The sequence below is a fragment of the Bradyrhizobium sp. genome, from assembly GCF_027451485.1.
In the GTDB taxonomy this organism is placed as follows: domain Bacteria; phylum Pseudomonadota; class Alphaproteobacteria; order Rhizobiales; family Xanthobacteraceae; genus Bradyrhizobium.
Map to the genome: position 1 here is coordinate 56,259 of NZ_DAIDJE010000214.1, position 52,000 is coordinate 108,258.

At 62.4% G+C, this 52,000-nt stretch carries 49 protein-coding genes (1 of these 49 running past the window's edge); 30 read left to right on the plus strand and 19 right to left on the minus strand.

The genetic code is table 11. The features are described 5' to 3' along the window. The 12 genes from pgk to NEZ08_RS25465 form a co-directional block, all read left to right on the plus strand. A protein-coding gene (gene pgk / locus NEZ08_RS25410) for a phosphoglycerate kinase (protein ID WP_298113485.1) crosses the window boundary here: on the plus strand, positions 1–520 show its 3' end. The gene continues 677 nt to the left of window position 1, outside the view; the window shows 520 of its 1,197 coding nt (coding positions 678–1,197); its start codon lies beyond the left edge, outside the window; the stop codon is at positions 518–520. A 40-nt stretch (positions 521–560) separates the two neighbouring features. Beyond that, positions 561–1,628, plus strand: a complete 1,068-nt coding sequence (gene fba / locus NEZ08_RS25415) for a class II fructose-bisphosphate aldolase (RefSeq protein WP_298113488.1) — start codon at positions 561–563, stop codon at positions 1,626–1,628. A gap of 299 nt (positions 1,629–1,927) precedes the next feature. Beyond that, positions 1,928–2,953: a class I fructose-bisphosphate aldolase gene (locus NEZ08_RS25420; protein ID WP_298113491.1), complete on the plus strand. Its 1,026-nt coding sequence runs from the start codon at positions 1,928–1,930 to the stop codon at positions 2,951–2,953. A gap of 2 nt (positions 2,954–2,955) precedes the next feature. Then, on the plus strand, positions 2,956–3,636 hold the full coding sequence (locus NEZ08_RS25425) for a thiamine phosphate synthase (RefSeq protein WP_298113614.1): 681 nt from the start codon (positions 2,956–2,958) through the stop codon (positions 3,634–3,636). An 8-nt stretch (positions 3,637–3,644) separates the two neighbouring features. After that, on the plus strand, positions 3,645–4,706 hold the full coding sequence (locus tag NEZ08_RS25430; protein ID WP_298113494.1) for a tetratricopeptide repeat protein: 1,062 nt from the start codon (positions 3,645–3,647) through the stop codon (positions 4,704–4,706). 82 nt (positions 4,707–4,788) lie between these two features. Then, positions 4,789–5,583: an inositol monophosphatase family protein gene (locus tag NEZ08_RS25435; RefSeq protein WP_298113498.1), complete on the plus strand. Its 795-nt coding sequence runs from the start codon at positions 4,789–4,791 to the stop codon at positions 5,581–5,583. Between the two features lie 218 nt (positions 5,584–5,801). Further along, entirely contained in the window at positions 5,802–7,640 is a 1,839-nt protein-coding gene (locus NEZ08_RS25440) for a tetratricopeptide repeat-containing glycosyltransferase family protein (protein ID WP_298113501.1), read from the plus strand. 163 nt (positions 7,641–7,803) lie between these two features. Beyond that, complete coding sequence (locus NEZ08_RS25445; RefSeq protein ID WP_298113504.1) at positions 7,804–8,268, plus strand: peptidoglycan-binding domain-containing protein; 465 nt, start codon at positions 7,804–7,806, stop codon at positions 8,266–8,268. Positions 8,269–8,493: 225 nt separating this feature from the next. Continuing rightward, entirely contained in the window at positions 8,494–9,486 is a 993-nt protein-coding gene (locus NEZ08_RS25450) for a flagellar motor protein MotA (RefSeq protein ID WP_298113507.1), read from the plus strand. Then, positions 9,486–10,514, plus strand: a complete 1,029-nt coding sequence (locus NEZ08_RS25455; RefSeq protein WP_298113509.1) for a peptidoglycan -binding protein — start codon at positions 9,486–9,488, stop codon at positions 10,512–10,514. The genes NEZ08_RS25450 and NEZ08_RS25455 overlap by 1 nt, the downstream gene beginning before the upstream one ends. A gap of 103 nt (positions 10,515–10,617) precedes the next feature. Further along, positions 10,618–11,073: a GNAT family N-acetyltransferase gene (locus tag NEZ08_RS25460; RefSeq protein ID WP_298113512.1), complete on the plus strand. Its 456-nt coding sequence runs from the start codon at positions 10,618–10,620 to the stop codon at positions 11,071–11,073. Next, the gene (locus NEZ08_RS25465) at positions 11,055–11,303 is read left to right on the plus strand and encodes a hypothetical protein (RefSeq protein WP_298113515.1); all 249 of its coding nucleotides are present in this window, start codon (positions 11,055–11,057) and stop codon (positions 11,301–11,303) included. Before NEZ08_RS25460 ends, NEZ08_RS25465 begins: the two co-directional genes overlap by 19 nt. Positions 11,304–11,363: 60 nt before the next feature. On the opposite strand, the gene NEZ08_RS25470 is transcribed toward NEZ08_RS25465, so the two are convergent. Beyond that, on the minus strand, positions 11,364–13,232 hold the full coding sequence (locus tag NEZ08_RS25470) for an ABC transporter ATP-binding protein/permease (protein WP_298113518.1): 1,869 nt from the start codon (positions 13,230–13,232) through the stop codon (positions 11,364–11,366). A 206-nt stretch (positions 13,233–13,438) separates the two neighbouring features. Here NEZ08_RS25470 and rpmE point away from each other — a divergent pair, with 206 nt between their 5' ends. Next, positions 13,439–13,666, plus strand: coding sequence for a 50S ribosomal protein L31 (gene rpmE / locus NEZ08_RS25475; RefSeq protein ID WP_298113521.1), 228 nt, complete (start codon positions 13,439–13,441; stop codon positions 13,664–13,666). A 175-nt stretch (positions 13,667–13,841) separates the two neighbouring features. Here rpmE and NEZ08_RS25480 read toward each other — a convergent pair whose 3' ends face one another. Together NEZ08_RS25480 and NEZ08_RS25485 are read right to left on the minus strand one after the other, a co-directional pair. Next, the gene (locus NEZ08_RS25480) at positions 13,842–14,354 is read right to left on the minus strand and encodes a DUF1465 family protein (protein WP_298113524.1); all 513 of its coding nucleotides are present in this window, start codon (positions 14,352–14,354) and stop codon (positions 13,842–13,844) included. A 529-nt stretch (positions 14,355–14,883) separates the two neighbouring features. After that, positions 14,884–15,075 carry a DUF1192 domain-containing protein gene (locus NEZ08_RS25485; protein ID WP_298113527.1) on the minus strand — a complete coding sequence of 64 codons (192 nt, stop codon included), beginning with the start codon at positions 15,073–15,075 and terminating at the stop codon, positions 14,884–14,886. A gap of 258 nt (positions 15,076–15,333) precedes the next feature. Here NEZ08_RS25485 and NEZ08_RS25490 point away from each other — a divergent pair, with 258 nt between their 5' ends. Both NEZ08_RS25490 and NEZ08_RS25495 read left to right on the plus strand, forming a co-directional pair. Then, on the plus strand, positions 15,334–16,332 hold the full coding sequence (locus tag NEZ08_RS25490) for an NAD(P)H-quinone oxidoreductase (protein ID WP_298113530.1): 999 nt from the start codon (positions 15,334–15,336) through the stop codon (positions 16,330–16,332). 122 nt (positions 16,333–16,454) lie between these two features. After that, positions 16,455–19,328, plus strand: coding sequence for an EAL domain-containing protein (locus tag NEZ08_RS25495; protein ID WP_298113533.1), 2,874 nt, complete (start codon positions 16,455–16,457; stop codon positions 19,326–19,328). Here NEZ08_RS25495 and NEZ08_RS25500 read toward each other — a convergent pair whose 3' ends face one another. Then, positions 19,329–19,613 (minus strand): hypothetical protein, encoded by a 285-nt coding sequence (locus NEZ08_RS25500; RefSeq protein WP_298113536.1) that lies wholly within the window; start codon positions 19,611–19,613, stop codon positions 19,329–19,331. Positions 19,614–19,766: 153 nt separating this feature from the next. On the opposite strand from NEZ08_RS25500, the gene NEZ08_RS25505 reads away from it, so the two are divergent. Then, positions 19,767–21,260 (plus strand): diguanylate cyclase, encoded by a 1,494-nt coding sequence (locus NEZ08_RS25505; RefSeq protein ID WP_298113539.1) that lies wholly within the window; start codon positions 19,767–19,769, stop codon positions 21,258–21,260. Between the two features lie 36 nt (positions 21,261–21,296). Here NEZ08_RS25505 and galU read toward each other — a convergent pair whose 3' ends face one another. After that, the gene (gene galU / locus NEZ08_RS25510; RefSeq protein ID WP_298113542.1) at positions 21,297–22,172 is read right to left on the minus strand and encodes a UTP--glucose-1-phosphate uridylyltransferase GalU; all 876 of its coding nucleotides are present in this window, start codon (positions 22,170–22,172) and stop codon (positions 21,297–21,299) included. A gap of 219 nt (positions 22,173–22,391) precedes the next feature. Here galU and NEZ08_RS25515 point away from each other — a divergent pair, with 219 nt between their 5' ends. The 3 genes from NEZ08_RS25515 (at position 22,392) to NEZ08_RS25525 (ending at position 26,632) form a co-directional block, all read left to right on the plus strand. Beyond that, positions 22,392–23,780, plus strand: coding sequence for a lytic murein transglycosylase (locus NEZ08_RS25515; protein WP_298113545.1), 1,389 nt, complete (start codon positions 22,392–22,394; stop codon positions 23,778–23,780). Positions 23,781–23,982: 202 nt separating this feature from the next. After that, entirely contained in the window at positions 23,983–25,611 is a 1,629-nt protein-coding gene (locus tag NEZ08_RS25520) for an SGNH family hydrolase (protein ID WP_298113547.1), read from the plus strand. A 133-nt stretch (positions 25,612–25,744) separates the two neighbouring features. Next, a complete protein-coding gene (locus tag NEZ08_RS25525; protein ID WP_298113550.1) occupies positions 25,745–26,632 on the plus strand; it encodes a TauD/TfdA family dioxygenase in 888 nt (295 codons plus the stop codon). 129 nt (positions 26,633–26,761) lie between these two features. Here NEZ08_RS25525 and NEZ08_RS25530 read toward each other — a convergent pair whose 3' ends face one another. Beyond that, complete coding sequence (locus tag NEZ08_RS25530) at positions 26,762–27,379, minus strand: YqgE/AlgH family protein (RefSeq protein ID WP_298113616.1); 618 nt, start codon at positions 27,377–27,379, stop codon at positions 26,762–26,764. Between the two features lie 331 nt (positions 27,380–27,710). On the opposite strand from NEZ08_RS25530, the gene NEZ08_RS25535 reads away from it, so the two are divergent. Further along, positions 27,711–28,577, plus strand: coding sequence for a protein-disulfide reductase DsbD domain-containing protein (locus NEZ08_RS25535; protein ID WP_298113619.1), 867 nt, complete (start codon positions 27,711–27,713; stop codon positions 28,575–28,577). Positions 28,578–28,656: 79 nt separating this feature from the next. After that, the gene (locus tag NEZ08_RS25540; RefSeq protein WP_298113552.1) at positions 28,657–30,024 is read left to right on the plus strand and encodes a lipopolysaccharide biosynthesis protein; all 1,368 of its coding nucleotides are present in this window, start codon (positions 28,657–28,659) and stop codon (positions 30,022–30,024) included. A 190-nt stretch (positions 30,025–30,214) separates the two neighbouring features. On the opposite strand, the gene NEZ08_RS25545 is transcribed toward NEZ08_RS25540, so the two are convergent. The 8 genes from NEZ08_RS25545 to cysG all read right to left on the minus strand — a co-directional run bounded on the left by NEZ08_RS25545 (position 30,215) and on the right by cysG (position 37,792). Continuing rightward, complete coding sequence (locus NEZ08_RS25545) at positions 30,215–31,003, minus strand: 3-hydroxybutyrate dehydrogenase (RefSeq protein WP_298113555.1); 789 nt, start codon at positions 31,001–31,003, stop codon at positions 30,215–30,217. Between the two features lie 6 nt (positions 31,004–31,009). Beyond that, entirely contained in the window at positions 31,010–32,191 is a 1,182-nt protein-coding gene (locus NEZ08_RS25550) for a patatin-like phospholipase family protein (RefSeq protein ID WP_298113557.1), read from the minus strand. Between the two features lie 205 nt (positions 32,192–32,396). Next, entirely contained in the window at positions 32,397–32,939 is a 543-nt protein-coding gene (locus tag NEZ08_RS25555; protein ID WP_298113560.1) for a CAP domain-containing protein, read from the minus strand. Positions 32,940–33,134: 195 nt separating this feature from the next. After that, positions 33,135–33,842, minus strand: a complete 708-nt coding sequence (locus NEZ08_RS25560; protein ID WP_298113562.1) for a phosphoadenylyl-sulfate reductase — start codon at positions 33,840–33,842, stop codon at positions 33,135–33,137. A 32-nt stretch (positions 33,843–33,874) separates the two neighbouring features. After that, the gene (locus NEZ08_RS25565; protein ID WP_298113564.1) at positions 33,875–34,387 is read right to left on the minus strand and encodes a DUF934 domain-containing protein; all 513 of its coding nucleotides are present in this window, start codon (positions 34,385–34,387) and stop codon (positions 33,875–33,877) included. Next, positions 34,374–36,029, minus strand: a complete 1,656-nt coding sequence (locus tag NEZ08_RS25570; protein WP_298113567.1) for a nitrite/sulfite reductase — start codon at positions 36,027–36,029, stop codon at positions 34,374–34,376. Before NEZ08_RS25570 ends, NEZ08_RS25565 begins: the two co-directional genes overlap by 14 nt. Before the next feature lie 12 nt (positions 36,030–36,041). Beyond that, positions 36,042–36,359, minus strand: a complete 318-nt coding sequence (locus NEZ08_RS25575; protein ID WP_298113570.1) for a DUF2849 domain-containing protein — start codon at positions 36,357–36,359, stop codon at positions 36,042–36,044. Beyond that, on the minus strand, positions 36,356–37,792 hold the full coding sequence (gene cysG / locus NEZ08_RS25580; protein WP_298113574.1) for a siroheme synthase CysG: 1,437 nt from the start codon (positions 37,790–37,792) through the stop codon (positions 36,356–36,358). The genes NEZ08_RS25575 and cysG overlap by 4 nt, the downstream gene beginning before the upstream one ends. A 254-nt stretch (positions 37,793–38,046) precedes the next feature. On the opposite strand from cysG, the gene cysD reads away from it, so the two are divergent. The 3 genes from cysD to NEZ08_RS25595 all read left to right on the plus strand — a co-directional run bounded on the left by cysD (position 38,047) and on the right by NEZ08_RS25595 (position 43,106). After that, the gene (gene cysD, locus NEZ08_RS25585; protein WP_298113621.1) at positions 38,047–38,841 is read left to right on the plus strand and encodes a sulfate adenylyltransferase subunit CysD; all 795 of its coding nucleotides are present in this window, start codon (positions 38,047–38,049) and stop codon (positions 38,839–38,841) included. A 25-nt stretch (positions 38,842–38,866) separates the two neighbouring features. Further along, positions 38,867–40,783, plus strand: a complete 1,917-nt coding sequence (gene cysC, locus NEZ08_RS25590) for an adenylyl-sulfate kinase (protein ID WP_298113577.1) — start codon at positions 38,867–38,869, stop codon at positions 40,781–40,783. A 163-nt stretch (positions 40,784–40,946) separates the two neighbouring features. Continuing rightward, positions 40,947–43,106, plus strand: a complete 2,160-nt coding sequence (locus NEZ08_RS25595; RefSeq protein ID WP_298113580.1) for a malate synthase G — start codon at positions 40,947–40,949, stop codon at positions 43,104–43,106. Positions 43,107–43,186: 80 nt separating this feature from the next. Here NEZ08_RS25595 and NEZ08_RS25600 read toward each other — a convergent pair whose 3' ends face one another. Continuing rightward, complete coding sequence (locus NEZ08_RS25600) at positions 43,187–44,077, minus strand: SDR family oxidoreductase (protein WP_298113583.1); 891 nt, start codon at positions 44,075–44,077, stop codon at positions 43,187–43,189. Positions 44,078–44,168: 91 nt separating this feature from the next. On the opposite strand from NEZ08_RS25600, the gene NEZ08_RS25605 reads away from it, so the two are divergent. Both NEZ08_RS25605 and NEZ08_RS25610 read left to right on the plus strand, forming a co-directional pair. Then, a complete protein-coding gene (locus tag NEZ08_RS25605) occupies positions 44,169–44,993 on the plus strand; it encodes a helix-turn-helix transcriptional regulator (RefSeq protein WP_298113586.1) in 825 nt (274 codons plus the stop codon). Between the two features lie 151 nt (positions 44,994–45,144). After that, entirely contained in the window at positions 45,145–45,345 is a 201-nt protein-coding gene (locus NEZ08_RS25610) for a CsbD family protein (protein ID WP_298113588.1), read from the plus strand. A 93-nt stretch (positions 45,346–45,438) separates the two neighbouring features. Here the strand turns inward: NEZ08_RS25610 and NEZ08_RS25615 are convergent, their stop codons facing one another. Beyond that, entirely contained in the window at positions 45,439–45,600 is a 162-nt protein-coding gene (locus NEZ08_RS25615; protein ID WP_298113592.1) for a Thivi_2564 family membrane protein, read from the minus strand. Between the two features lie 191 nt (positions 45,601–45,791). Between NEZ08_RS25615 and NEZ08_RS25620 the strand changes: the two genes are divergently transcribed. Continuing rightward, a complete protein-coding gene (locus NEZ08_RS25620; protein WP_298113595.1) occupies positions 45,792–47,885 on the plus strand; it encodes a methyl-accepting chemotaxis protein in 2,094 nt (697 codons plus the stop codon). A 39-nt stretch (positions 47,886–47,924) separates the two neighbouring features. On the opposite strand, the gene NEZ08_RS25625 is transcribed toward NEZ08_RS25620, so the two are convergent. Continuing rightward, positions 47,925–48,518: a DUF2865 domain-containing protein gene (locus NEZ08_RS25625; RefSeq protein ID WP_298113596.1), complete on the minus strand. Its 594-nt coding sequence runs from the start codon at positions 48,516–48,518 to the stop codon at positions 47,925–47,927. Positions 48,519–48,526: 8 nt separating this feature from the next. After that, positions 48,527–49,330 carry a L,D-transpeptidase gene (locus tag NEZ08_RS25630; protein WP_298113599.1) on the minus strand — a complete coding sequence of 268 codons (804 nt, stop codon included), beginning with the start codon at positions 49,328–49,330 and terminating at the stop codon, positions 48,527–48,529. Positions 49,331–49,581: 251 nt separating this feature from the next. Between NEZ08_RS25630 and NEZ08_RS25635 the strand changes: the two genes are divergently transcribed. The 3 genes from NEZ08_RS25635 (at position 49,582) to NEZ08_RS25645 (ending at position 51,574) form a co-directional block, all read left to right on the plus strand. Continuing rightward, positions 49,582–50,640, plus strand: coding sequence for an AI-2E family transporter (locus NEZ08_RS25635; protein ID WP_298113624.1), 1,059 nt, complete (start codon positions 49,582–49,584; stop codon positions 50,638–50,640). Between the two features lie 114 nt (positions 50,641–50,754). Further along, entirely contained in the window at positions 50,755–51,093 is a 339-nt protein-coding gene (locus NEZ08_RS25640; RefSeq protein WP_367278463.1) for a YqjD family protein, read from the plus strand. Positions 51,094–51,142: 49 nt separating this feature from the next. Next, complete coding sequence (locus NEZ08_RS25645; RefSeq protein WP_298113602.1) at positions 51,143–51,574, plus strand: hypothetical protein; 432 nt, start codon at positions 51,143–51,145, stop codon at positions 51,572–51,574. 16 nt (positions 51,575–51,590) lie between these two features. Here NEZ08_RS25645 and NEZ08_RS25650 read toward each other — a convergent pair. After that, positions 51,591–52,000, minus strand: a 410-nt coding sequence (locus NEZ08_RS25650) for a hypothetical protein (RefSeq protein ID WP_298113605.1), incomplete at its 5' end; no start/stop codon positions are given.

Here is a 52,000-nt window from a genome sequence, read left to right on the forward strand (position 1 = left end):
CCTGCACGCGCAGGGCATCGGTGTCGGCAAGTCGCTCGCGGAGAAGGACCTCGCGGCCACCGCGCTGCGGATCATGGAGAAAGCAACCGCGGCCAATTGCGCGATCCTGTTGCCGGTCGACGCCGTGGTGGCGTTTCATTTTGCCGCCAATTCCCCGTCGCACGCCTATGGCCTCGACGCCATTCCCTCCGACGGCATGATCCTCGACGTCGGCCCGCAATCAGTGGCGCGCATTCACGCCGCCATCGATGATGCCAAGACGCTGGTCTGGAACGGGCCGCTCGGCGCCTTCGAGATGACGCCGTTCGATCGCGGCACGGTGGTTGCGGCGCGCCATGCCGCCGAGCGCACCAAGGCGAAAAAGCTGGTTTCCGTCGCGGGCGGCGGCGACACGGTCGCAGCGCTCAACCAGGCCGGCGTGGCCGGCGATTTCAGCTATGTGTCCACCGCGGGCGGGGCCTTCCTGGAATGGATGGAAGGGAAACCCCTGCCCGGCGTCGAGGTTTTGAAGAAGCAATAATTCATATCGGGCGCTCAGCCCCAACGGGAGAACAGGTTTCATGGCTCGGATCACCTTGCGCCAATTGCTCGATCACGCGGCGGAACACGACTACGGCGTCCCGGCCTTCAACATCAACAACATGGAGCAGGCGCTGTCGATCATGGCGGCCGCTTCCGAAGTCGATGCGCCCGTCATCATCCAGGCCTCGCGTGGCGCGCGTTCCTATGCCAATGACGTCATGCTCCGCCATATGATGGACGCCGTCACTGAAATCTATCCGCAGATTCCGGTCTGCGTGCACCTCGATCACGGCAATGAGCCCGCAACCTGCATGACCGCGATCCAGGCCGGCTTCACCTCCGTGATGATGGACGGCTCCCTGAAGGCCGACGGCAAGACGCCAGGCGACTGGGACTACAATGTCGGCGTGACCAAGACCGTCACCAACATGGCCCATCTCGGCGGCATTTCGGTCGAAGGCGAGCTCGGCGTGCTCGGCTCGCTCGAGACCGGCATGGGCGACAAGGAAGACGGCCACGGCGCCGAAGGCAAGCTGTCACACGACCAGCTTCTGACCAATCCCGACGAGGCCGTAAAATTCGTCAAGGAGACCAAGGTCGACGCACTTGCGATCGCGATGGGCACCTCGCACGGCGCCTACAAGTTCACCCGCAAGCCCGACGGCGACATACTCGCCATGAACGTGATCGAGGAAATACACGGCAAGCTGCCGAACATGCATCTCGTGATGCACGGCTCGTCCTCGGTGCCGCAGGATTTGCAGGATATCATCAACGCCAACGGCGGCAAGATGAAGCCGACCTGGGGTGTGCCGGTCGCCGAAATCCAGCGCGGTATCAAGAACGGCGTGCGCAAGATCAACATCGACACCGATAACCGGATGGCAATGACAGGCCAGATCCGCAAGGTGCTGAAGGAAAATCCGGAAGAGTTCGACCCGCGCAAGTATCTCAAGCCCGCCATGGAAGCGATGACCAGGCTGTGCAAGCAGCGGCTTGAGGAGTTCAACACTGCGGGACAAGCGACCAAGATCAAGCGCGTGCTCACGCCCGCCGAAATGGCCAAGCGCTACGCCAAGGGCGAGCTCGACCCCCGCGTCGCTTAGCAATCCCGAAGCTGGCGTCGCCGGATATTGCTAAGGGCTGTCATCGTCCTGCGCGACCGGACGATCCGGTATTCCGGAGACGGTCGCGTGAGCCGAGAAGCCGCGGCGTATTGGATAGCGCCCGAGGGAGCCTGTCCTCGGGCGGCGCCTGGGCCGAGCCGTTGGCGGCCGATGCCCCTGAGACAAGAGCCGAAATCAGGGCCCGGGACCAGCCCTGCGACCAACATCAACCTCCTCTTTTGCCCGAGAACGGTCTATTTTGGCCGCCAAAAGCGGGCAGCTTCCGGAGGACGTTTGCGATGAATCTCGCCGATCTCAACAAAGTCGCCCTTGCCATGGTCACACCGGGCAAAGGCATTCTCGCCGCCGATGAATCGACCGGCACCATCAAGAAGCGCTTCGACGCCATCAAGGTGGAATCGACCGAGGACAACCGCCGCGACTATCGCGAGATGTTGTTCCGCTCGCAGGAGGCGATGAGCAAATATATCTCCGGCGTCATCCTCTACGACGAAACCATCTGGCAGAACGCGAAAGACGGAACCCCGCTGGTCAAGCTGATCGAGCAGGCCGGCTCCATCCCCGGCATCAAGGTGGACGAGGGCACGCAGGCCTTGCCGAATTGTCCGGGTGAACTCGTTACCGTCGGTCTCGACAAGCTTGCCGAGCGGCTGAAGAAATATTACGAGCGCGGCGCGCGCTTTGCGAAATGGCGCGCCGTGATCGATATCGGCAGCGGCATCCCCTCGATGACGGCGATCCACGTCAATGCCCATGCCTTGGCGCGTTACGCCGCGCTGTGCCAGGCGGCGCAGATCGTGCCGATCGTCGAGCCGGAAGTGCTGATGGACGGCGATCACGATATCGACCGCTGCTATGAGGTGACGGGCCGCGTGCTCAACAAGACATTCCAGGAGCTGCGCGTGCAGCGCGTCGCATTGGAAGGCATGATCCTCAAGCCCAACATGGTCATCGCGGGCAAGAAATCCGGCAAGCAGGCCGGCGTGCAGGACGTCGCCGAAAAGACTGTCCGTCTTCTCAAGGCATGCGTGCCGGCGGCCGTACCCGGCATCGCGTTTCTGTCCGGCGGACAATCCGACGAAGAAGCTACCGCGCATCTCAACGCCATCAACGCGATCGGTAACCTGCCATGGAAGATTACCTTCTCCTATGGTCGCGCGTTGCAGGCTGCGCCGCAAAAGGCATGGTCCGGCAAATCCGAGAACGTTCCGGCTGGCCAGCGCGCCTTTATCCATCGCGCGCATATGAACGGCCTTGCGAGCACTGGTAAATGGGCGGCCGACCTCGAAAAGAAGGCCGCTTGAAATTGACGTCCAAGACTATTCCGCCGCGGCCGCTCCCGCGCCTCTATCTGGCAACGCCGGTGATCGAGGACCCGCAACCGCTGGCGGAATTGCTGCCGTCCCTGCTCGAGGCAGCCGATGTGGCCGCCGTGCTGCTGCGGTTGAAAACTTCCGACCCACGCACGCTGATCTCGCGCATCAAGGCGCTCGCACCCATCGTTCAGAACAAGGGCGCGGCGCTGCTGCTTGAGGGAAATGCCGAGCTCGTGGCGCGCGCGGGCGCGGATGGCGCGCATTTGCCCGACCTCACCACCTTTGAAGAAGCGCTGCCGACCCTCAAGCCTGACCGTATCGCCGGCGTCGGCGGCCTTGCGACGCGGCACGATGCGATGACGGCTGGCGAACTCGGCGCCGACTACGTGCTGTTCGGCGAACCCGACGAAAACGGATCACGCCCGTCTGCGACGGCGATCGCCGAGCGCCTCGCTTGGTGGGACGAATTGTTTGAAGTGCCGTCGGTCGGCTTTGCCGCCACGCTGGAGGAGGCCGGCCGCTTCGCCGGCGCCGGCGCCGATTTCATTCTCGCAGGCGACTTTATCTGGAACGCGGCGGAAGGACCGGCAGCTTCGCTCCGCACGACCGAGGCTGCCATCCACAAAGCGCAAGCCGGAGTGCCGGCCAAGGCCGAAGCGCCGCAGGGGTAAGGCCGGAAATGAGAATCGCGCGTTCTAGTCTGCTCGGCGCCGCCCTGATGCTGGCGAGCCACGCATCGGCGCAGGTTTCGCTGTCGCCGCCCGGCGCCGCGCCGGAAAAACCTGCGGCAGCGCCGGCGAAGCCAGCGCCCGAAAAGCCGAAGGCACGACCGAGCGCCGCCAAAAAGCCGGCGCCGGAGCCCTCCCCGCAGCCGGCGGCCGCCGCCACGCCGGAGCCGGACAATCCCAATGTCGATCTGGTCTATGGCGCTTTCCAGCGCGGGCTCTACAAGACCGCTTATGACCTGGCGATGAAACGCGTGCAGGAAAACGGCGACCCCAAGGCCATGACCATGCTCGGCGAGCTCTACAAGAACGGGCTCGGCGTCGGTCGCGACGATGCCAAAGCCGCCGAATGGTACAAGCGCGGCGCCGATGCCGGCGACCGCGAGGCGATGTTCGAACTGGGGATGATACGGCTGGAAGGCCGCGGCAGCCTGGTCAATCGTCCGGAAGCTGCGAAGCTGTTCGCCTCTTCCGCCAAACTGGGCAATCCGAAGGCGGCTTATAATCTCGCTTTGCTGTATCTCGGCGGCGAAGTGCTGCCCCAGGACGTCAGGCGCGCGGCGGAATTGATGCGGGTCGCGGCAGACGCCGGCAATCCGGAGGCCGAATATGCGCTCGCGACCTTCTACAAGGAGGGCACCGGCGTGCCGAAGGACCTGGAAAAGGCAGGACGCCTGCTCCAGGCGGCCACCATCGCCGGCAACATCGACGCCGAGGTCGAATACGCAATTGCGCTGTTCAACGGCAGCGGGATGCCGAAAAACGAGGCCGCGGCGGTCGAGCTGTTGCGCAAGGCGGCGAGGCAAAACAACCCGATCGCACAGAACCGCCTGGCGCGGGTGCTGGCGAGCGGCAATGGCGCGCCGGTCGACAAGGTCGAGGCGCTGAAATGGCACACCATTGCCAAGACAGCCGGCAAGGGCGATCCGGAGCTCGACGAGATGCTCTCCACGATGAGCCCGCAGGATAAGGCCAAGGCGGCGGCCGCGGTCCACAAGTGGTTCGGCACCAAATGAGCTTGACGGCGTCACCGGCAACGGGCACGCACATCTGTCTTCGCTGAGCCAACCTGCCCCTGGAACTAACCAGCCTGAGATCATGCTGCAATCAGCCCTCCTCAATGTCATGGTCAAGGCCGCTCGCCGCGCCGGCCGCAGCCTCAAGCGCGACCTCGGCGAAATCGAAAATCTGCAAGTATCGATGAAGGGACCGGCCAATTTCGTCAGCCTGGCTGACAAGCGCGCCGAAGAGATGCTTTACGAGGATCTCGCCAAGGCGCGTCCCGGCTACGGGTTCATCGGCGAGGAAGGCGGCACGCGCGAGGGCGCCGACAAAAGCCACACCTGGATCGTCGATCCGCTCGACGGCACCACGAATTTCCTGCATGGCATCCCGCAATTTGCAATCTCGATCGCGCTCCAGCGCGAGGGCACGGTGATTGCGGGGCTGATCTACAATCCGGCCAACGACGAGCTCTATACTGCCGAACGCGGCAAAGGCGCCTTCCTCAACGATCAGCGCCTGCGCGTTGCGGGCAGACGCAAGCTGAACGAATGCGTGATCGCCTGCGGCTTGCCGCATATCGGACGCGGCGATCATGAGCTGTCGCGCCGGGAAATGGCCGAACTGCAAAATCGCGTCGCCGGCCTGCGTCGCTTCGGCGCGGCCTCGCTCGATATGGCTTTTGTCGCGGCCGGCCGCCTCGACGGCTATTGGGAGCGCAACCTGCAACCGTGGGACATGGCGGCCGGTCAGATCCTCGTGCGTGAAGCCGGCGGCGTGGTCTCCGGAATAGCCGGCAACGACGATCCGCTTCAAACCGGCAGCGTGATCTGCGGCAACGAATTCGTCCACGGCGAGCTGGTGAAGATCTTAAAGCCGCTCGGGCAGTGAGATAGACGTTCAATTCTAACATTCGCATCCCTTCCCGGCAGGCAGTTTTGCGGATGTTGGAATCAAAGGGCCACCAGGCAAACATATGTTTCTAGTGGAGATTAGGATTTGACATTCGCTTCGAATGTCAAATCCACTTCGCTAGCTGACGCAAGACCCTTCCTGATCGGATCAGAATCAATTACTCATTGGCCCGTCATTCACGTTGATGATGCCGGATGAATCGTCGCGAGCGCAGGTCGGCGTCCAAGGCTGCACGGCACACCCCCTCGCCGGCTACGCCGGCAGCGCTTTATGAAGCTGGTTTGCAGCATTTTATCGCTGGTCGGCATCTAGACGCCCAGGTCTGTTGCCAGAAAGCGCTTGCAATCGACGCAGCACACGCGGAAACGTTGCACCTGGCCGGTCAGCTCTGCCTCGAGGCCGGACAATTTGATCACGCAGTCGAGTGGATATCGCGCGCGCTCAGGCAGCAGCCGAAGACCGACTATCTGACCAATCTCGGCATCGCGCTTCTGAAGCAGGGACGTCGCGAAGACGCCCTCGCGACTTTCGACAAGGCGGTGCAACTCGAGCCCGATAATCCAGGCCTATGGAAAAATCTCGGCGACCTGCTGCTTGATATGGAGCGCCTCGAGGAAGCAGCGCTGACTTATCAGCACGCGCTGAAGCTCAATCCCTGTCTTTGGGAGGCCGCACACAGAGCGGGCTTTCTCCTTCATCGACTGGGTCGCACCGAAGAAGCTTTTGCCTGCTTCAATCTGCACGAAAAAATGCCGGCTGATAGCAGCCTCAAGCTGCAGATGCGCGCGCTTGCGATGTATATCCTGGACAGGTTCGAGGAAGGCTTGCAGGACATCAAGCGAGCCTATGCACTCGATCCCACCAACGCCGGAACCTGCAGTTACGCCGGCGCGCTGCTCCGCCAGCTCAAGCGAGATGCAGAGGCGCTACCATGGTTCGACCGCGCGATCAGCCTCCAGCCGAACTTTCTTGCCGCGTTTCACAACAAGGCATTGGCGCTTGCGCAGCTTCATCGATTTGATGAAGCCATTGCGATTTACGATCAGATAAAGGCGATCAGCTCCACCGATGGGACAGCGGATTTTGACGCCTCACTCATCCGGCTGTTGACCGGGAATTTCGAAGCCGGCTGGGCCGGGCGGGAAGCCAGGTCAAGGGTTCCGGGTTTGGCTGTTGCCAGTTTCGAATTTTCCCAGCCAAGGTGGCTCGGCAAGGAACCTCTCGACGGCAAAACGATTCTGGTTCCCGAAGACGAGGGAATGGGCGACACCATCCAATTTGCGCGTTACGTGCCGATGCTGGCCGCGCGCGGCGCTCGCGTCATTCTATGCGTCAACGACCCGATATATCCGTTGCTGGCGGGAATGTCCGGCGTCTCGCAGTGTCTTCCGAAATCCGCACCTGCGCTGCCGACCTTCGATATGTATTGTCCAGTCGGTTCTCTGCCGTTGGCCTTCGAAACCCGCCTGGAGACGATCCCGCCAGGCGTCGGCTACCTGCCCCAGCCCTCGAAAGCGCGCGTGCAAATCTGGGAGGACCGGCTTTCTGGATCCGGCGCAGCCAATAAGCTACGCGTGGGCCTCGTCTGGTCCGGCAACCCAAAGCATCCGAACGACCGTAATCGATCGATCCCGATCGAGATGTATCGGGCTCTGCTCGATCTCGACGCCACCTTCATCAGCCTTCAGAAGGAGCCGAGGCCGGATGACAAGTCCGTGCTCGAGCAAGCGGACATTATCGACATAGGCGCGCATCTGACCGACTTCACCGAGACCGCCGCGCTCATCACCTGTCTTGACCTCGTGATCACGGTCGACACGAGCGTCGCGCATCTCTCTGGTGCGCTAGGCCGTCCGACCTGGATCCTGCTGCCCTATCTGCCGGATTGGCGCTGGCTTCTCAATCGCACCGACAGCCCCTGGTATCCGACCGTCCGCCTGTTCCGGCAGGATGAAACACGCGACTATGGCCGCGTTGTCGACAGGGTACGGAGCGAGCTGGCCGGAATGATTGCGGCAAGCAAATCTGGTTGACATTCTACCCGCAAGCGACTGCCCGGCGCCGTTTTGAACACAGCCAAGGAACCTCGGGCCGCGGGCGACGGTTGCCCCGCGACAAAAGGGGAGTTGAAGGCGTTGACGCGTATCTCTAACCTGAAAACAGAGTTGATCGACTCCAACATCAGGTAAATGGGCCATGCGCGCCGCGATCCTCGTGCTGTTGATCCTGGGAATCGTCGCCAGCGCACCGGCCGCCAACGCCGGCTTGAGCACGGCACCTCGCGACACGACCGCGTCTGTCCAGCCAGCGAACCTGACCGACGAAGCCACCCAAGAAACCGAGGATCAGCTCGGCCTGACCAGAGCCAAACGCCGCGACGTGCAGCGCCGGCTGACCAGCCTTGGGTTCGACACCAGGGCAAGCGGAAAGTTCGACGAGGCGACCCGCGACGCCATCTCGCGCTGGCAGGAGCAGCACGGCTATCCGAAGACCGGCTTTCTCAACACCGCTGAGCATCAGGCGCTGCTCAGCGAAAGCGCCGCAGCAATGGAAGCCAGCAGATCCGAGCATCGCGGCAGGGGCCGGGCACGCCGGTCGCACGGGATTGGCGGTCCGATCGGGGTGATCGGCCACGTGGTGGGCGGGATCCTCGGCCGGTGAGCAGCCGTGGTCGCCGGCACGGCACGATGTATAAAATCGCGCCTGGCGCTTCACCCCTTGCGTCGTTAACCGCTTGAGCTGCCGAAGCTTTGCCAAAAGTGCGTGCGAGTTGGGGGAGGTTCGCGCGGAAGTTCCCGCCTCCCAGGATCGCCAAGCGATGCAACCGGCTTTCATCTCCGCCTCGCTGTGCCATAGTGGGGTATCTCGCAACGGATGACCTTAGGCATGGCCACCTCTTCCCGCTCCACGATGGAGCTCGAATTCACCAAGCTTGCTCCGCCGCGGATTTTCCTGGTCCGGATGCTGGTCTTTCTGGTGCTGTGCGGGCTGATTGCGGTCGTGCTCTACAAGCAGATCGTCACCGCATTTTTCGCCAATCCTGGCCTGAACGCGCTGATCGGCCTGGTGCTCCTGGTCGGCATCATCCTGGCCTTCCGCCAGGTGATCCGGCTTTATCCGGAGGTCGCCTGGGTCAACAATTTCCGCATCGCCGATCCGGGCCTCGCGCTCACCCGGCATCCGACACTGCTGGCGCCGATGGCAGCAATCCTGGGCGGCGAGCGCTCGGGGCGCATCACCATCTCGCAGCAGACCATGCGGCACCTGCTCGATTCGATCGCCACCCGCCTTGATGAGGCGCGCGACATTTCCCGCTACATGACCGGCCTTTTGGTCTTTCTCGGCCTGCTCGGCACTTTCTGGGGCCTGATCGAGACGGTCGGCTCGGTCGGCAAGATAATCGATGGGCTGAAGGTCGGCGGCGATGCCGGCGCGCTGTTCGATACGCTGAAAGAGGGCCTGGCCGCCCCGCTCGGCGGCATGGGCATTTCGTTTTCCTCGTCACTGTTCGGCCTCGCCGGCTCGCTGATCCTGGGCTTTCTCGACCTGCAATCGAGCCAGGCGCAAAACCGCTTCTATACTGATCTGGAGGACTGGCTGGCGACGACCGTGCGCGGCTATGCCAGCGAGGGTGGCGGAGGAGCTAGCGGCGACCTGCAGGCGGCGGTCGACCGGCTGCGCACGGCGCTGGAAGAAGGCGGCGGCAACCGCTCCACGAGCACGGCCATGACCAGTCTGGCCGAAGCCATCCAGGGCCTCGTCACCCATATGCGCACCGAGCAGCAGATGATCCGCGAATGGGCGGATGGCCAGGGCGAGCAGAACCGCGAGATCAAGCGGCTGCTCGAGCGGCTGTCGCGCGAGCCGGAGAAGAGTTGATGGCCCTCGCCCGAGCACGGCGCAGCGAAAGCGCCTTCAATTACTGGCCCGGCTTCGTCGACGCGCTGTCGACGCTGGTGCTGTCGATCGTGTTCCTGCTGTCTGTGTTTCTGGTGGTGCAGTTCTTCCTGTCGCAGGAGGTCACCGGCAAGGACAAGGCGCTGGAGCAGCTCAATGCCAAGATCGCCGAACTCAATGACATGCTGTCGATGGAAAAACTCGGCAAGGTCAATCTCGAGGACCAGCTTGCGCAGGTGCGTGCCGGGCTTGCTTCCGCCGAAGCCGAACGCGACCGCGTCAAGAGCCTCTATAACGGGCTTGCCGGCGCGGGTAACGACGCCACCAGCCGCGCCAACGAGCTCAACAAGGCGCTCGATTCGGAAAAGCAGGTCTCGGCGCGAGCCCTGGCCCAGATCGAGGTATTGAACCAGCAGATCAGCGCGCTACGCCGCCAGCTCGCCGCACTCGAAGAGGCCCTGCAAGCCTCCGAGAACCGCGACAAGGAATCGCAAAGCCGCATCGCCGATCTCGGCCAGCGGCTCAACGTTGCGCTGGCCCAGCGCGTTCAGGAACTGTCCCGCTACCGCTCCGAGTTCTTCGGTCGGCTGCGCGCCATTCTCGGCAACCGCCCGGATATCCGGATTGTCGGCGACCGATTCGTGTTCCAGTCTGAAGTGTTCTTCGACACCGGGCAGGCGACGCTGCTGCCTGAAGGGAAATCCGAACTCGACAAGGTCGCCAGCGCCCTGATCGACCTCGACAAGCAGATCCCGAGCGAAATCGCCTGGGTGCTGCGGGTCGACGGCCACACTGACGTGCGGCCGATCACGAGCCCCCAGTTCAAATCGAACTGGGAACTGTCGTCGGCGCGCGCCATCTCCGTGGTGCAATATCTGATTTCGCTCGGCGTCCCCGCACAGCGGCTGGTCGCAGCCGGCTTTGCCGAATTCCAGCCGCTTGACCCCGGCAACACCGAAGAGGCCTATCGCCGCAACCGCCGCATCGAATTGAAGCTGACGGAGAAGTGACGGTGCTCCCAAGCGCCGCCATTCCGGGGCGCGAAGCGAACGCCGGATCTCGAGACTCCGGGTCTGCCGCTTGCGCGCCATCCCGGAACGAAGCGGGCCGCCGATGACCACGTCCCTCGTCCTCCGCCCCTACCGCTCTGAGGACGAAGACGCCGCAATTGCGCTGTGGCTGGAAACCTGGCGGCAGGCTTATCCCTCGATCGATTTTGCAGCGCGCGTGCCGTGGTGGCGGGACCGCTGGCGCAACGAGTTGGTGCCGAATGCGGAGATCATCGTTGCGGAAGAATCCGGTACGCTGGCCGGATTTGTGACCATCGACGCGCAAGCCTATCTCGACCAGCTCGTCGTCGCACCCGACCGTTGGGGCACGAAGCTGGCTGATACATTGGTGAATGAGGCCAAGCGGCTGTCGCCCAATTCCATCACGCTCTTGGTCAACCAGGACAATGCCCGCGCGATCCGGTTCTACCGCCGCAACGGCTTTGTTCACGCGGGCACAGACGTCAATCCAACCTCCGGCCGGCCCGTCCTGAAAATGGAATGGAAGGCCACCCCTTAAATAAATCCGAACGCGGAAACACGCTGATGACACAAACCGAGTTTGCGACCGGCTCAGCGATCTTCCTCGTCGTCATCGTTGCCGGGCTTTTCGCGTCCGTCAGAGTCGAACGCAACAAATGGAACCACCGCCGCACAGGCGCCGGCCGGCTCATCCGCCTGCGTCACCGAAGATGGCTCCTGGAAGAACTGGCTTTGGCCGAACGTGCCGATGCTTTTGCCGAAATGTGAATAGCCCCTCATCCCCGCCGCCGCGGCACGAACTTGCTCGGGATGGAGCGAGCCCCGCCGTTACGCGCCCTCGAACTGAAGCCGTGCCAGCCGCGCATAAAGCCCGTTGGCCGCAACCAGCGAGGCGTGGGTGCCCTCCTCGACGATCCTGCCCTGATCCATCACCAGGATGCGGTCACAGGACAGCACGGTGGCGAGCCGATGCGCGATCACGAGCGTCGTGCGCCGGCTCATCAATTCTTCCAGCGCGGTCTGCACCAGGGTTTCGGATTCGGCGTCGAGAGCGGATGTCGCCTCGTCGAGCAGGAGGAGCGGCGCATCGCGCAGAATAGCGCGCGCGATGGCGATGCGCTGACGCTGGCCGCCCGAGAGCGTCACGCCGCGCTCGCCGAGCGAGGTATCGAAGTCGCCGGGCAGGCGGCGAAGGAATTCGGAAGCATGCGCCAGATCGGCGGCGCGCTCGACCTCGGCATCGCTGGCCTCCGGCCTGCCGAAGCGGATGTTATCGCGGGCACTCGCCGCAAACACGGCGGGATCTTGCGGCACCAGGGCGATGCGTCTGCGCACGTCGGTGGGATTGGCGTCCCGGATGGGCACGCCGTCGACCGAGATCACGCCGGAGGCCGGATCGTAGAAGCGCAACAACAGATGAAACAGCGTGCTCTTGCCGGCGCCCGAGGGGCCGACGATCGCAACCTTCTCGCCGGCGCGTACCGAGAATGAAACGCTGTCGACAGCCGACACTCCGGGCCGCATCGGATAGGCGAAGCTGACGTTCTCGAAGCTGACATCGCCGCGCGCCGGCTCCGGCAGCGGCCGCGGCGAAGCCGGCGGCGTGATCTCCGATTTCACGCGCAGGATTTCGAACAACCGTTCGGCGGCTCCCGATGCGGCGGAGATTTCGCCCCAGACTTCGCTGAGTTGTCCAAGGCCGGTAGCGGCAAAGGCCGTGTAGAGCACGAACTGACCGAGCCGGCCCGGGCTGATCAGCCCGGCCTCGACATCGTTCGAACCGATCCAGAGGATGATCACCACGCTGGTGAAGACGATGAAGATCACGATTGCGGTCAGCACCGCGCGCGCCCGCGTCGAGTTGCGCGCGGCCGAGTAGGCCTGCTCGACCTCGCCGGCAAAGCGGGTGTTGGCGAGCCGCTCGCCGGTATAGGCCTGCACGGTGCGGATCGCGCCGACCAGTTCGGACGCATAGGCGCTGGCATCGGCGAGCGTATCCTGGGCGTTGCGCGACAATCGCCGCACCCAGCGGCCGAAAGCCATCAGCGGCAGCACGATCAGGGGAATGGCGAGCAGCACGAAACCGGACAATCTGGGGCTCGTCACCACCATCATCGCGGTCGCGCCGATGAACAGCATCATGTTTCGCAGCGCGATCGAGACCGAGGCACCGACGGCGGATTTGATCTGCGTGGTGTCGGCGGTCAGCCGGGAGATCAATTCGCCGCTGCGCGAGGAATCGAAGAAGGCCGGCGACAGCCGCATCAGATGTGCAAACACGTCGCGCCGGAGGTCGGCGACGATCCGCTCGCCGATCGTCATGACGAGGTAGTAGCGCGATGCGCTGGCCAGCGCCAACACGCCGACCACCACGATCATGACGCCGAAATAGCTATTGATACGGGCGATGCCTTCCGGCGTGAAGCCGAAGTCGATCATCCGCCGCACGGCGACCGGCACGATCAGCGTGGTGATCGCCGCGACCGTCAACGCGACGAAGGCAAGGCTCACGCGGCCGCGATAACGCGCCACATAAGGCGACAGGGCGAGCAGCGGACGCAGCCGCGCAGGTCTCGCCGGCGGCGATGTCAGGCCAGCCTCGATCGACGCCGCCGGTTCGAGCATGGTGCCCGTTGCAGCCTCACGTTCAGCGGCCGTTGGCCCGCCGCGGTCTTCAAGCCGTTCTACTGCGCTCATGAATCCAACCACCCGTTTTCCCACCCCGAGATAGGCCCCATCACGGCACGTGGCAAATCCGGAGATATCTTTAGAGGAGTTGCTGATCAGAGGTTCCGATTCCACGCCTGGCGCGCTTGTTTTGGGGTGCGGCTTGCGTTATAGAGCCCGCCAAATCCGACAGCTCAACAACCGAATACGGGCGCCGGCGCGCCGAAGGACCTGCTATGAAAGCGGAAATTCACCCGAATTATCATACAATTACGGTCGTGATGACCGACGGCACCGAGTACCAGACCCGTTCCACCTGGGGCAAGGAAGGCGACAAGCTGAACCTTGATATCGACCCCAAGTCCCATCCGGCCTGGATCGGCGGCGCCCAGCAGATCCTCGACCGCGGCGGCCGCGTGTCACGGTTCCAGAAGAAGTTTTCCGGCTTCCTCAAGAAGGATTGAAGCCCCTACTCTGTGTCCGAATGCAAAACGCCCCCGCGGGGGCGTTTTTTGCTTGGCTGTAACTCCGGGATGGTCCCAAGGGTCCCGCCTGCTGGCGGGCTTAATGACCGGCTGCCGGGATTTCGACTTTCCAGGTCCACCTCTCCGAGTCGCCCCGCAATGGGGGTCAACTGAACTACTGTTCGAACGCCTCCTTCAGACGATTGAGCTGCGGCACCAGCGGATTGCCGATCGGCGCGCGCTCGGCGGGAGTCGCGTGGATCGTCGCGTCAAGACGCCGGACCTTGCCCTGCAGCGCCATCGAGCGGGCGATCAGGTCCTGCAAATGCGGCGGCAGCTTTTCGACCATCTCGTTCGGGCCGGGATCGGCCGCCGAAAGCTTGACCTTGGTCTTTTCGCGGTTGGCCTGGGTAAGCGTCATTTCGCCCTCTTTGACCGCGCGGTGCAGCAACAGCCACGAGGCGAGTTGCATCAAGCGGGTGGTCAGTCGCATGCTTTCGGTGGCGTAAGTGAGACTGACCGAACGCTCGAGCGCCTTGGCTTCCGTGCGCCCGGCGCCATCCAGATAGGCGGCGGTCTCCTCGACCAGATCCATGCCTTCTCGAAAGAGGGTGCCGAATGCCGCCGAATTGGTCAGCCGCTCGCTGAACTGGACAAGCGGGGTTTCGCTTTGCGACCGTTCCGACATCTCTTACGCCTCACGCCACTGTTCACCGGCATCGAGACCGGCAAATTATGATGAACAAATCATTGCGCGCGCCGGGCTGAGAGTCCAGCCGCAAGCATATTTATGGTTTCCAGCGCCCTCCGCGAAGCCATCGCGAATGTTGCAGGAACTCTTTCAAAGTAGCCGACTGTATGGCGGAAGACGCGCAAAAAAGAGCCGCCGTTTCCGGCGGCTTTTGAAGTTGATAACAGGGAGGCGTCAAACAGAGTGGACAGGAGCCACTCGGTGTCCAAAGAGGACGCTGCAAGTCATACCCGGGAAAGCTTAATCGACCGTAAACGAGTGAATTTTTTTAGGCTTTGTTTGCCATATCGGCCATTGGCCGAGTGTGCTTCGACTTTGCCCTCGCCGAGGACTTCCAGTGAGGTCGTCCCCCGCGCACGCCGCGACCCATAATGCCTGATGAACACGATCGATCGCTTCCAGCATTCTTCCTGAATTGAAGCCGCGACATATGGGTCGCTGCTTTCGCAGGGGCGAACGTCGGTACTCACGACTTGAAGAAAATGTTCGCCGCCTCTTTGGACGCACGCTTCTTGGTCGCCGCCTCCTGCAAACGATCGATTTCGGACTTCAGGAGCGTGATCCGCTCGGTAAGTTCTTCGACCGACAGCAGCGAAAGGTCCTGGCCGATCTCATGGCTGATTTTCTTCCTCGGCCGGTCGTCATCTTCGACAGGCATGCGTTGCTCCACGTTGAGGTGACCGGTTGCAAGGCCGGACGCCGCTAGCGGTCCGATTCCAACATTCACATCCCGTCGAAGCAAGCAGTTTTGCGAATGTTGGAATCAAAGAACCATTGCAGGTATACATTCGTGGTGGAGTTTGGCATTTGACATTCGCTTGCGCGGCCGCGATCAGTAGCGCGCGAATGTCAAATCCAACCACTACGCTAATCAGAAGCCTTATTCGCAATTCTAGCGTTTGGCCGAGGACAAATCATGGAAAACGTCCCTTCGCAAATGACCGCCGTCGCGATCAGCAAGCCCGGCGGCCCGGATGTGCTTGTACCAGAGACCCGGCCGGTGCCGGCGCCGGGACCAAACGAAATCCTGATCAAGGTCGAAGCCGCCGGTGTCAACCGGCCCGACGTGGCGCAGCGCGCCGGTTCCTATCCGCCGCCGCCCGGCGCGAGCGATCTGCCGGGGCTTGAAGTCGCGGGCGAAGTGGTGGCGCTGGGCGCCGGCAGCCACCGGCACAAGCTCGGCGACAAGGTGATGTCGCTGGTCGCTGGCGGCGGCTACGCCCAATATTGCATTGCGCAGGACGCCCAGGCGATGGCGGTCCCCGCCTCGCTGTCGATGCTGGAAGCCGGCGCGACGCCCGAGACGCTGATGACGGTGTGGCACAACGTGTTCGAGCGCGGCGGCCTTCAGGCCGGCGAAACCATCCTGATCCATGGCGGCTCGTCCGGCATCGGCACCATGGCGATCCAGCTTGCAAAAGCCTTTGGCACTAAGGTGATCGTCACCGTTGGATCGAAAGACAAGGCCAATGCCTGTCTCAAGCTCGGTGCCGATCATGCCATCAACTACAAGACGGAGGACTTCGTCGCGGCCTGCAAATCAATGACGTCGGGCACCGGCCCCAACCTCATCCTCGATATGGTCGGCGGCGATTACGTCGAGCGCAATTACGAAGCGGCCGCTGTTGACGGGCGCATCGTTCAGATCGCGACCCTTGGCGGCGCCAAGTTCACCGCCAACATCGCAAGGCTGATGGTCAAGCGACTGCACCATACCGGTTCGACATTGCGGCCCCGTACTAACGCGGATAAGGCGGCCATGGTCGCCGCCATCGAGGCCAAGGTGATGCCGCTGCTGCGCGAGGGCCGCATTAAACCTTTGATGGACAGTACGTTCCCGCTGGAAAAAGCCGCGGATGCGCATCGCCGCATGGAGACCAGCGAACATATTGGCAAAATTGTGTTGGCGGTTTAACGCTCGCGGGCGATCATGCGGCGGAAACCCTTTGTTTTCCTTCGCATTCGTGTCATCTACTGTCGCGACACGCCGGGCGGTGACCGATGCCCGCGCACGCTGTTGACCGCGGAGAACCGACATTGCGTCTGATCAGGTGCCTGGCAGCGTGCGCGCTGGGCCTCATCATGATTGCGGCCACGCCGGCGCGGGCTGTCGACGCGGTCAGCGTTCGCGGCGATGTGTCCGCGATCGATCTGACGGCGGTGCTGGAGCATCAGCACAGCGACACCGATCGCATCCAGGTTTCCACGGCGCCGGGCCCTGACGGCATCGTCCGCCGCATCGAGGTTCGCGCCCGTGAAGGCGGCCAGAACTGGGTGGTTTTCGCGCTCGCCAACAACACCGACGACCAACTCGATCGCTTGATCGTGGCTCCCCATTATCGCATCGTGTCGTCAGGATTGTTGTGGCCCGATCTCGGCCTCTCACGCATCGCCACCATCACGCCTTCGGCCGGCGACCGTCCGGAGCGGCAGGAGAGCGCGACCGCCGACATCTTCCGCATCACGCTCGATCCAGGCGCCGTCGTTACCTATGTCGCGGAGCTGCGGACCGACAAGCTGCCACAGCTCTATCTGTGGGAGCCCGACGCCTACAAGGACAAGGTCAACTCGTTCACGCTCTACCAGGGCATCGTGATCGGCATCTCTGGCCTGCTGGCGCTGGTGCTGACCATTCTGTTTGTGGTCAAGGGCAGCATCATGTTTCCGGCGGCCGCCGCGCTCGCGTGGGCGGTGCTGGTCTATATCGGCGTCGACTTCGGCTTCTGGGGCAAGGTGCTCGACATGTCGAACAACGCCGAGCGGGTATGGCGCGCCGGCGGCGAGGCGATCCTGGCGGCGACGCTTCTGGTGTTCCTGTTCGCCTATCTCAACCTTTCGCGCTGGCACGTGCGTTACTCCCACATTACCATCGGCTGGCTGGCGTTTCTCGGCTCGCTGGTCGCGCTGGCGCTGTTCGATCCTGCGGTCGCCTCGGGCATTGCGCGCATGTCGCTGGTGATGATCGCGTTCGCCGGTTTTGCGCTGATCGTCTATCTCTCGACGCACGGGTTCGATCGCGCCGTGCTGCTGATCCCGACCTGGTTCCTGCTGGTGGTCTGGGTGATCGCCGCGGGTATGACGGTCGCCGGAAGCGTCACCAACGATATCGTCGGCCCGGCACTGCTTGGCGGCCTCGTCCTGATCGTGATGCTGATTGGCTTTACGGTGATGCAGCACGCCTTCGCCGGAGGCGGCGCAACCACGGGGATCGTCTCCGACGTCGAACGCCGCGCGCTGGCGCTCGCGGGCTCCGGCGACCTGATCTGGGACTGGGACGTCTCCTCCGACAAGGTCTTTACAAGTCCTGAAACCGAAGCCCTGCTCGGCCTCAAGCGCGGCACGCTGGAAGGCCCGGCCGCCAAATGGCTGGAGGTGCTGCACCCGCTCGATCAGGATCGTTTCCGTGCCGCCCTCGACAGCGTGCTCGACCAGCGCCGCGGGCGCCTGGTGCAGGATTTCCGCCTGCGTACGCCAGATGGTCACTTTATGTGGTTCGCGCTGAAGGCCCGACCTGTGGTTGGCTCGGATGGCGAGGTTTCCCGCGTGGTCGGCACGCTTACCGACGTCACCGAGAGCAAGAACGCCGAAGAGCGCATGCTCCATGATTCGGTTCATGACAATCTGACGGGCCTGCCGAATCGCAAACTGTTCATGGACCGCCTGAACGCGGTCGCCAACTTCGCCAAGAGCGTGCCGAACCTGCGGCCGACAGTGATGGTGATCGACCTCGATCGCTTCAAGCAGGTGAACGATTCAGTCGGCATTGCGGTCGGCGATTCCATCCTGTTGACGCTGGCGCGCCGGCTGACCCGCATCCTAAAACCCCAGGATACCCTGGCGCGGCTGGCGGGCGACCAGTTCGGCCTGATCCTGATGTCGGAGCAGGACCCAGCGCGCATCACCGCCTTTGCCGAAACCATCCGCAAGACCATCCGCGCGCCGATCGCGTTCAACGAGCGAGAGATTTTCCTGACCGCCTCTATCGGCCTTGCGCTATCCGATCCGCAGGTTCAGCTCACCGATGAGATCATCAAGGACGCCGAGCTGGCGATGTACCACTCCAAGCGGATCGGCGGCGACCGCATCGATGTGTATAAACCTGCCATGCGTGCGCGAAAGACCGACCGGCTGACGCTGGAGAGCGAATTGCGCCGCGCGATCGAGCGCGAGGAAATCGCGATCCTCTATCAGCCGATCGTTCGGCTGGAAGACCGCTCGATTGCCGGTTTCGAGGCACTGGCGCGCTGGGACCATCCAAAGCTCGGGCGAATGTCGCCGATCGAATTCATCACCATTGCCGAGGAAATCGGCCTGATCGTCGACCTGGGCACTTTCGTGCTGGACCGGACGGCGAGGCAACTTTCGGTCTGGCAGCGCGCGATGCGCTCGCGCGACCCGATCTTCGCCAGCGTCAATGTTTCCTCGCGCCAATTGCTGCGGCACGACCTGATCCATGACATCCGCACCGTGCTGTCGCGGTCGTCGGTCGCCCGCGGCACGCTGAAGCTTGAATTGACGGAATCGCTGGTGATGGAAAATCCGGAGCACGCAGCGCAAATGCTGGCCCGCATCCGCGAACTCGGCACCGGCCTGTCGCTCGACGATTTCGGCACCGGCTATTCGTCCCTGTCCTACCTGCAGCGCTTTCCGTTCGACACCATCAAGATCGATCAATCCTTTGTGCGCACCACGAGCCGCGGTACCCGCCCGGTAATCCTGAAATCGATCATCGCGCTCGCGCACGATCTCGGCATGGACGTGGTCGCGGAGGGCGCCGAGACCGATTCCGACGCGGTCGAGCTCTACCAACTCGGCTGCGAATATGCGCAGGGCTTTGCCTTCGGCGAGCCGATGGACGCCGATGCCGCGATGCGGCTGCTGACCGAAGTCCGCCTGGAACCGGCGAACTGATCACGGTTCTTCGTTTTCGCGCGGAAGACGCTTGTCGCGCGGCATCTTCTTGAACCGCACACTTTTGCCGTCCGGCAGCCTTGTCGCAACGAAACCAGCCTCGAGACACGCCTCCCGCTGCGGCATCTTTTCCTGCGGGCTGCGCAACGTCTCCCACCAGGAGGCGCGTTGCGCAGCGCGCGGCAACGCCGCGTCGATGATCGTTTCGATCTCATCGAAGCTCAGCACGAACTCCGCCTGTTTTCGTTGCTTCAGATAGTCGCGCAGCGCGTCATATTGAGTCATAGGGGTCACGAGGGCTTGGGAAGACGAAAACCGGAGGCTGCTGTTGTAGCCGATTACGGAAACGGAACGTTAACGCATTAGCGCTCAGGCGAAACCCGTTTTAAGCCGCTGGCAACCATTACGGGCGCATCCCGTTCCTTAGGGAGCGAAGGAATGGGATTTGGACGGCGGAAGGATACGGCCAGCCGGCCTTGGAGGCTGTCGGCGAAGCTGCTGATCGTCTCCTCTATTGTCACCATTCTCGGCTTTTCGGCGATCTGCGCGAATGTCATGCTCGACATGCGCCGCAGCGAAGAAGAACTCGCCCGTCAGACGCTGGAAAATCTCGCCTCCGGTATCGACTCCGACATTGCCCGCAATGTCGAACTATACGATCTTTCCCTGCGCTCGGTCGTATCCAACATGGAGGCGCCCGAGATCGATCAGGTCAGCAAGGCGCTGCGGCAGCTGATTCTGTTCGACCATGCCGTGACCGACCGTCATTTTGGCGCGATCCAGGTGTTCGATTCCGCGGGGAAGCTCGTCGTCGATGCTTCGACCCTCGATCCGCCGCCGGAAAACCGCAGTGATGAGGAATATTTCCGGGTTCACCGCGATCGGGACGTGGGGCTGTTCATCAGCCGGCCGATGCTGCATCACGGCACCTTTGCCATCGTGCTCAGCCGCCGTATCACCGGCGAAGACGGCCGCTTCCTCGGCGTGGTCGCAGGCTCGATCCGCTTTTCCTATTTCCACGACCTGTTCGGCCGGCTGCATCTTGGCCAGAACGATGTCATCAGCGTGCTTCGCCGCGACGGCACCGTGATCATGCGAACGCCCTTCGACCTCGATGTCATTGGAAAGAACCTCGGCGACGTGCCGGGGGTGAAGCGGGCGCTTTCCGAACCGAGCGGCTCCTATACCGGAGCCGGATCCCCGAACCACCCCTCGCGGCTCTATGTCTGGCGTGACGGCACACGACCGCTCGTCGTCCTGGTCGCCAAGCCGTGGGACGACATCTTCAGACTGTGGCGCATCGAAGCGACGCGGATCGGGGCAATCATCGGAGCGCTCGCCCTTTTCGTGCTGGGCGGTGCGTTGTTTCTGGCGCGCGAAATCAGCCGCCGCGCCGAGGCGGAAGAAAAACTCGAGGAACTCGCCACCACCGATGCCCTCACCGGCTTGCGCAACCGCCGCAAGTTCGACGCAGCAATCGAGAGCGAATGGCGGCGCGCGGCGCGGCAGAAGCGCCCGCTGGCCCTCTTGATGATCGACGCCGACCATTTCAAGACGTTCAACGACACCTTCGGGCATCAGGCCGGCGACGAGGTTCTGATCGGGATTGCGATCTGCATTTCGGATTCGGTGCGGCGCGCCGGCGACTGCGCCGCACGCTATGGCGGCGAGGAATTTGCGGTGCTGTTGCCGGGGCTGTCGCCCTCGCAGGCGTTCGCGTCGGCTGAAACGATCCGCCTGAAGGTCGAGCAATGGTGCGGAGAGACAGCGATCACCACGGTCAGCATCGGCGTTGCAAGCATGGTGCCGGACGCCAATTCCCAATGGACCGCCATGGTCAGAGCGGCTGACGAAGCGCTCTATGCGGCCAAGGCAAGTGGCCGCAACTGCACCGTCCTTGCGAGCGGACCGAAACTGTCGCTGGTCGCCTGATCGATCGCCATCAGGTGAGCGAAGGCGCTCCCCGTCTCAGTGCGCGGAATATTTCTTCATCTCCGCGCGCAGCCCCTCGCGCAACTCGGGCCGCACCATGCCGAAGGCGATATTTGCGCGCAGGAATCCTGCCTTGGAGCCGCAGTCGTGCCGCTCGCCTTCGAATTCGACGCCGTAGAATTTCTGCGTCTTCGAAAGCCCGATCATCGCATCGGTGAGCTGGATTTCACCGCCTGCGCCGCGCTCCTGGGTTTCGAGAATCCGGAAGATCTCCGGTTGGAGGATATAGCGGCCGGTGATCGAGAGGTTCGATGGCGCTGTGCCCTTTGCGGGCTTTTCGACCATTCCGTCCACTTCGAACACTCTGCCGTTGCGCTTGCCGACGCCGCAAATGCCGTATTGATGAGTGAGTTCGTCAGGCACGGCTTCCACCGCAATCAGGTTTGACTTTGCGGCAAGTTTGCTTGCGGCCTCGATCATCTGTGCCAGGCACCCGGGCGTGTGCAGAACGAGTTCGTCGGGCAACACCACCGCGAACGGCTCATCTCCGACGATATCGCGCGCGCACCACACCGCATGACCCAGGCCGAGCGGCGCCTGCTGGCGCGTAAAACTGATGGCACCAGCCTCCGGCTGGTCGCGCGCCAAAATCTCCATCTCCGCCTTCTTGCCGCGGGCAGACAGCGTCGCATCCAGTTCGTACATGCGGTCGAAGTGGTCCTCGATCACGCCCTTGTTGCGGCCGGTGACGAAGACGAAGTGCTCGATGCCCGCTTCCTTGGCTTCGTCGACCACATACTGGATCAGCGGCTTGTCGACGATGGTCAGCATCTCCTTCGGCATCGCCTTGGTGGCAGGCAGCACGCGAGTGCCGAGGCCGGCGACGGGGAATACGGCTTTGCGGATTTTCATTGGTATGGCACTGCCTTGCGAAACCAGAAGGGAATGACGGTTGGTAGCCGGTTTGGAGCCGAGAACAAAGACCGATATGGGCCTTTCGGTTCCTTGAGGCGCCGCTCTTTTGCGGACGGGCCAGACCCCTAACGCAAAAAAAGGCCCTTTTGTTAAGCTATTGGAAACCGCGCCCGGGCCCTGCTGAGACCCAGGTTAGACGACCCTGCGGATTCGGATATGACACAATCGGTGAAAAGGCCGGTGAGGCGAACCGGCGCTGTGATTCTGGCGGCGGCACTCCTGTGGCCGGTATCGACGTCTGCCCAGTCGGCCGGCGGCCCACTCGACTTTCTCAGCAATATCTTCAAATCCTCAAGAGCCGATCTGACCGGCTCGACCTCTCCGGCTCAGTCGTCTTCAACCGGCGGCGCACAGGCATGGAGCGGTGAGGACGGGGCCTCCGGCCATCCGCTGATGACCGCGAGCGCGATCCGCCAAGCGGCCGCGAATTTCGACAACTGCATCGCGTCAATGTGGCCGGACGCCGCGCGGCGCAATATCTCCGAGGAGAGTTTTCAGCGCTTCACGGCCGGGCTCACCCCCGATCTGCGCATCATGGATCTGCTCGACTCGCAGCCGGAATTCACCAAATCGGTCTGGGATTATCTCGACATCCTGGTCAATGACAACCGCCTGGCCAAGGGCCGTGAGATCCTTGCCCGGTACAAGCCGCAGTTCGATGAGACTGAACGGGCTTACGGGGTCGACCGCTATATCATCGCCGCGATCTGGGGCATCGAATCGAATTATTCGACCCAGATGGGCGACCGCAGCGTGCTGCAATCGACCGCAACGCTGGCCTGCATCGGTCGCCGCCAGGACTATTTCCGCAACGAGTTTCTCTCGGCACTGGAAATCCTTCACCGCGGTGATCTCAGCCCCGAGCAGATGCGCGGCTCGTGGGCCGGGGCGTTCGGACCGACGCAATTTATGCCGACCGCGTTCAAGCGATATGCGGTTGATGCCGACGGCGACGGCCGCCGCAACGTGGTCGATGATCCCGCCGATCTGATCGCATCGACCGCCAACAACCTGAAAAAGGACGGATGGCAGACAGGTCAGCCCTGGGGCTATGAGGTCGTGGTGCCGAAGGGCTTCAACTACATGCTTGCCGACCGGGCCAGAATGATGACGCTCGCCCAATGGGAGCACCTCGGCCTCAAGCGCGCCACCGGCCAGACCTTCCCTCTCTCGAGCGAAAAGGCCTATCTGCTGGCCCCGGCGGGCGCCGAGGGTCCCGGATTTCTGATGTTGCAGAACTTTCGCGTGATCATGAAGTACAACCCGGCGGAAGCCTATGCGCTGGCGATCGGCCACTTCGCCGATCGGCTTCGCGGCGGACAGCCGTTCGTGCAGGCTTGGCCGCGGCAGGAACGTGAATTGTCACGCGCCGAGCGGCTGGAACTGCAGCAGCTGCTGGCGCGGCGTGGATTTTATCGCGGTACACCCGATGGCCAGTTCGGCGGCGAGACCCGCCAGGCGCTGCGCGGCTTCCAGGCGTCGATCGGCGCGCCCGCCGACGGATTTGCGTCCTCGGAGATGCTTGACCGGCTCCGCAGCAACTGATCCCGGCAACAAAGTCTCTTGGGCTCTTCGTGGGCCCGCGGCAGGAAAACCGGTTCCCCAAGGAACTGGATCGTGCTCTATGATCTTGCCTTCGAAACTTGATGGTAGCAGAGGGTGATCCGTGAGATCGGAAATCCGCCCGCTTGCGGCCGGATTTTGCTACTATATTCACTGATTGAAACACCCGTTGCGACCGAGCCGAATGCGCGAGAAACGACATTTGTTGCGGCTGCTCACCGAAGCCGGCCCGCTGACTGCGCTGGCGGTGATGCTGGCATTTCTCGCCGCCGTCACCACGCCCGCATCAGCGCAATTTTTCTTCAATTTCGGCGGGCCGCCGCGGCAAGCCCAGCCGGCACCGCGCGGACCCGGCGGCTGGTTCGGCGGCGACTTCTTCGCCCCCTTCCAGCACGAGGCGCCCAAGCGCGTCGAGAACTATTCCAGGGCGCCGCCGCCGGAAAAGCGCGACAGCGTGCCTGAGCACAACGTGCTCGTGCTGGGCGATGCCATGGCCGACTGGCTCGCCTATGGCCTTGAGGATGCCTACAACGAGCAGCCGGACATGGGCGTGATCCGCCGGCACAAGACTGTCTCCGGCCTGATCCACTACCAGCCCAAGGGCGAGCCGGCCGACTGGGCGGCGGCGGCGAAAACCATCCTCTCCACCGAGAAGCCCGATGTCATCGTCGTGATGCTCGGCCTCAATGACCGCGTTCCGATGCGCGAGCCGGCGACGGACAAACCGGACGCAAAAGGCGGCGACAAGAAGAGCGACAAGAAGGACGCCCACAGGCCGGGCGAGGCCGGCGCCGCCGCCAAGGGCGAAGAGAAATTATCTGCCCCCGAATTGCCGCAGGACGATGCCGCGGAGAACGGAGAGGCTCCGCAGGTTGCCGCGCCGGAAAGAGGCGGGCGCTCGGCGAATGGGCTGGTCGAATTCCGCAACGATCGCTGGACCGAACTCTACAACAAGAAGATCGACGAGATGATCGCGGTCCTGAAGAGCAAGGGTGTGCCGGTGATCTGGGTTGGACTGCCTGCCGTGCGCGGTGCGAAAGCGACTTCGGACGCCTTGTTTCTGGATTCGCTCTACCGGGAGGCCGCGGCCAAGGCCGGCATTACCTATGTCGACGTCTGGGACGGCTTCGTCGACGAGGCGGGCCGTTTCCTGCAACAGGGGCCCGATTTCGAAGGCCAGATCCGCCGGCTGCGTTCCTATGACGGCGTCTATTTCACCAAGGCGGGCGCGCGGAAGCTTGCGCATTATGTCGAGCGCGAAATCACGCGCCTCCTGGCATCCCGCTCAGCGCCGATTAACTTGCCGAGCGAACCCGCAACCCCCGATACCAACGCGCAGCCGGGCGAGCCGTCGCCGCGTCCTCTGGCTGGCCCCATCGTGCCCTTGGTTGCCTCCTCCGTCGGCACCGATCAGTTACTGGGAGGCCCGGGATCTCGCCCTGCAGCAGTCGATGCACTCGTGGCGCGCACCCTCGTGAAGGGCGAACCGCTCACGCCGCCCGCCGGACGCGCCGACGACTTCACCTGGCCACGCCGGGAAATCGCCCGTGAACCGGCCAAAGGGGACACGCCGGTGGCGGCCACCTCTCCGGAAGGCGCACCGGCCACTGCCACGCAGGCTGCGCCACCACCAAAGCAAAAGCGGCCGGCGAGCGCTCAATCGAGCCCGCAAGCCGCGCCGTCGTTCCGCAATTTCTTCGGCTTTGGCGGTCAGCCGCGGCAAGTCCAACCGGCGCCGCGCCAGAACACGCCGCGGCCGCCGGCGAATGTTGGGCGGTCTGCGTCGGTGCCGCCGCGCAACGTCGCGCAATAGAAGCTGCCCTCGCGAGACAAGCCGATCCCATGATCGGCGCGCATGGCGCTTGCGTTGACTTCGCTCCGGCTGCGAGTAGCCTTGATCTGAAAGACCGCGGAGAAGCGGCCTTGCCAATCAGGGAGGCACGTTCATGACCGTGACAATCCGCCAGCTTCATCCGCATTTCTTCGGCGAGGTTTCCGGCGTCGACCTGCGAAAGCCGCTCACGGCCGACGAAGCCCGCGACATCGAAGCCGGCATGGACAAATACGCCGTGCTCCTGTTTCGCGACCAGGAGATCACCGACGAACAGCAACTGGCCTTCGCCCGGAACTTTGGCGAGCGCGAAAACGCCCGCGGCGGCACCGTAACCAAGCGGGAAGATTACCGCCTCACCTCCGGCCTCAATGACGTCTCCAACCTCGGCAAGGACGGCAGGCCGCTGCCGCGTGATCACCGCACCCATCTCTTTAATCTCGGCAACTGTCTCTGGCATTCCGACAGTTCGTTCCGGCCGATTCCCGCGAAGTACTCGCTGCTCTCTGCGCGCGTCGTCAATCCCAGGGGTGGCAACACCGAATTCGCCGACATGCGCGCGGCTTATGACGCGCTGGACGACGAAACCAAGGCGGAGATCGAGGATTTGGTCTGCGAGCACTCACTGATGTATTCGCGCGGCTCGCTGGGCTTCCTCGATTACAGCGAGGAAGAAAGGCAGATGTTCAAGCCGGTGTTGCAGCGGCTGGTCCGCACTCATCCGGTGCATCGCCGCAAATCGCTCTATCTGTCCTCACATGCGGGCGCGATCGTCGGCATGAGCGTTCCGGAAGCGCGCGTGTTGCTGCGCGATCTCACCGAGCACGCCACCCAGAGCGAATTCGTCTACGTCCACAAATGGACCTTGCATGATCTCGTGATGTGGGACAACCGTCAAACGATGCATCGCGTGCGCCGCTACGACCAGTCGCAACCGCGCGACATGCGCCGCGCCACGGTGGCCGGCACCGAGTCCACCGTCGCGCAACAGGCGGCGGAATGAGCGCATACGCGCGGCTGAATGCGAATCCGTCGACCGTCATGAAAGTGCCTCTTCGCGAGAAGTGGATTGCCGGGCCATAGGCGCGCGACAGCGACACCGTTCTTGGAACGGTAAGCCCGGGGCAACGACCTACGCGTGCCCGGCTTCGTTGGACAACATGCCGGGATCGATGCCGATCTTGCGCAACGCGCGGGCATACTTTTCCTCCACGTCGCTGCCGAAGATCAAATCCGCGTCGGCGTCGCAGTGTAGCCAGCCATTTTCCTGAATTTCGCTTTCAAGCTGACCTGCGGCCCAGCCGGCATAACCTAAGGCAAGGATCGCATGCCGGGGGCCGGAACCCTTGGCGATCGCCTTGAGAATATCGACCGTTGCGGTGAGACAAATATCGTCATCGATCCGCAGCGTTGCATCCTGGATGAAGAAATCGGCGGAGTGCAGCACGAAGCCGCGGCCGGTCTCGACCGGCCCTCCTCTCAGCACCTTGAGGCTCTCGGCGTTTTCAGGCAGCTTGATCTGATCGGCTTTCTTGATGATGTCGAGTTGCACCAGAAGACCCGGAAAATCGATGCTGCCCGCCGGACGGTTGACCATGATGCCCATAGCACCTTCAGCCGAATGGGCGCAGAGATAGATCACCGAACGTTCGAAACGCGGGTCCCCCATGACCGGCATGGCAATCAACAATTGACCATCAAGATAACGCCGGCCTCCGCCCTCGCCGCCAGAAATCTCGCTGCGATCCATTCCCGGTCGTTTGCCTTCAGCACTCATCCGCAAAGACTCGCCTTTACTGTCCATCCTGATATTGGGGCTTGGCGCTGTCAATCAAGGCTGGCATCACCGATCTGAAATCCCTGCCGTCCCAGCGGCAAGTTCTTCGCAGTGACCTCAGATCGGTAATCGGTACGACACTGCTCGATTTGACGGTGCCCTTGGCTTTCCAAAGTTCGAAAAAGTGTGCCTGAGACGCTGCGGACTTCGGAAAAGCCGGCACCGAGCCCGCATTTCGGCCCGCTTCACAAGCAATTCAATGGCTTGCAATCACGCTTGAGGTTAAGGACCCTTTATGAACGCGATGGTTCCCTTCCGCACCGGGCGCGCGGCCGCGCGCCGAAGTTCACGGTCGGCGGCTCTGTTTGCCACCCTGGCCGCACTGAGTTCGCTGTCATCGATTGAAGCACGGGCCCAGGACGCTTCGCCCTGGCAGAAGGGACCGCACGCCGCGGTGCGTCTGCTTGCGGGATCGCGCAGCGGACCGGTGTTGCTCGGCGGCATCGCGGTTCAACTCGATCCGGGCTGGAAGACTTACTGGCGTACCTCAGGCGATTCCGGCGTTCCGCCGCGCTTCGATTTTTCCAAATCGGAAAACATCGAGGCCGTCACCGTGCTCTGGCCAGCGCCTGCAAAATTTGACGACGGCGCCGGCGGCTTTTCGCTCGGCTATCACGACCACGTGGTGCTGCCGCTGCGCATCGTGCCGAAAAGCAATGACAAGCCGGTAACGCTTCGCGCCAACATCAACTATGCGGTGTGCGAGAGGATTTGCATTCCGGTCGAGGCGAGCGCGGAGCTGACATTCGCAAGCGTCGCCTCCACCGAAGACAGCGTTCTCTTCGCGGCACTCGATACGGTTCCGAAGCCGGCGTCGGTCGGCGACCCCAACCCCCTAACCATCCGTGACGTCAAGCGCGAAGGCAAGTCGAAGGTTCTGGTCGACGTGATCTCTCCCGATCATAAGGCAGTCAATCTGTTCGTCGAAGGTCCGACGCCCGACTGGGCGCTGCCGGTGCCAAAACTTCTCGAACACGGACCAGCGGGCGTCAAACGCTTCGCGTTCGACCTCGACGGCGTGCCGCCGGGAACGAGTCCGGAAGGCGCGGCGCTCAAATTGACACTTGTCGGCAGCGACCACTCCTACGAGTTCAACATCAACTTGGAGTAGGCGTCCAACCGAATCTTAACGAAATGTTGATAGGGGGGAGCGTTGCCGCCCGAGCGCGGCGTTTACTGCCGGATCACCCGTGGCGGCCATCGATACGCAACCCGCTTTATCAAACGGCCTGCTAGCGCGACTGAAGGCGAAGCTCGCCGGCGGCAGCCATGAAGCATCGGTGACGCAGCGTCTCGCCGGCACGATCTTCATCATCCGCGTGCTCAGCGCAGCGCTCGCCTATTTCTCGCAAGTGCTGCTCGCCCGCTGGATGGGCGGCTCCGACTATGGCGTCTATGTCTACGTCTGGACCTGGGTGCTGCTGCTCGGCAGCATGATGGATTTCGGCATTTCCTCTTCGGCCCAGAAGATCATTCCGGAGTACCGCACGCGCGGCGAGCATGCGCTGCTCCGCGGCTTCCTTTCCGGAAGCCGCTGGATGACATTTGCCGTCTCCTCGACCGTCTCCGTGCTGCTGGCCGGGCTCGTCAAACTGCTCTCGCCACGGCTTGGAGCGGGCGAAATCGTTCCGCTCTACATCGGGTGCGCCACTCTGCCTGCCTTCGTCGTCGCCAACACACAGGACGGCATCGCGCGCTCGCACGACTGGATGCGGCTGGGATTGATGCCGCAGTTCCTCGTCCGCCAGGCGCTGATCATCGGCCTTACCGCCGGCATGTTTGCGCTCGGCTTTCATCTTGGGGCGACGGCGGCGATGCTGGCGAGCGCAGCCGCGGTCTGGATTGCCATGATCGGCCAGTTGCTGATGCTCAACCGCCGCCTCGCCGGCCACATTCAACCAGGCCCCAAAGCCTATGACGTCGGCGTCTGGCTGTCGATTTCGCTGCCGATCCTGATGGTCGAAGGCTTTTATCTGCTGCTGTCCTACACTGACGTTTTGGTATTGCAGCAATTCCGATCTTCGGAGGAAGTCGGCATCTACTTTGCGGTGGTCAAGACCCTGGCGCTGGTTTCCTTCATCCACTACGCGATGTCTGCGACGACAGCGCACCGCTTTGCCGAATATAACGCGCTCGGCGACCGAGAGCGGCTCTCGGCCTATGTCGCGCACGCGATCAAGTGGACGTTCTGGCCTTCGCTCGCCGCGACGATCCTGCTGCTCGCACTCGGCAAGCCGCTGCTCTGGCTGTTTGGACCGAAATTCGTCGTCGGCTACGACATCATGTTTGTGGCGGCGATCGGCCTTGTGGTGCGCGCGGCGGTTGGCCCGGTGGAACGGCTGCTCAATATGCTGGGTCACCAATATGTCTGCGCGTTGGCCTACGGGCTGTCGTTTGTGCTGAACGTTCTGCTCTGCGTAGCGCTGGTGCCGCGCTTCGGCGGCCACGGCGCCGCCGCCGCGACCTCGATCTCGCTTGCCTTCGAGACGGTGCTTTTGTTCGCAATCGTGCGCCAGCGGCTTGGACTGCACGTGCTGGCGTTTGGGAAACGCGGCTAAACTCCCGCCGCCATTGCCGAGCCTAGCCATTCGAAGAACGGCGTCGCTTCCGCTCGCCTATGCCCAGCCATCCACGACTTACCTGACGCAAGGACATGATGCCGGGCAGCGCAGGCAAGTTTACGTAGTCTGCGCAAGGCAGACTACTGTGGCCGGGCATGCGATCTTTTTCAAACAGGATCGCCGAGTATCACTCCGCGGTCCAGCCGCCGTCGATCGAAAGGTTGGCGCCGGTGATCTGCGCGGCATCGTCGCCGCACAAGAACAGCGCGAGTGCGGCGACCTGCTCGGAAGTGACGAACTGTTTTGTCGGCTGCGCGTCCAGCAGGACGTCGTTGATGACCTGTTCCTTGGTCATGTTGCGCGCCTTCATCGTGTCCGGAATCTGGCGCTCGACCAGCGGCGTCCAGACATAGCCGGGGCTGATGCAGTTGCAGGTGATCTTGAAGGTCGCGACCTCGAGCGCCACCGTCTTGGTGAGGCCCGCGATACCGTGCTTGGCGGAGACATAAGCCGATTTGAAGGGCGAGGCCACCAGCGAATGGGCGGAAGCCGTGTTGATGATGCGGCCCCATCCGCGCTTCTTCATGCCGGGCACTGCGGCGCGTATACCGTGAAACGCCGACGACAGGTTGATCGCGATGATCGCATCCCATTTCTCGATCGGAAACTCCTCGATCGGAGAGACGAACTGAATGCCGGCATTGTTGACCAGGATGTCGACCGATCCAAATGTCCTTTCGCCGAGCGCGACCATGTCAGCGATCTCGCCCGGCTTGGTCATGTCGGCCGCCGAATAGACTGCTTTGACCTTGTAGTCGGTCTCGATGGCTGAGCGTTCCTTTTCGATATCGGCCGGCGTGCCGAAGCCGTTGATCACGACATTGGCCCCGGCGCTGGCAAATGCGCGGGCATAAGCCAGCCCGATGCCGGAGGTCGACCCCGTGACTACCGCAGTCTTGCCTTTCAGATTGGTCATTTACGCTTACTCCTTTTTGGAGGGATTTTCTGCATCGGAGAGATCGTAGGTCACCATGGTTTCACCGGATTGCGGACGCTCCAGCCAATCCTTGTGCCGCATCGAGCGGTGAACGTCGCGCACGCCTGCTTCCCAATGCTCGACCATGGCGACGTGCGAAAAATCGTAATCCTTCGAGTTGGTTTCGTAGTGCTTGCTCTTGTAGATCAGATGTACGACCGTCACGGTGTTCTCACGCGTCGCCTCGCGCAGATACACCGCTGAAGGATCATCCCTGAGATGGTCAGGTAATTTGTCGATCAGGTCGAGAACCGCCTTGCGCGTGTTGTGCAGTTGCCGGTTCTTGTCGGTGGTCATGCGGGTTCGGCTCGAGAAGCGTATGTCCTTCTCGCGTTCGGCCGCGTCCAGCATGGTCTTGGGCAATGGACCGCGGGCACTGAACAGATCGACCTGGAAAATCAAGAGGTCGTTTCTGGTTTCGGCGTCCAGCACATAGTCGAGCGGTGTGTTGGAAGCGATGCCGCCGTCCCAGTAGTGCTCGCCGTCGATGACAACGGACGGAAAACCCGGCGGGAGCGCGCCGGAGGCCATGATGTGCTCCGGGCCCAACCGCTTGCCGAGCCGGTTGAGTTCGACATTATCGAAGTACCGGAAATTGCCTGAGGTCACGCCGACCGCGCCAACGCTGAGGCGACACTTCAGGTCGTTGATGCGATCGAAGTCGACGAGCCTCTCCAGCGTCCTGCGCAGCGGGGAGGTGTCGTAATAACTCTGCGACTCCGGACTTCCCTTCGGCCATAGCGGCGCCGGCGGCACGCGTGGTGCAAAAAAGCCGGGAGCGCCGAAGGTCGCGACGAAGACGGCGTTGGTCTCGTTGAACAGTTCGCGCTGGCGACCATCCTTAGGGACGGCGACCGGGACCGGCACCCACGGAACGGGCGACGATACCATCTGCCAGAATTCCTTTAGCTTATTGACGCGCTGTGAGGGCTCGTTGCCGGCAATAATCGCGGCATTGACGGAACCGATCGATATGCCGGCAATCCAGTCCGGCTCGAAACCGGAGTGGCTGAGCGCCTGATACGCTCCCGCCTGATAAGAGCCAAGCGCCCCGCCGCCTTGCAGGACGAGCACGCGCTGGGCCTGCGCGGGCGTCGTTGTCGACGCGGTATCAGAAGTGAGTGTCAAATCCACTCCACTAGAACTCCGATTCCGAAGCTCGCCAAACGATCGCGGCAACCGCTGCCGCGACCCCCGGAATCAAAAGCCGCATTAGAACAAAATTCGCCAGTCCTTCGATTCCGAAGCGTAGGGCCGCTGGATGATACGGCCTTCGGAATCGGCCTCCAGGGTCGTCCAAACACGAGCGGCGTAGCGTCAGTTCGCTTTCCCGTCAATCGGCCATAAGGGCGGAGGGCAGCCGGACGCCGACGGCATCGCGCGGTTCGGTCGAGGCGAGAATGAGCGTCCAGAACACTTTGTATTTGGTGTTTGGAGCATAGCTGGCGGCGATGCCCATTTTTGTGACCCCGTTTTGCAGCATATTGGCCCGATGCGGCGGCGAATCCCGCCAGCCGGAAAACGCTTCAGCCAGAGTGTGGTAACCGGCTGACACGTTTTCGACCGCAAGCGTGGATGGATATCCGGCCGCCTGCAGGCGTTTCGGCAATGGTGCCTTGACGTCATGGTCGAGCTTGTTACGGCTGGCCATGGCGTCGGACTGCGCTTCCGCGATCTTCATCAATTCAGGATCGATGACGACGGCGCCGACGCCGTTATTCTTGCGGTAAAGCGAAATCATCGTCGCCGCAGCCTGGGCATCGAGCTTCGCGCCGGGGTCCGTCATGTTGAGATACATGCTCGGCTGCTCCACCGGGGCCTCCGATGCGCAGCCGCCCAGCACGAGTAATCCGATAGCCGCGGCCCAGGCGCGCATGACTTCAATTCCCCAACATTCGGGGCGTTTGTTGCATGCCAACCGTGGCTGAAAGGTGAACGCAGGGGATTTTTCGGCATCAGTCGGTGCGCGCGAGCGAGCTCTGATGCACAATTGTGCATCAGATAATCTCAAGATTCCCATATGCGCACTGCATCCGAGGTCGGGTGCCGACGCACCATCCCGGAATGGCTGTTATGCGGGCGTGACGGTGTGAATCCCGCATTCGGTCTTGGACCGGCCACGCCAGCGGCCGCCGCGGGCGTCCTCGCCCGGCAGCGTCCTGCTTGTGCAAGGCATGCAGCCGACCGATCGGAAGCCCGATGCCACCAACGGATGCCACGGCAGCTCCGCTGCGGCGTAGATCGCCTCGATCTCGGCGGGCGAGATGGTGGCAAACGGATTGAATTTCAGCCTGTCGCCATCGGCCTCGACGACCGGCATGGCGGCGCGCAGGCCTCCCTGAAAACGCTTGCGGCCGCTGATCCAGGCATCGAACGGTGCCAGCGCGCGCTTCAGCGGTTCGACCTTGCGAATGCGACAGCACGCATCGGGATCGGAAAACCACAGTTCCTTGTCCGCATCCTGGCGCTGTAAAGTTTCTTCCAGCGGCTTCACCGAACGAACGTCGCGCAGGCCCAGCCTTTCAATCAGCGTATTCCGATAAGACAGCGTCTCCTCGAACAGCCACCCGGTGTCGAGAAAGATAACGGGGATTGTGGGATCGACATCGGCCATGACCTTGAGCAGCGCCGCCGATTCCGTGCCGAAAGACGATACCAGCGCCAGGCGATCGCGTCCGACGACACGCAGTGCGCTCTCGACCACCTCCGGCGGGGTCGCCTGATGCAGCACCTCATCGAGCACCGCGGCCTTTTTCGCCGTCGCGGTCTCGTCCGTCACGAACTCCGAAAGGCCGCTTCCAATCACGGCCATTAGCCGGCGCTTTCAGATTGGCGCTGCTGCATCCGCCGGTGCAGGGCGGTGAGCCTGCCGTCGCCGGTCGGCTGGTAGAATACCGAATAGCGCCTTGACGTGAGCGCGAACGCCTCGACGTCGCTCTGCTTCTTGGCTTCGAGCGCGTCGAAGCCCGCGCGCAGCATGAACATGAACTGGTCGCGCAGCACCTGACCGGTAGCGCGCAGTTCGCCTTCATATCCGTAGCGCTCGCGCAGGAGCCGAGCCTGACTATAGGCGCGGCCGTCGCGGAAGGTCGGAAACACCAGCGCGACCACGGCAAGCCGTTCGAGATACGGCACAAGATCGTCGAGGTCGCGATTGTTCGGCCAGATCACGCCCAGCTTGCCGGCGCGTTTCACCAGCGCCTCAGTATCCGCAAGAAACCGCGCGGCCGAAACCAGGACCGCGCCGTCCCCCGGCAATTCGGCTCCGTCAGCGACATGGACGAAGATGTCGGTTGCGGTATTTCCGTTCTTAACGAGTGGCATAAACCCGCTCCTTGAAAGGCTGGACGCCCAGCCGCTTCACCGTATCGACGAAAAGTTCGTCGGGACGCTCGCGCAGCGCGAGGTAGGCCTCGACAACGTCCTCGATCACGTCGGCGACTTCGCCAAACGGCACCGCGGGACCGATCAGCATGCCGAGTTCGGCGTTCTCGTCGGCGCGGCCGCCGATCGTGATCTGGTAAAACTCCTCGCCGTTCTTCTCGACGCCCAGAATGCCGATATGGCCGACGTGGTGATGGCCGCAGGCGTTGATGCAGCCCGAGATGTTGATGTGCAGGCGGCCGATCAGTTCCGCCGTATCAGGATTGGCGAAGCGGCGGGTCAGCTCCTGCGCGATCGGAATCGACCGCGCGTTTGCCAGCGAACAATAATCCAGCCCCGGGCAGGCAATGATGTCGGATACGAGATTGACGTTCGGCGTTGCCAACCCAATTTCGTCCAGCGCCTTCCACAAAGCCGGCAGGTCACGCTTGGGGACATGCGGCAGCGCCAGGTTCTGCTCGTGGCCGACCCGGATCTCACCGAATGAATATTTATCGGCCAGATCGGCCAGCGCATCCATCTGCTCGGCCGTAGCATCACCCGGCGGGGCGCCGACCGGTTTGAGCGATACCGTCACGATCGCATAGCCCTGCACCTTGTGCGTGAACACGGAGTTGCGGCGCCAGCGTTCGAACAGCGGATCGGCCGCCGCCTTCTTCAATTCTTCCGGCATGTGCGGCAATTTTTCATAGGCCGGATAGGTGAAGCGCGAACGGATCTCCTCGATGACGCCATCGTCCAGCGTCAGCGCGGTCTCGCCCATCGCGCGCCATTCCTTGTCGACTTCTGCGGCGAATTTCTCGCTACCGAGCTCGTGCACCAGGATCTTGATGCGTGCCTTGTAGATGTTGTCGCGTCGGCCGTACCGATTGTAGACACGCAGGATCGCCTCGACGTAGCTGAGGAGATCGCGGCCGTGCACAAACGGGTTGATGGTCTTGGCGATAAATGGCGTGCGGCCCAAGCCGCCGCCGACCAGAACCTCGAATCCGACTTCGCCTTGCGCATTGCGGTGGAGGCGCAGCCCGATGTCGTGAATCTTGATGGCGGCGCGGTCGTGCGCGGAGGCCGTGATCGCGAACTTGAATTTGCGTGGCAAGAAGGAGAATTCCGGATGCAGCGTCGTATATTGCCGCAATATTTCCGACCAGATGCGCGGATCCTCGACCTCGCCCGGGACGACCCCTGCCCACTGATCGGACGTGACGTTGCGCGTGTTGTTGCCCGAAGTCTGCATGGAATGGATGCCGACCTCGGCAAGATCGGCCAGCGCATCCGGCAGTTCAGCGAGCTTGATCCAGTTGTACTGGATGTTCTGCCGCGTGGTGAAATGTCCGTAACCGCGGTCGTATTTCCGCGCGATATGCGCCAGGCGCCGCAACTGCTTGGACGACAGCGTGCCATAGGGAATCGCAACGCGGAACATATAGGCATGCAGTTGCAGATAAACGCCGTTCTGCAAGCGCAGCATCTTGAATTCGTCTTCGGTCAGTTCTCCGGAAAGACGGCGCTTCACCTGATCGCGAAATTCCGCAACGCGCTCATTCAGGAGTGTTCGGTCGAGTTCGTCGTAAGCGTACATGACAGGCCGCCCCTACGCCGAAACCGGAAGGAGATCGATCGTGACGCCGCGCTGGCGGATATGTTCGCGCAGGTTGCCCGGCTTGATCGTCTCGCCATCCTTGACGCTGACCGGCGCAATATAGGCGCCCACGGCACCAACATCGTCGGCTGCCGCTTCGGCCAACAGCGCCCTCGCGTCGTCGGCGTTACGCACGACGGCGGCGTGCGACAGATCCGTCGACCAACCGTTGGTTCGGTTGCGGTAGATCACCGCGCCGTCGGCGGTGCGGTTAGCGGTCACGATGGAGGGTCCGGTGATCCGGATTTTTTGTTCAAGCGGAGATGTCATTCGGCGGCAACCTGAAAAAGAGAGGCAAGTTGAGTGAGCTGTTGGCGACGTGCGGGCATGGCATGAGCGACCACGTCGCCGATGATGAGAATGGCGGGACCGCCGGCAACTTTTTCGACGAGCTCCGGCAGTTCATCGAGGGTCCCGGTCGCGGCCGCGGCATCGCTCCGCGTCGCCCGCGCAAAAACGCCGACCGGAGTTTTTGGCGAGCGTCCGGCGGCAAGCAGGCCCTTGCGCACCGAAGGCGCCGCCATCATGCCCATATAGACGACGATCGTCATGGCGACGTCGGTCAGCGTCGACCAGTCGACCATCTCGGCGTCGCTGGCCTTGTGCGCGGTGAGGAAGGTGACGCGCAGCGCCTGGTGGCGGAAGGTGAGCGGCACTTCGAATTGCGCGGCAGCGCCGATGCCGGCCGTGATTCCGGGGATAACCGAATAGGCGACCTTCGCCTGGCGGAGCGCCTCGACCTCCTCGCCACCCCGGCCGAAGATGAAGGGATCGCCGCCCTTCAGCCGCACAGCGCGCTTGCCAGCTCGCGCTGCTTCGATCAGAAGCCGGTTGACGGCGTCCTGACCCATTCCTGGTTTGCCGACGCGCCGGCCAACGGCAACGCGCTCCGCGTCGCGGCGCGCGCGGCCAAGAATGTCCGGGTTGACCAGTTCGTCATAGAAAACAACGTCGGCATCCTGCAACGCGCGCAGCGCCTTGACGGTCAGCAGATCCGGATCGCCCGGACCCGCGCCCACCAGCGTCACGCTTCCTGCGGCCTCGCCCGACTGCAGCCGACCTATGAAGGCGGACGCATCACCGACGTTCTTCAGCGCGCTTTCCGCCTCGTCGGCGCGTCCAGCCAGCACAAGTGCGCCGACCGGACCATCGACCACGCGCTCCCAGAAGCGGCGACGCAGCGCAAAGTCAGGGATCAGGTCGTGGATCGTCTTGCGCCAGCGACCGATGAACGAAGCAAGTTCGCCGATGCGCTCCGGCAGCAGCGCTTCGATACGTTCGCGAACGCGCCGCGCCACGACCGGTGAGGCGCCACCGGTACCGACCGCAACCACGACATCGCCGCGATCAACGACAGCCGGAAAAATGAACGTGGAATGATCGAGATCGTCCATCACGTTGATGGGCAGACCTGCTGCATTGGCCCGCGCCGACATCGCAGGCCCGATATCGCCAGCGCCCGCGCATACGATCGCGACCACACCGCTTAATTCGGCGATCAGCGGATCGCCCGCCGCAAGCTCGACCCGCGAGGCCTCGTCCGCGCATAGCCCGCTGAGATCATGCTTTCCGCCGACCGCATACCAGCGAACCCGCGCGCCGGCAGATACCAGCAGACGCAGCTTGGCGCGGGCTGGATCGCCTGCACCTGCGAGCAACACGACCCCGCGTTGCACATCGAGAAAGATCGGCAGAAATCGCATGCTGTGCCCGCTTCCGGAACTTCCCGGTTGACTGGAATTATTTTCTATATATGTGTCTTATACAGCGCGCAAAGAGAAGATTTTTTCATCTCTTGAGCAATGCCACTATAGAATTTTCAAGTCGCAAGGCCAAGGGTTCGTAGATGCATCTTCTCGAAGACAGTTACGTGCAAGACAGGGTGCATCGCGAGCTCCCCGCCGGCCCCCTCCCCGTCACGCAAAATTCGAGCCATAGACCGGCTTCCTACTCCTCGATGGATCACCTCGACGCGCTCGAGGCCCAGAGCATCTACATCCTCCGTGAGGCGTTCGCGCGTCTGAAGAAACTCGCGCTATTGTGGTCGCTCGGCAAAGATTCAAACGTGATGATCTGGCTTGCCCGCAAGGCATTCTTCGGCCGCGTGCCGTTTCCGGCGCTCCACGTCGATACCGGCAAGAAGTTTCCGGAGATGTACGCTTTCCGCGACACCTACGGCAGGGAATGGAAGCTTGACCTTAAAATAGAGCCGTGCCCGCCGATCGACGCCGTCGATCCGACGCTGCCGCCGGCGGCGCGGTCGGCCGCGCGCAAGACCGAAGGCCTCAAGCTCGCGCTCGCAAAGTATGGTTTCGATGGATTGATCGCCGGCATTCGCCGCGACGAGGAAGCGACCCGCGCCAAGGAGCGGGTGTTTTCGCCGCGCGGCGCCGAGGGCGGGTGGGACGTGCGCGACCAACCGCCGGAATTCTGGGATCAGTTTAACGCCTCGCCGCCGCCGGGCGCACACTTGCGGATTCATCCCATCCTGCATTGGACCGAGGCCGACATCTGGGCCTACACGAAGCGCGAAAACATTCCGATCATTCCGCTTTATCTCGCCAACGGCGGCAAGAGATATCGTTCGCTGGGCGATGCCGATATCACCTTTCCGGTGGCTTCGACCGCGGCCAGCATCGAGGAAATCCTGGCCGAACTCGAACGCACCAAGGTGCCCGAGCGTGCGGGCCGATCGCTCGACCACGAGACTGAGGACGCGTTCGAGCGGCTGCGCGTCGCCGGCTACCTGTAGAAAACAGCCATATGTTGGATTTGCCATGAACATGAGCGTGCCCGCCGAGCTGCCGCTGCTTCCGAACAGCGCTATCCGTGCGCAGCTGCGCATTGTCATCGTCGGCCATGTCGATCATGGCAAGTCCACGCTGGTCGGGCGGCTGCTGCATGAAACCGGCAGCCTGCCGGATGGCAAGCTCGAGATGTTGAAGCAGGTGAGCGCACGGCGCGGCATGCCGTTTGAATGGTCGTTCCTGCTCGATGCGTTGCAAACCGAGCGCGACCAGGGCATCACCATCGACACCACGCAGATTCGCTTTCGCACGCGATCACGCGATGTGGTGCTGATCGACGCTCCCGGTCACGCCGAATTCCTCCGCAACATGATCACCGGCGCGTCGCAGGCCGACGCTGCACTCCTGATCATCGATGCGCTGGAAGGCGTGCGCGATCAGACGAGGCGCCACGGCTACCTCCTGCATCTATTGGGCGTCAAACAGGTCACTGTGGTCGTCAACAAGATGGATCGCGTTGCCTTTAGCGAGGCGCGATTTGCCGAGATTCGCGACGAGATTTCAGCACATCTGGCCGGCCTTGGCGTCGCCCCGCTTGCGGTCATCCCGATCTCTGCACGGGACGGCGACGGCGTCGCCAAGCTGTCGCAGCGAATCAGCTGGTACGCCGGGGCGACCGTGGTCGAAGCGCTCGATGCGCTTCAGCCCGCGCAACCACCCGAGCAGCTTGCGCTACGGCTGCCGGTCCAGGCGATCTACAAATTCGACGACCGCCGCATCATCGCCGGCCGGATCGAATCCGGCCGCCTTTCGAGCGGCGACGAAATCGTCATCATGCCGGCGGGGAAGATCGCCAAGATCAGGAGCGTCGAAAGCTGGCCGATTACGCCGCTCAAAGGCGTGCAGACCGCGGGTCGATCGGTCGGCATTACGCTCGATCGCGAGCTGTTTCTCGAGCGCGGCGATATCATCGCGCACACGGAATCCGCTCCGCGCGATACACGGCGAATTCATGCCCGCATCTTCTGGCTCCATGACAGGCCGCTCGACAAGGGCGACCAGATCCTCGTGCGGCTGGGCACGCGCGAGAGCCGCGCCAGCGTCGTGACAATCGACAAGGCGGTCGATCCCGGCGCGTTATCGAGCGTCGAGAATACGTCCATTGCACGTAACCACGTCGGCGAGATCGACATCGCGCTGGCCCAACCGATCGCCGCCGATGCCTATGCCGACAATCCGAGGACCGGGCGGCTTGTAATCGAGGTCAACGGCCGCATCGCCGGCGGCGGATTGGTGCTGTCGGTGGATTCCGGACGGCGCGCCCTGCCGGTTGATATCGTGCCGGTGGAATCGGCTCTCCGGCCAGACGAGCGCTCGGGCCGCTATCGCCACCGCGGCGCGGTGGTCTGGCTGACGGGATTGCCCGCTTCCGGAAAATCGACGCTGGCGTGCGCGCTGGAGCGGCGGCTGTTTGACCGTGGCGGCTCGCCGGTTCTTCTGGATGGCGACACCCTGCGCGCCGGACTCAACCGCGATCTCGGCTTCTCCGCGCAGGACCGCAGCGAAAACATCCGGCGCCTCGCTGAAGTTGCGACGCATCTCGCCCGCAATGGTCACGTCGCGATCGTCGCCGCCGTCTCCCCCTCGCGCGAGGACCGCGCTGCTGCGCGTCAGATCGCCGACACCGTGTTTCGCGAAATTCACGTCGCGACGCCCGCTGAAATCTGCGAAAGCCGCGATCCAAAGGGTCATTACGCCAAGGCGCGCGCAGGCGGTCTGCCGGCATTCACCGGCATAACCCGCGACTACGAACCGCCGGTAAATTGCGAGCTCGTCATCGATACCTCGCAACTTCCGGTGAGCGAAGCCGCCGAGGCCGCAGAACGCATGCTGCTGGCCACCGGCATCCTTTTCGACGAAGTCATTGATCTGGCTGCCAATATTTGAGCCCGCCCGGAGCTGCCCAGGAAGCCTCCGAAAAGCTTTTCCTTAGGCCGGCTTTAGCGCTAAAAGGCGTCGAACTTCGCGCCTTTTGGCGCGTTTTTTGCTCCGAAAATTCACAAAAATGACGGCGCTTCCCGGCGCGGTCTCTCGCGGGAAAAATTCGACCATGACTCGTATCGACGCCCACGGCCTGAAGATTGCGCCTGTTCTGTTCGATTTCATCGCCAAAGAGGCCGCCCCGAAAACAGGAATCTCAGCCGATGCGTTTTGGGCGGGCCTCGCCGCGATCGTGCGGGATCTGGCGCCCAAAAATCGCGATCTTCTCGCATTTCGCGATCAGCTGCAGGCAAAGATTGACGACTGGCACCGCGCTCACAAGGGCAAGCCGCTCGACCTCGACGCCTACACGGCTTTCCTGAAGGAGATCGGTTACCTGCTGCCGGAGCCGGCGACTCACAAGGTCGAGACTGCCAATGTCGATGAGGAAATCGGCAAGATCTGCGGACCGCAGCTCGTCGTGCCGCTCACCAATGCGCGCTATGCGCTGAATGCCGCCAACGCCCGCTGGGGCAGCCTGTACGACGCGTTTTACGGCACCGATGCGATCCCGCACGGCGCAAGCGAAACCGGCCGCGGCTTCAACAAGGCGCGCGGCGACAAGGTGGTGGCGAAGGCCAAGAGCTTCCTCGACCAGGCCGTGCCGCTTGCGACCGGCAGCCACGCCGATGTCGTGGCCTACACAGTCGTCGGCGGCAAGCTCGCCGTCAAGCTGAAGAACGGCAGCACCACCGCGTTGAAGTCCGATGCGCAGTTCGCGGGTTACCGCGGCGACGCCGCCTCTCCTTCGGCCATTCTGCTGGTCAACAACGGCCTGCACATCGAGCTCCAGATCGATCGAAGCCACATGATCGGCAAGGACGATCCCGCAGGCGTTGCCGACTTGATCATGGAAGCCGCGGTCAGCACCATTCTCGACATGGAAGACAGCGTTGCGACTGTGGATGCCGATGACAAGGTGCTTGTCTACCGCAACACGCTCGGCCTGATGAACGGCACGCTGTCGGCCGAATTCGAAAAGGGCGGCAAGACGCTGACGCGCGCGCTCAATCCCGACCGCGTCTACACGACGGGTGACGGCAAGGAGCTCAAGCTCCACGGTCGTAGCCTGCTGCTGATGCGCAATGTCGGCCACCACATGTTTACCGATGCGGTCCTCGATGCTGCGGGCAAGGAAATTCCCGAAGGCATGCTGGATGCCGCGGTCTCGGGGTTGCTCGCGATCCACGATCTCAAGGGTCTTTCCAGGCTGCGCAACAGCCGGACCGGCTCGGTCTATATCGTCAAGCCGAAGATGCACGGTCCGGACGAGGTCGCATTTACCTGCGAGCTTTTCGCGCGCGTCGAGAAGATGCTGTCCTTGCCGGAAAATACTCTGAAGGTCGGCATCATGGACGAGGAGCGCCGCACCACGGTGAACCTGAAGAGCTGCATCCAGCAGGCGACCAAACGCATCGTCTTCATCAACACCGGCTTCCTCGACCGTACCGGCGACGAGATTCATACCTCGATGGAAGCCGGCCCCATGATCCGCAAGAACGAAATGAAAGCGCAGCCCTGGATCAAGGCCTATGAAGACTGGAACGTCGACATTGGGTTGATCGACGGCCTGCCCGGCCATGCCCAGATCGGCAAGGGCATGTGGGCCGCGCCCGACAAGATGGCGGACATGCTGACGCAGAAGATCGGACATCCGCAGGCCGGCGCGACCACGGCTTGGGTGCCCTCGCCGACGGCCGCAACGCTGCATGCACTGCACTATCATCAGGTCAACGTGCTGGCGCGTCAGCAGGAGCTCTCCAAGGGCGGGCCGCGCGCCAAGCTGTCCGACATCCTGACCATCCCGGTTTCAAAATCGAACTGGGCACCTGATGACGTGCGGCAGGAGATCGACAACAACTGCCAAGGCATCCTCGGATACGTCGTGCGCTGGATCGATCAGGGCGTCGGCTGCTCGAAGGTACCTGACATTCACGACGTCGGCCTGATGGAAGATCGCGCAACCTTGCGCATCTCGAGCCAGCATCTGGCCAACTGGCTGCGTCACGGCGTCGTCACCAACGAGCAGGTGATGGATTCCCTGAAGCGGATGGCGGCGGTAGTCGACGGCCAGAACAAGGACGATGCGCTCTACAAGCCAATGGCCCCGGGCTTCGACGGCGTCGCCTTCAAGGCAGCATGCGATCTCGTCTTCAAGGGACGCGAGCAGCCGAACGGCTACACCGAATACATTCTCACCGCGCGGCGCCGCGAAGCCAAGGCGGGCTAGTGGAATCGATCTGACATTCGCTGGCCACCGGTTGGTCGAGCGAATGTCAAATCCCGAAGTCGATTCCAACCTCTTGGTACTCAAACCTTGAAGTAGCCCGGCTGGCTGATGTCGGCGATCAAGCCAGTGCCGGTGGGCGTCCAGCCCAACCGCTGCTGGGTCAAAGTGCTGGAAGCCGGCATGTCCAAGCCGGCGAACATCGCCAGTGGTCCGTAATAATCGCGGGCCTGCTCTTTCCTGATCGAAACAACCGGCACATTCAGCGCGCGGCCGATCAATTCGACGATCTGACGCATGGGTACGCCTTCCTCGCCAACGGCGTGGTAGATGCCGTTTACCGTGCCCCTTTCCAAGGCAAGTCGGTACAAGCGGGCGACATCCAGCCTGTGGGCCGCAGCCCATCGTTCGGCGCCGTCCCCGACATAGGCGGCGGCGCCCTTTTGGCGCGCGAGTTCGACCAGGTAACTGATCAACCCGGCCTTTCCGGCGGCGCCATGCACTTGCGGCAGGCGTATCGCCATCGCACGCACGCCACGCGACGCATAGGCCAAACCGGCCTGCTCAGAGACGCGCGGAACATGCGTGCTGGACTCGCGCCGCATATCTTCGGTGACCACCACACCTGGTGCGATAAGGCCCGTTCCAGAGGTGACGATGAAAGGCTTGTTCGTCCCCACCAGCACATCGCCCATTGCATCGATTGCCGTCTTGTCGATGGCGCCATTCTCCGCGAATTTCGTGAAATCATGAATGAAGGCCAGATGGATCACGCCATCTGAGTCCTTTGCACCGCGCTTCAGGCTTTCGACGTCCTGCAGCGAGCCGCGATGGACCTGGGCTCCCAGGTTCTCCAGCGTCCTCACGTTCTCTTCGGAGCGCGCGAGGCCCACGACCTGATGCCCGTTTGCGATGAGTTCTTTTGTGGTCTCAGTGCCGATAAACCCTGCGGCGCCGGTGACGAATAAGCGCATGAGAAACATTCCCTGTTCAGAACACCCGGATATTGTTAGGTTGTTCATTCAGGTAAAGTAGTGAGATCATACCGGTATAATCGCTAACAGGATGACGAACGCGACCTCGCTTGGGACTTATCTGAAGGATCGTCGCGCCAAGCTTGATCCTGCCGCGTTCGGCTTTTCGCTGAAGCGGCGGCGAACACCGGGACTCCGGCGCGAAGAAGTGGCGCATCGCGCGAATGTGAGCGCCACCTGGTACACGTGGCTGGAGCAGGGGCGCGGCGGAGCGCCCTCCGCCGATGTGCTGGATCGGATCGCCCGCGCCATGATGCTGACCGACGTAGAGCGCGAACATCTGTTTCTGCTCGGTCTCGGTCGGCCGCCAGAAGCCCGCTACAACGCGCCCGAAAGTATCTCACCCCGTCTGCAACGCGTGCTCGACACGCTGGAATTCAGTCCCGCCTTTGTTCGCACTGCGACATGGGATGTGATCGCGTGGAACAGGGCCGCCGCCGCTGTCCTGACCGACTACAGCACGTTGCCGGAGGGGCAGCGCAATGTTCTGCGCATGATGTTCCGCGACAGCCGCGTACGCGCGGCTCAGCCTAACTGGCAAAGTGTTGCGCGCTATGTCGTGGCGTCATTCCGCGCGGATGTGACCCGCGTCGGCGCCGCGCGCAATGTGCAGTCTCTGGTCGATGAACTCTGCGCGACAAGCCCTGAATTCGCGGCGATGTGGCGTGACAACGATGTGCAAGGCCATGGCGATGGCCTGAAAGTTTTGCAGCATCCCGTCGCCGGACCGCTCTCAATGGAGTTTTCGGCTTTCGCCGTCGACGGCCGGCCGGACCTCAACATGGTGATCTTCAATCCTGCGACCCGCGCGGATGCGAACAATATCGGTGACCTGCTGAAGTCTCTGCCGAAGTAGGCGTGCCCTATCGCTAACTTCGCTCCGAATACGATCTGGGTACAATTGCTTCATTCGCACGCCGACGAAACAGCCGCTCTCGCCGCGGCTCGCTCCGGAACAACTGGCGACCGCAATCGTTGAAGCATCTTCTTGCCACAGGGAGATGATGATGGATTGGAACCAGGTCCAGGGCAACTGGAAGCAGATCAGAGGGAAGGCGAAAGAGAAGTGGGGTAAACTCACCGATGACGATCTCAACGTCATCGAAGGCCGCCGCGAACAACTCGAGGGCAAGTTGCAGCAGCGCTACGGATTCGCCAAAGAACAGATCCATAAGGACGTCGACGACTGGTTCAGTACTCTAAAGTAAACCCCGGATCCGAATTCGACGCGCAGAGGAACGCGAAAAAGCCCCGGCACTTACCGGGGCTTTTTTTGCAGCATAGCCAGCAATGCGAAGGCGCTAAAACACGGCGATATATTTGAGCAGCGAGAGGATGCCCAAAATCACGACGATGACGCGCACGATCTGCTTGGCGCGGCCATCGAGCGGCAAGAGATTGACGAGATACAGGATCAGGATAACGACCACAAAGGTCACAAGCGCACTGATCAGCAACGACATGTCAGTTCCCCCAAAATATCTGTGAAGCGAATTGATACCGGGTCTAACGCCTGAGTGTTTGGCCGGTTCCGCTCCCGGAACAGCTCTGAATGTACCAACAAGATCAATTGTTTCGCATTGGAAGCGTCAGCAGCGCTGTCTAAAAATTTACCTTTTTTGGCTATCTGGGCGGGCTAGATTTGGGGGAACCGATGCTCGATCGTTTTACCGTGTCGTCGCTAATCAAGTCGGTGATCGCCCTGACGGCCATCTGCACCACGGCCCTGCTGGGGGTCAGCGCCTGGAGCTCGTGGGGACGGCTCGCTACGACGAGCCGGATCCTGGTCGTTACCGATGCCTCGTCCAACCTCTTCAAGGCGATGCATAACCTGCGCAGCGGCCGGTCGACTACGCTTCGCAACCTGAGCGAGGACGCGCCGCTTTCGGCCGACATGCAGGTCTATCTAAGCGCCACCCGAGAAGCCCAGCTTCCGGCAATGCGCGCGGCAGCCATGAGGCTCGAAGGTTTCGAATTTCCGGACCGCCGGACGCTGATGCCGGAACTGAACCGGCTAATCGAGGCATTTGCCGCCCTCGACGCGGAATCCTGGGACGCTCTCAATAAGCCGAAATCGCAGCGGCGGCCCGCACTCGCCAAGGAATTCAACGACAATACCAATGCGCTGCTCGGAGTACTGGACAAGGTTTCGAACAAGATTGCAGAAGCGGTCGATCACGACGATCCGCTCGTTCATCAGATGCTGACAATCAAGCAGCTTGCCTGGCTGATGCGCAATACCGCTGGCGAGGCATCGCTGATGATCTCGAACGGACTGACCTTCGGCAAGATAGCTCCGGACTTCCGTCAAAAATTCACGAAGCTCGCCGGCGGCATCGAAACCGCGTGGGCAGCGCTAAAGATCGTTGCTTCGGGCAGCGGATTGCCCGCCGATCTCAGCGCAGCAATGAACGAGGCACAGACAGCCTACTTCGACAAGGAATTTACCGGCGCGCGGGACGGCCTGGTGAACGCGCTCGCCAGGGGCGAGACGCCTAAAATGAAGGGGAACGAATGGAGCCCATTCTCGGTGAAGCACATGACGAGCGCAGTTGTGGTCGCCGAACGGGCGCTCGATGCGGCAAAGACGTACGCGGCGGCTCAGCATAGCGCAGCCTGGCGTTCGCTAATCCTGCAATTGGCGCTGCTCTCTTCGGCTCTCGCGCTGACTTTTGTGGCCATGATGGCCGTGACGCGGCGCGTCATCGGGCCCTTGCACGCCATGCGCGATGCCATGCTGAAAGTCGCGTCCGGCAATCTGACGGTCGAGACCGGCTACGCGCAGCGAGGCGACGAGATCGGCGCGCTGGCGAATGCGCTGGAAATCTTTAAGCAGCAGGCCGTGGACAAGCGCCGCATTGAGGAACAGGAACGCGAGCGCAACGTCGGTGCGGCCTCGCGCCAGAAAGCCATCGAAGCCTACGTCGCCGAGTTCGAGAGTCAGGTCCGGCGGACACTCGACCAGTTGAACGCGGCTTCCAACGGGATGCGGGGGACTTCCGCCGATTTGTCGGAAGTCTCAAGCCAGACCAATTCGCGGGTGAAAGTCGCCGAAAAGGCCTCCGGCGAGGCGTCGGTCAGCGTGGAAAGCGTCGCTTCGGCCTCGCAGGAGCTGAGCGCCTCGATCGACGACATCAGCCGCCAGGCTTCCCATGCCGCCGGCATCGCCAGCCGCGCCGTTGTGCGGGCGCGGGAAACCGACCATACGGTGCAGGGGCTGGCCAAGACTGCGGCGGGAATTGGCGAGGTGGTCGGCCTGATCAATTCCATTGCCGCGCAGACCAACCTGCTGGCGCTGAATGCGACCATCGAGGCCGCGCGGGCCGGCGAGGCGGGGCGCGGCTTTGCCGTTGTGGCGTCCGAGGTCAAATCGCTGGCGAGCCAGACCGCCAAGGCAACCGATGAAATCTCGGAGCAGATTGCCGACATTCAGAAGGTCGCCGGTGAAGCCATCGAAGCCATCAAGGGCATCGGCGGCATCATCGGCGAGGTCAACGAGGTTGCAACCGCGATTGCGGCCGCGGTCGAGGAGCAGGGGGCGGCCACACAAGAGATCTCCCGCAACACCCGACACGCCGCGCAGGGCACCCGGAACGTCGCCGAGAACATCGGCGGCGTCAAAAACGACGCCGACGCGGCGTCAACGGCAGCTCAGAAAGTCAAGCACGCCTCTGAAATGCTGGAGACGCAGAGCCTCCAGCTCGGCAACCAGGTCACCGAATTCCTGGCGAAAATCCGCGCGGCTTGAAAGGTCTTCCCGACCTGTCTTGCGGCCCGGGGTCGTCCGCTACTGCTTCGCGACGACGGGCAGTCGCTGATAATGCGATCTGATCGACTGCGGCGCAGGCGAGAAGCTGAGCGTATCGCCGCGGCGAGCGGCACTACGCCCGGCCACCATCAGCCCGTCGGATGCGGCAACGATATCCCCCTTCCGCAGGGTCGGATCGTCCTCGATTTTCACCTTGGCGAGGCCGACCGTATCCTTGCCATTGCAGGTGCAGCCAGCGACGAGCTCTTCGCGATAACGAAATGCGTTAGGCAATTCGGCATAGGGCTTGCCGTCTTCGGTCAGCGCATTGTCGATATCGCGGCCATACACCACCTTGGTCTCGCTTGCCGGGCAAAAGCTGTTGCATGAGGCCGCGCGGCTTTGATGGACCGTGCTTGAGATCGGAAAATAACGCCCGTCGCATGTCCGCACGCAATAGGCCTGCGAGCCGCCAGCGTAGGCCATGGCCGTCATCACCGGGGGCCGCCGGTGAACACCGAACGCGCCGAACAAGGCCGACAGGAAATCCTCCGCCAGCGCGGCTTGCGCGACCATCATGGCGATGCAGGCGGTCGCACTGCCCAATGCCAGCTTGCCTTTGCTTACGCCCATGCTGCCCTTCAGTACTCGGCGGATGTTGAAAAGTTCAGCGCCTGGCGCCCCGAGGATAGCGTCGTCACCTCAGCGTGAGGCTGTGCCGTCAAAGCTGCCACATCGCGTCCGGTGATCGGCCTGGATACGAGATGGACGGCGTTTTTCGGCATCACCACCACCCTGGTGCCGAGGCTGACGCGATTGAAGAGGTCGATGACATCTTCATTGGTCAGACGAATGCAGCCGCTGGACACGAACTTCCCGATTGTTGTGGGATCGTTGGTGCCGTGGATGCGGTATTCACTGGCGCCGAGATACATGGCGCGGGCGCCGAGCGGATTGCCGGGGCCGCCGGCCATAAAGCGCGGCAGATAGGGTTGGCGCGCGATCATCTGCGCCGGCGGATGCCAGTCCGGCCATTCCCGCTTGCTGGATATCCTCTGCACGCCAGACCAAGTGAATCCCGCGCGGCCGACGCCAACCCCATAGCGGATCGCGCGACCGTTCCCGAGTACGTAATAAAGCACGGTGTTGCCTGTATCGATGATGATCGTGCCCGGCGCCTCCTTGGTGTCGAGAGCGACGGCCGTTCGCCGCAGCCGCGCCGGAAGCAGCGATGGGCTTGCTTCCGCAGAGCCGCCCGGAGCGGTCATGCCGTCGTCGGAGGGAAAGGCAGATAACGGCGTCGGAGCATAGCTCAGCGCCTGGGCATCAGCCCCGGTGGCGAGAAGCGATGGCGCCAATGCGAGCGCGCCCGTCAGCAGAAGCCAACGGGAGATACGAAGCCGCAGCTTGCGCAGCGGCCAAGGGAACTCGGAAATCCGTGTCATGATCTGCCCCGCTTTTGGCGCGCATCGCGCGAGTTCTTCTTTCGCTGCAAGAAACGCCGAAGCATCAAATCTGGTTCCGAACCCGTGACCGGGTCGCCGCTGTCAACAACGAGAAGACTCACATCTGCGCGATGGAACTTTCGGCTTGCGCAGGCTTTGTTTCGACTCATCGCCGCGGGCGGAATTCGGAGCTGTCGTTGCGTGTGCTGTCTGACGAACGTGCGCCGGCCACTGACACCACGCTCCTATCAGTGCCGGATAGTGATGCCGAGCCGTCGTCGATCGCCCGACGCACCGACGTCATTGCGCTCGTCCTGGTGTCATTGCTGGTAATCAGTGTCGTAGCGGTCCTTTATATTGCCAAAGCGTTTTTCCTGCCTGTGGTGGCAGCGTTCGTGGTCGGCACCATGTTGTCGCCGGCGGCGAGCTTCCTGGAAAACCGTCGAATGCCTCGAGCCTTGTCAGCCGTTCTGATTGTGGGTGCGGTCGGGGCCGGCGTCTCATTCATTATCGGGCTGATTTCCTCCCCGGTCATGCAATGGACCGGCCGGCTGCCCGAAGTCGCCAACCTGCTCAGGGACAAGCTGCACGTCTTAGATCGCCCGCTCGCGCTCTGGCACGAGTTTCAGAACATGCTCGGCGTTTCCAATACCTTCCCCGCGCCGACTCTCCCGATGCCGAAACTTGAATGGATGCAATCGGCACTGGAATTCCTGCCGCCGACCTTCACCGAGTTCCTGCTGTTCATCGCAACTCTCATTCTCTTCATTGCAAGCTGGCGCGACCTGCGGCGGGCTCTGATCATGACCTTCACCAGCCACGAGTCGCGGCTGCGCGCGCTTCGCGTTCTCAACGCCATTGAAGAGCATCTCGGGGCTTATCTTCTGACGGTGACGCTGATTAATATGGGCGTAGGCGCGATGGTCGGATTGATTTGCTGGGCAACGGGCATGCCGAACCCGGCCGGACTCGGCGCCCTCGCAGCGACACTGAATTATCTTCCAATCATCGGGCCGGTCGCGATGTTTATGGTCCTGGCGCTGGTTGGTCTGCTGGCCATGCCGACGATCGGCGCGGGCCTGATTGCGCCGCTCGCTTTTGTCGCAGTCACGTTTCTCGAAGGCCATTTCGTCACGCCGACGATTATCGGCCGCCGGTTGGAGCTGAACGCGCTCGCCGTCTTCATCTCGCTGGCGTTCTGGACCTGGTTGTGGGGACCGATGGGCGCCTTTCTATCGTCGCCGCTTTTGATCGTGTCGCTGATACTGCGCGATCATTTGTCGGCACCGGACTCGCCGCAATTGCCATAAGCTATCAGGAACGCACGCGAAGTTTCGTTTTGGGAACTTCGGCAAGCGAGCGGCGTTTCTATCTGCGGATAGCGGAACATGATGCCGAGCATCGACGGAATGGGTCGACGGAGAATGGGAATGCAGGACATGATGGATAAAGCGAGCTACGACCGCCTCGAGAAAGACGTGGCCAGGGTAAAGGACGATATCAGCGACCTTGCTGAACAAATCACGGATGCGCTCAACACCATCGCAGGCTCGGCGCGCAAACAGGCGCGGAGCGGCTATAAGCAGGCCCGCGCCAATGTCGATCAGGTGGTGGGCGATCTTTCTGACCGCGGCAGTGCGATCCTGGACGCCGCAATGTCGGCCGAGGAAACGCTAGAGGACGTCGTTGCAGAGCGCCCGCTGGTGACCATCGGGCTGGCCCTCGGGCTTGGCTTTCTGATTGGCGCGACGTGGCGCCGCTGACAGGACCGAAGAAGAGCGGCAAGAAAAGTGTAATCGGTAGGGTCACTCGATGCTGCTGCGCATGATCGACGACTTGAAGGAATCTACAGGCGTGGCCATCAGAATGACCTCACTTGCCGCGGCAATTGCCCTTGCCGTATTCATAACGATTTCATTTCTCTGCGCAGCCGCTTTCATCTACGTACTGCAAACCTATGGGCTAATCGAAGCCTGCCTCACCGGCGCTGCCATCTTCTTCGTGGTCGCCATCATCGGAATCGTGATTTACGCGGTACGAAAGAGTAAGAACCGGCGCCATGCCGAAGAGATGACGAAATCGGGATTGCAGTCGGCGCTGGCCGACCCGATGGTTCTCACCGCCGGCATACAGGCCGCCCGCGCCATCGGAATGAAACGGCTGGTCCCGCTCCTGGCGGTCGGCGGGCTGGCTTTGGGGTTGCTTGCCAGCCGGTCATCCTCGCACCAGGCGCCGGCCGAGTAATCGTATCATTCTTTCGTCAGGCAACGCAGCGGCCGGGCTCAAGGCGCTTGGCGACTTCCGTGAGGATGCTCACGACGGGCTCGCAGGCAAGCTTGGATTTATGGGCCGTGGCGGGCTTGGCCGGCACAGGCACCGGCGGGGGATTGGCCGTGACCACGGGAATACGGACGAGAAAGGTCGTGTCCGCGAAGCCGTCGAGTCTCAGCGAAACGGTTCGCGTCGACGCCGCCGCGGCCGGGACTGCCGAGCGGTCCGCCTTCGCGGCTCGATTCACCGAACTCATGCCTCCCTGCGACACGCTGGAAAGCAACGACAATCCTTGGGTAACAGGTGCTGAATTACCAGAAATCAGACTGCCCGCCGTCGGGACCAAGTCCCGGCCCCGTGCGAATTCTGCCGCGCCTGAAATCAGCGAGAGTGCGAGAA

Excerpts from the sequence above, each read along its gene's own strand:
- fba (WP_298113488.1), top strand. The coding sequence starts at position 561 with ATGGCTCGGATCACCTTGCGCCAATTGCTCGATCACGCGGCGGAACAC.
- NEZ08_RS25420 (WP_298113491.1), top strand. The coding sequence starts at position 1,928 with ATGAATCTCGCCGATCTCAACAAAGTCGCCCTTGCCATGGTCACACCG.
- NEZ08_RS25430 (WP_298113494.1), top strand. The coding sequence starts at position 3,645 with ATGAGAATCGCGCGTTCTAGTCTGCTCGGCGCCGCCCTGATGCTGGCG.
- NEZ08_RS25435 (WP_298113498.1), top strand. The coding sequence starts at position 4,789 with ATGCTGCAATCAGCCCTCCTCAATGTCATGGTCAAGGCCGCTCGCCGC.
- NEZ08_RS25440 (WP_298113501.1), top strand. The coding sequence starts at position 5,802 with ATGAATCGTCGCGAGCGCAGGTCGGCGTCCAAGGCTGCACGGCACACC.
- NEZ08_RS25445 (WP_298113504.1), top strand. The coding sequence starts at position 7,804 with ATGCGCGCCGCGATCCTCGTGCTGTTGATCCTGGGAATCGTCGCCAGC.
- NEZ08_RS25450 (WP_298113507.1), top strand. The coding sequence starts at position 8,494 with ATGGCCACCTCTTCCCGCTCCACGATGGAGCTCGAATTCACCAAGCTT.
- NEZ08_RS25455 (WP_298113509.1), top strand. The coding sequence starts at position 9,486 with ATGGCCCTCGCCCGAGCACGGCGCAGCGAAAGCGCCTTCAATTACTGG.
- NEZ08_RS25460 (WP_298113512.1), top strand. The coding sequence starts at position 10,618 with ATGACCACGTCCCTCGTCCTCCGCCCCTACCGCTCTGAGGACGAAGAC.
- NEZ08_RS25465 (WP_298113515.1), top strand. The coding sequence starts at position 11,055 with ATGGAAGGCCACCCCTTAAATAAATCCGAACGCGGAAACACGCTGATG.
- NEZ08_RS25470 (WP_298113518.1), bottom strand. The coding sequence starts at position 13,232 with ATGAGCGCAGTAGAACGGCTTGAAGACCGCGGCGGGCCAACGGCCGCT.
- rpmE (WP_298113521.1), top strand. The coding sequence starts at position 13,439 with ATGAAAGCGGAAATTCACCCGAATTATCATACAATTACGGTCGTGATG.
- NEZ08_RS25480 (WP_298113524.1), bottom strand. The coding sequence starts at position 14,354 with ATGTCGGAACGGTCGCAAAGCGAAACCCCGCTTGTCCAGTTCAGCGAG.
- NEZ08_RS25485 (WP_298113527.1), bottom strand. The coding sequence starts at position 15,075 with ATGCCTGTCGAAGATGACGACCGGCCGAGGAAGAAAATCAGCCATGAG.
- NEZ08_RS25490 (WP_298113530.1), top strand. The coding sequence starts at position 15,334 with ATGGAAAACGTCCCTTCGCAAATGACCGCCGTCGCGATCAGCAAGCCC.
- NEZ08_RS25500 (WP_298113536.1), bottom strand. The coding sequence starts at position 19,613 with ATGACTCAATATGACGCGCTGCGCGACTATCTGAAGCAACGAAAACAG.
- NEZ08_RS25505 (WP_298113539.1), top strand. The coding sequence starts at position 19,767 with ATGGGATTTGGACGGCGGAAGGATACGGCCAGCCGGCCTTGGAGGCTG.
- galU (WP_298113542.1), bottom strand. The coding sequence starts at position 22,172 with ATGAAAATCCGCAAAGCCGTATTCCCCGTCGCCGGCCTCGGCACTCGC.
- NEZ08_RS25515 (WP_298113545.1), top strand. The coding sequence starts at position 22,392 with ATGACACAATCGGTGAAAAGGCCGGTGAGGCGAACCGGCGCTGTGATT.
- NEZ08_RS25520 (WP_298113547.1), top strand. The coding sequence starts at position 23,983 with ATGCGCGAGAAACGACATTTGTTGCGGCTGCTCACCGAAGCCGGCCCG.
- NEZ08_RS25525 (WP_298113550.1), top strand. The coding sequence starts at position 25,745 with ATGACCGTGACAATCCGCCAGCTTCATCCGCATTTCTTCGGCGAGGTT.
- NEZ08_RS25530 (WP_298113616.1), bottom strand. The coding sequence starts at position 27,379 with ATGGATCGCAGCGAGATTTCTGGCGGCGAGGGCGGAGGCCGGCGTTAT.
- NEZ08_RS25535 (WP_298113619.1), top strand. The coding sequence starts at position 27,711 with ATGGTTCCCTTCCGCACCGGGCGCGCGGCCGCGCGCCGAAGTTCACGG.
- NEZ08_RS25545 (WP_298113555.1), bottom strand. The coding sequence starts at position 31,003 with ATGACCAATCTGAAAGGCAAGACTGCGGTAGTCACGGGGTCGACCTCC.
- NEZ08_RS25555 (WP_298113560.1), bottom strand. The coding sequence starts at position 32,939 with ATGCGCGCCTGGGCCGCGGCTATCGGATTACTCGTGCTGGGCGGCTGC.
- NEZ08_RS25565 (WP_298113564.1), bottom strand. The coding sequence starts at position 34,387 with ATGCCACTCGTTAAGAACGGAAATACCGCAACCGACATCTTCGTCCAT.
- NEZ08_RS25570 (WP_298113567.1), bottom strand. The coding sequence starts at position 36,029 with ATGTACGCTTACGACGAACTCGACCGAACACTCCTGAATGAGCGCGTT.
- NEZ08_RS25575 (WP_298113570.1), bottom strand. The coding sequence starts at position 36,359 with ATGACATCTCCGCTTGAACAAAAAATCCGGATCACCGGACCCTCCATC.
- cysG (WP_298113574.1), bottom strand. The coding sequence starts at position 37,792 with ATGCGATTTCTGCCGATCTTTCTCGATGTGCAACGCGGGGTCGTGTTG.
- cysD (WP_298113621.1), top strand. The coding sequence starts at position 38,047 with ATGGATCACCTCGACGCGCTCGAGGCCCAGAGCATCTACATCCTCCGT.
- cysC (WP_298113577.1), top strand. The coding sequence starts at position 38,867 with ATGAACATGAGCGTGCCCGCCGAGCTGCCGCTGCTTCCGAACAGCGCT.
- NEZ08_RS25595 (WP_298113580.1), top strand. The coding sequence starts at position 40,947 with ATGACTCGTATCGACGCCCACGGCCTGAAGATTGCGCCTGTTCTGTTC.
- NEZ08_RS25600 (WP_298113583.1), bottom strand. The coding sequence starts at position 44,077 with ATGCGCTTATTCGTCACCGGCGCCGCAGGGTTTATCGGCACTGAGACC.
- NEZ08_RS25605 (WP_298113586.1), top strand. The coding sequence starts at position 44,169 with ATGACGAACGCGACCTCGCTTGGGACTTATCTGAAGGATCGTCGCGCC.
- NEZ08_RS25610 (WP_298113588.1), top strand. The coding sequence starts at position 45,145 with ATGGATTGGAACCAGGTCCAGGGCAACTGGAAGCAGATCAGAGGGAAG.
- NEZ08_RS25615 (WP_298113592.1), bottom strand. The coding sequence starts at position 45,600 with ATGTCGTTGCTGATCAGTGCGCTTGTGACCTTTGTGGTCGTTATCCTG.
- NEZ08_RS25620 (WP_298113595.1), top strand. The coding sequence starts at position 45,792 with ATGCTCGATCGTTTTACCGTGTCGTCGCTAATCAAGTCGGTGATCGCC.
- NEZ08_RS25625 (WP_298113596.1), bottom strand. The coding sequence starts at position 48,518 with ATGGGCGTAAGCAAAGGCAAGCTGGCATTGGGCAGTGCGACCGCCTGC.
- NEZ08_RS25630 (WP_298113599.1), bottom strand. The coding sequence starts at position 49,330 with ATGACACGGATTTCCGAGTTCCCTTGGCCGCTGCGCAAGCTGCGGCTT.
- NEZ08_RS25640 (WP_367278463.1), top strand. The coding sequence starts at position 50,755 with ATGGGAATGCAGGACATGATGGATAAAGCGAGCTACGACCGCCTCGAG.
- NEZ08_RS25645 (WP_298113602.1), top strand. The coding sequence starts at position 51,143 with ATGCTGCTGCGCATGATCGACGACTTGAAGGAATCTACAGGCGTGGCC.